Source organism: Shewanella sp. SW32, assembly GCF_025653365.1.
Lineage (GTDB): Bacteria > Pseudomonadota > Gammaproteobacteria > Enterobacterales > Shewanellaceae > Shewanella > Shewanella oncorhynchi.
Window position 1 is genome coordinate 57,672 of the sequence record NZ_JAKKSJ010000017.1, and the last position, 57,671, is coordinate 115,342.

Consider the following 57,671-nt stretch of genomic DNA (forward strand, 5'->3'; position numbering starts at 1 on the left):
GATTGGTAATACGCTTAATCGCTTTTGTCGCAATATCGATAACATAGATCTCAGGCTGACCATCCTTAGACAGCGTCACAGCCAAAGATTTGCCATCAGGAGAGAAAGCCGGCGCACCGTTAATACCAGGGAAAGAGCTCACTTTAGTGCGCACTTGGGTATAAAGGTCTTGTACGAAAATCTCTGCTTTTTTATTTTCAAAGCTAACATACGCCAAACGACGTCCATCAGGCGACCAAGTGGGTGACATTAATGGCTCAGGTGAGCGCAGTAACATTTGCTCGTTAAAACCATCATAGTCAGCAACCATCAACTGATAAGGTGCTTTTTGAGTATGATTAACCACGACGTAGGAGATCCGCGTTAAGAATGCACCGCGAATACCGGTTAACTTTTCATAGACGATATCGCTAATTCTATGACCATATTGACGAAATTGCGCTGCTGAAATCACAGTTTGGCGACTGTCCATCAAAAATTCTGTAGCGCTGACTGAGCCTTTCAATGCTTGGTTTTGTGCTTTAACTAAATCGATTAAATCAAAGCTCACCAAATACTGATCGGTTCCGTAAGGTTTCACAGTACCTAACACCACAGCTTCTGCGCCAACGCTAGACCATGAACTAGGTTGAAACTGAGCCAAAGCACCAATATTGCGCTGAGGTAGTCCGAGCTCGTCTAAAGGTTTAAAGGTACCGCTACGAGCTAAGTCAGACATCACCACATCAGCAATCGCTTGTGGCGGTGCGCCAGGACCTTGCCATACAAAAGGCATCACAGCGATGGGACGCGCTGCGTCAACACCTTCTGTGATCACAATATCTAATGCCGCTTTCGCGGGGGTGGTGCACAGCAGAACTGCCAGTGCTAACCATTTTGCCAATATTTTCATGGTGCTCCTTTAATTAAACGTTGGTTCAACGATTAAGTTAATTTCTTTCATCAAGTTATAAACCGCAGGATCCGGAGACACAGGCAGTTTGCCCGCTTTCAAAATCGCCGCTTTTGCTGCACGACAAACGTTGGGATCACCACCTTTAGTTTGGCTGCTGATCACAAACCCATCATTCGCTAAACGCACAGAGACAGTACAAGTCTTTCCACGCATAGATTCATCCACTACCAAATTACGTTGAATAGTTGATTTTATCATTGCCTGATACTTACCGACTTCACTCTGCATTTGCTTATTCATGGTTTGCGACAGCGCCGCTTGCTCAGCCGCTAATGCATCAGCCATTTCCTGCTCTTGATCGGCAAGGGCTTTAGCATCTGCTTTAGCTTTAGCATCTGCTTTAGCTTTAGCATCTGCTTTAGCTTTAGCATCTGCTTTAGCTTTAGCATCCGCTTTAGCTTTGGCATCTGCTTTAGCTTTAGCATCTGCCTCCGCTTTAGCTTCCGCATCTGCTTTTTGCTTACGGTCAGTTTCAGCTTTCACTGCAGCAGCTTCTTCAACCTTGCGTTTTTCAGCAGCTTTTTGTGCGGCGTCTTCAGCAACCTTACGCTCCTGCTCTTTCAGCTTACGGTCAGCTTCGGCTTTGACCGCCTTTTCCTTTTCCTGCTGCTGTTTCACCTGGGCTAATTTGGTCGCTTCATTGGCTTTTTGAATCTCAATTTCCTGCTGCTTACGTTCTTGCTCTAGCTGTTTAATCTGAGCTTGTTCGCGCTCGCGTGCCTGTTTCGCTTCTTGAGCTTTGCGTTCAAGCTCGGCTTGACGTTCTTGCTCACGGCGTTCGGCATCACGCTTTTCTTGCTTAAGTTTCTCAACTTGATTAGCCACTTTTTGCTGATCAACCATAACCGCTTTGATTGCTGGTGCGCTAACTTGTTGCATAGGCTCAGGTTTGTGAGAAAAATCTATTCCTAACGCCAGAATAATTATCACGCCAATATGAATACCCGCTGAAATTGACAGAGGTAATGTTACATCTGACTTATCTGCCACCTATTTCTCCTTGGGTGAATCCGTCATCAAACCGACTGATGGCACGCCAGCTTGCTGCAGTGTCACCATCAACTGAATCACTTTATCGTAAGGAATATTTCTATCGGCTTTAACCACAACAGGACGCTCAGGTTCAGTCACGATAAGTGCAGCCACTTCCGTTGCCAATTCTTCCAAATCCATAGGCACATTCGTTGAACCGCCTTTATTGAGGAAGTAATCACCGTCACCATCGATAGAAGCAACAATGGGCGGCTTACTGTCATTGGGTAACACTTCTGCCGCCCCTTGAGGCAGCTCAACTTTGACCCCTTGGGTCACTATGGGTGCTGTTACCATAAAAATAATTAACAGCACGAGCATGACGTCGATATAAGGGACCACGTTGATTTCAGCAACGGGGCGACGACGTTTGCGCTGATAAGCTGGTTGCATTATGCCCCTTCCTTCTCACTGTATGCTTGGCGATGCAAAATGCTGGAGAACTCTTCCATAAAGTTTGCGTAAGCCATTTCTAATTTATCGACTTGAGTCGAGAAACGGTTGTACGCAATTACCGCTGGAATTGCAGCAAATAAACCCATAGCCGTTGCAATCAAAGCTTCAGCAATACCGGGGGCAACCATAGCTAAGGTGGCGTTTTCCATCGAACCAATAGCGATAAAAGAATTCATGATCCCCCATACCGTACCAAATAAACCGATATAAGGGCTAGTCGAACCAATCGTTGCTAATAACGGTAAGTTAGCTTCTAACTTTTCCATTTCGCGAGACAAGGTCACACGCATAGCTCGCGATGTACCATCCATGACGGCATCGGGCACTTTGCTATTTAATTTATTCAGGCGTGAATATTCCTTAAAGCCAGTCACAAATAATGACTCTAAACCGCTATTATCTGGACGAGATGATAATTCTTTATATAAACGGTTTAAATCAACACCTGACCAAAATTTATCTTCAAACTTCGCCGATTTACTTTTTGCGGATGTCAGTAAGCTACGGCGTTGTAAAATCACCGTCCAAGACATCACCGACAAGCAAAGTAAAGTGAACATAACAAATTTCACTAATAAACTGGCTTGTAAAAATAACCCAACAATCGACATATCAGCTTGCACTGTCAAACTCCTGCACAATATTTAAGGGAATAGCTCGGGGACGCATACGTGATAGCGCAACACAAACAACCAGCACTGTGCCTTCACAATAACAGTCTCCCTGTTTATCGACCAAGCGTTGATGAAAGATCAACGAGGCCTTTTTCAACTCTATGACCTTAGTTTCAACAATAAGGTTCTGTTCAAAACGTGCTGCTTTGCGAAAATCGAGTTCCGCACGCTTTACGACAAAAGCGGTGTCGTCGGCTAATAACGCAGTCTGACTCACGCCAAGGGCTTTTAGCCACTCGGTTCGCGCGCGCTCAAAAAAGTTGAGGTAGTTCGAATGATAGACAACGCCACCAGCGTCGGTGTCTTCGTAATAGACTGAAATTGGCCAATGAAACATCATTTGAAAATAAGCAAATTTTGGTTGAAAAATTGACGCTTACTATACCTAGGGAAACAAGACTTGTGAATGACCCGATGAAGATATAGATAGGAATAGCGCGGGTTTCAGATGAATAGGGGCAATTGTAAAAGAGAATGGGGTCAAACGACCCCATTTTATTAACATAGTTAGTTATTTTGCGATAGCTTGTGGCAAGGTTAAGCCAAAACTCTGCCACAAGAAACTGTAGATGTCGGCAAATTCGTCGATCTTCATCGCCGTGGGCTTACCCGCTCCATGACCAGCATTTGACTCGATACGCATAATGACTGGTTTATTGCCCTGCTGTTTATCCTGCAGCATTGCCGCAAACTTGAAACTGTGTAATGGCACAACACGATCATCATGATCCGCAGTCATTACCATAGTCGCAGGATAAGCTTGCGCTTTTACATTGTGATAGGGCGAATAAGCCAATAGCGCAGGGAATTGCTCAGCTTTATCGGCACTGCCGTATTCACTCGTCCAAGCCCAACCAATAGTGAACTTGTGGAAACGCAGCATATCCAACACGCCCACCGCAGGTAATACGGCAGCAAAAAGTTCAGGACGTTGAGTCACAGCAGCGCCCATCAACAGACCACCATTACTGCGGCCATAGGCACCGAGTTTAGAGCTGTTGGTGTATTTTTCGCTGACCAGATATTCCGCAGCAGCATAATAGTCATCAAACACATTTTGCTTTTTGTCGAACATCCCCGCTTGATGCCAGCTTTCGCCATACTCAGCGCCGCCACGTAAACTCGGCACAGCATAAATGCCACCCATGTCTAACCAAGCGATATTGGCAGGGCTAAAACGTGGTGTCATCGAAATGGCAAAACCACCATAGGCATAAAGTAATGTCGGATTTTGACCGTTTTTCACTAAGCCCTTTTTATAGGAGAGCATCATAGGCACACGCGTACCGTCTTTGCTGCTATAGAAAACCTGTTCAGAAACATAGTCATCGGGATTAAACGAGACTTTGGGTTTAGCAATGACGGTTGAACCGCCAGTTTTAAAATCAAACTTATAGGTGGTTTCAGGCTGAATATAACTATTGAACACATAATAGAAATAATCTTTGCTGGCTTTACCAAAAGGCCCTGCCACATTGCCAAGACCAGGCAATGCCACATCTTGACGCTTCTGACCACCCATACTGTAAATCGATAATTGACCTAACACATCATGTAAATAACTCACCACTAAATGGTCATTAATAATGGCGACATTATTAATCGGATCTTTAGACTCAGGAATAATCGTTTGCCATTGCGATTTATCACTATTGCGGGTGTCAATCGCAATCACTTTACCATTAGGCGCCTCTAAGTCGGTTTTGAAATAAAACACTGAACCATCATTACCGAGAAACTCATATTCAGCTTCTAATTTGAGGATCAATTCCACCACTTGGGATTTAGGCTCAAATAACGATTTATAGAAGAAACGATTACGCTTATCCGTACCTTGAGAAATCGACAGTAATAAGTATTCACCTTTCTCAGAGACATCAATACCAAAGCCCCAATCTTTATTCTGTGGACGCTCATAAATCAATAGATCTTGATGTTGGTCTGTGCCTAATTTGTGGTAATACACTTTTTGGTTAAAATTAACGTCAGCTAAAACATCCCCCCCTGCAGGGGCATCATAACGGGCGTAGAACACACCTTGGTTTTCTTTATCCCACACTGCACTAGAAAATTTAATCCATTTCAGTTCATCGGCCAGTTTCTTACCAGTTGCGATATCAACGAACTGCCATTGCTGCCAATCTGAGCCAGAATTTGACACACCATAAGCTAAAATTTTACCGTCATTACTCACAGCCACGCCGGATAAGGCAACAGTACCATCCGCAGACAGTTTATTTGGGTCAAGAACAGGCTTTTCAACACCATCTAAACCTTTAACGTACAAAACCGATTGCGCCTGTAGGCCATCATTACGGTAGTAAAATTGATTGTCGCCGTTTTCAAACGGAGCAGAGACTTTTTCGTAATTCCAAAGTTCTGTAATACGTTCGACCACAGCTTGTTTATTGGGGATCTTAGCGAGGTAGGCTTGACCAAAGTCTTGTTGTTCTTTTACCCACTCTTCAGTTTCAGGCGTATTGGCCTCCAAATGACGATAAGGGTCGGCCACTGCAACACCATGAATGGTTTCGACGAGGTCATCTTTTTCAGTGACAGGGTAAACGAGTTTAGTTGCGCTTGCCTGCTCAGTCGAATTTAGCTCAGGTGCATTGCCACTTTGGCAGGCACCGAGTGCCATCCCCAATGTGGCCACTAACAAACCTTGCTTTGCAAGGCGAAATCTTAATGCCATCGTGTTGTCGTCCTTCTTATGGTTTCGGGCTTAAGGCCTTTTCAGCAAGTACTATACAAGCAAAAAAAATCATGGCAATGGCGTAACTTAATATGAAGTTTTTTAAGCTGTATCGTGAATTTAACAAAATAGCAGCAAGGATAAGCTTATTGAAGTGTATTATTATGCATTAATAGTGCGTTATAAGTTATTAATCAAGGTAAATAGTGACTTAAGTGATATAAATCACCTTTATATCCATTAGAATTACTAATGTTTATGGGCAATTTTTCTCGTTTGTTTTACAACAGGTTTCCCAATAGAATGTGCTTGTTTTCAGGAGATAACTGCTTGCAGATATCGAAAACAAAGAACTTTTAAACTGGTGTGTTCCCAACACTTCAGTTTCTTTTCTGGTTCTTATGCTTGACTTCCTTCCTTCAATTTGTTGATTGCAAATGCATTATTTTTGCGGCCCGCTTAGTTTAAGCGGGCTTTTTTTTAGCATTTCAAACACAATCCTGATTATTGCAACGACCAAGTTTTATACTTCATCTATATTACTCGTACTTATCCCACTCTCGCTTTCTACAGTACTTGTTGAGGTGGATATGTCATCACTACAAATTAAAAAATCTCATTATTTTTACCCATACGCGCAAATTGAGCGAATCATTCGATTAAAGTGGCATACTGCCTGAACTCTCCTTCTTTTAAAAACGACAATGCCAAGTCATAAACTTGGCATTGGAAAACACTTAAAACCTAGGTAAAAAAATCACTAAAAAGGTTTACTGATCCGTATAACAACGCGACGGTTACGCGCCCTTTCATCCATATCATCATTGGAAGCCACATGACGACGTTCACCATGCCCGAATGTGACAATACGATCTTGAGGAATACCACTGGCAACAAAGAACTCTTTTACCGACGCTGCTCGTGAATCCGACACTTTCTGGTTTACTGAACGGCCACCATAGCTGTCGGTATATGCATCCACCAGCACTAACTCTACCAAGGGATCATAGGCTAAATATTCTTGCACCCGAGACAGTTGTTGCTGGGAGAAACGAGTTAAATCGGTTCCGCCTTCATCGTAATTTAATACAGTAAAAGCGATATCTTCAAAGCTATAGGGCAATAAATGCGCTAGACAAGCTTTAAACTCAGTATATTTACGGCCAAAATTAGCTGAAGACAAACCCACAGCGATCTTATTCGACTCGTTATACCAATCAGCATAGTAAAACGTTGGTTCCATACCGCGACTCAACTCTGCCAACATAGACCAAGCTGCACGCTTAGGCACTTCACCGTTAAAGTACTTTTGATAATGTAATGACGTGATCTCTTTCGATACCACACCAGGACGCCACTGCGGCGCGCGGCTAATTAATTTAGCCTGCGTCACTTGATCAGGTTTTACCCACATATCTAAGGTAAAAGTCATATTCTGCTGTTTACCCGCTTCACTGGTAAAAATCGCTTTACCGTAAGAAGGAATATCATGCTCAAGGCGACAGACGATGGGAGTATTTTCACTCACTCGCCACTGGGAATCACTTAAAGAGGCGACATAATGGCGCAACTCTGCCATTGCAGTTGCTGGAACGCATAAAATTGATACTAATATCAGTTTTCGCCACATAGCCTTTACTCATGTTTAATCGGTTACATGGCTTTATCGGCAAACTATTTAGTTCCTTTAGCTCATAAAACCACCAATCAAGCATGACACACCCCAACACATTTAGCATAATAGCGCCCTGTGAATTTTCTTGAGTACTTTATGAGTGACATTTGCGACGCGAACAAATTGAAATACCGATTTCGAGGCTACTTTCCCGTAGTCATTGATGTCGAAACTGCGGGCTTCAACTCTCAAACCGATGCGTTGCTAGAAATTGCCGTCACCCTACTAAAAATGGACAATGAAGGTGTGATAGGAATCGATAAAACCCTACACTTCCACATTGAGCCCTTTGAAGGCGCAAATTTAGAACCCGAAGCGTTAGCATTCAACGGTATTGATCCCACTAATCCGTTACGGGGAGCGGTGAGCGAGAAAGAAGCCTTTTTAGAAATCTTTAAAGCCGTGAAGAAAGCCCAAAAAGCCTCCGACTGCCATCGCAGTATCATAGTGGCGCACAATGCGGCATTCGATCATGGTTTTGTGAGTAAGGCGATAGAACGTTGCGACTTAAAACGCTCGCCGTTTCATCCTTTTGCCACCTTTGACACAGCTACGCTTGCCGGACTCGCCATTGGTCATACCGTACTTGCCAAGGCATGCATTATGGCGGGTATTCCCTTCGATAATAAAGAAGCCCATTCGGCGCTATATGATACCGAACGTACCGCGGAGCTTTTTTGTCACATAGTGAATCGTTGGAAATCATTAGGTGGCTGGCCGTTACTGGCCGTGGATGCGCAGGATGCAGAAAGCGGTACTGTGGAATAAATTGAACAGTTAACACGAGATCTTCAGCAATGAAAAAACAAAAAAGCTGCCATTGGCAGCTTTTTTCATTTAACAGGCGACTGTGATTAGAAAAGTACTAATTACAGTGAGCTTGCATTTTCAGACAGGTAAGCAGCAACACCTTCAGTGCTTGCATTCATACCTTTATCGCCTTTTTCCCAGCCAGCAGGACAAACATCACCGTGCTCTTCATGGAATTGCAGTGCATCGATCATACGTAGCATTTCATCAACGTTACGGCCTAATGGTAGATCGTTAACGACTTGGTGACGAACCATGCCTTCTTTGTCGATCAAGAATGAACCACGGAAAGCCACACCCGCTTCTGGATGCTCAACATCGTATGCTTTACAGATTTCATGTTTAACATCAGCCACTAGCGTATATTTAACTTGGCCAATACCGCCTTTTTCAACTGGGGTGTTACGCCATGCATTGTGGGTAAACTGAGAATCGATAGACACACCAATCACTTCTACGCCACGCTTAGTGAACTCTTCCATACGGTGATCAAAAGCGATCAACTCTGATGGGCAAACGAAAGTGAAGTCAAGTGGATAGAAGAATACGACGGCTGGTTTGCCTTTGATGGCTGCAGTCAAGTTAAAGCTATCAACGATTTCGCCAGAACCTAATACAGCTGCAGCAGTAAAATCAGGAGCCTGACGGCCTACTAATACGCTCATTTTATATCTCCATCTATGAGTTGAACTAAGTGTAAGGCAAGATGCCTTCTAGCCAGTATGTTCTCAACCTAGGTCAAGTTAAATCCTTACTGATTAAAAGGTGTTCTTACCAATCAAATCCTTAGGCATTATAAGTCGTGTGCTGTGCCTTACAACCTATTTAAGACCAATATCACATTTTTCAAGGGTATTTCCGTTTTGCCTGACTAAGGATAGAGCAATCTGCGTATCCTGTGTGCGGAGCAATCCACATTCGGCTAACAGACAAAACCCAGCATGATCACATTTTCAGATATTTTTCAGATAAGCCCTCGGCAAACTGGACATCCACTGCCTTTGCAGTCGAAAATAGCTCCTTTGGCTTAAAGAATTAAGAAAATTGATAATGAATGCAGTCGTAATTGCAGTGTGCTTAATGTTAGCACTCAGTTTAGCTAGGGTGAATGTGGTTATTGCCCTGACCGTGAGCGCCCTCGTGGCGGGATTGGTAGGCGGAATGGATCTGCACCAAACTATAGATGCCTTTAATACAGGCTTAGGTGGCGGCGCACAAATTGCGCTCAGTTATGCATTATTAGGTGCTTTCGCTGTCGCACTATCGCATTCAGGCTTAACGACGCTGATTTCTAGAAGCATCATTAGTAGCCTTGGACAAGATCCTAATCCCACAAACACTAACTGGGTACGCTGGTTACTGCTGTTATCGCTACTCGTTATGTCGATGGCTTCACAGAATATTTTACCGATCCATATCGCCTTCATTCCGATTTTAGTGCCACCACTCTTACATGTGATGACCAAACTGAACATCGACCGCCGCCTTGTGGCTTGTGTTCTCACCTTCGGCCTAGTCACCACCTATATGATTTTACCGATTGGTTTTGGTGGCATTTTCTTAAATGATATTCTGCTTTCCAACTTAACCAGCAATGGCTTAGCCGCTGCTCGCGAGCAAATTCCGCCAGCCATGTTAATCCCTGCGGCGGGTATGGTCGTAGGGTTACTCACAGCAGTATTCATCAGTTACCGTAAACCTCGGACTTACGACGAGGCAAAAGTGTTGGTCGCTGAACCTGAAGAAAATCTCAACAAACGCAATATCATCATTGCTGCACTGGCGATATTAGCCACTCTCGTCGTACAACTTGAAACTGACTCTATGATTTTTGGTGCCTTAGTCGGCTTCATGATTTTCAGTTTTTCGGGTGCCTTGAAGCATGTCGCCGACCAAGATATCTTCAACCAAGGTGTGCGAATGATGGCCAATATCGGCTTTATCATGATTTCAGCAGCTGGCTTTGCCGCTGTAGTGAAAGAAACCGGTGAAGTGGGTACGCTTGTGGCCTCGCTTAGCGACATCATTGGGGATAATAAAGCCCTCGCAGCCTTCTTGATGTTACTGGTTGGTCTACTGATCACTATGGGAATTGGATCGTCTTTCTCCACCATTCCAATTATCGCGACGATATATGTACCATTGGCATTAAGTTTTGGTTTTTCAGTAGCGGCCACAATCGCGTTAGTTGGCACTGCCGCCGCGCTGGGTGATGCGGGCTCGCCAGCATCAGATTCCACCTTAGGTCCCACTGCAGGTTTGAATGCCGATGGTCAACACGATCACATTCGTGACAGCGTGATCCCAACATTTATCCACTACAATATTCCACTATTAGTGTTTGGTTGGATTGCAGCCATGGTGTTGTAAGTGTTATAGCAGATGTTTATATTACCGTATTAGAAAGTAACAACAGCGCGGCATTCTCCGCGCTGTTTTTTATCTCGGTATTCACTTTATTGCGGGCAGCAGGTTAACTCACTGATTCACTCGATAACTCACGTAATAATGAACGTAATAATGAACGTGATAATTAAGATGTCGGGTCAAGTTTGCGACTTCCTTGCTTATTCTTTTTATCCTCATATAACGCTTTATCCGCCGCTTGTAGCACTGCCTCAAAGGAAGCATAATCTTGCGAATCAGCCACACCGCAGGAGACTGTAAGCACATTTAAAAACTGCCGCTCTGCGACCGCCTGACGTAAATGTTCAGCCAACAATAAGGCCCGTTCAAAAGTACAATTGGCTAAGATAACGACAAACTCATCACCGCCGGTTCTGATTAACAAATCATTTTCTCGAAATACACTGCGCATCGCATCAACAATTTGCATGATCGCCATATCCCCGAGTTTATGCCCATAGGTATCATTAATGGTTTTGATTTTGTCGCCATCCACGCAGATCACCGCATAATGCCCCTTAGTTGCGACATCAAACAGTGTGGTCTCATAGACTTTCTTATTATAGGTTCGAGTAAAAGCATCCAATAACATCGCTTCACTAAACCGTTGACGCTCAGTACGAAGTTTCCTAAAACGATTGATATTAATTTGAACGAAGAAGATCACGATAGATAACAAAAACCACAGGGGCAAATTCCACACAATGAAACGAAATATACTGATTTTATATGTCAGTGAAGTCATGTTATCTAAATGATTTGTCATCGAATAAAACAAGAACTCCGGCGTCAGTTCAGCCCAAAGGCTATCTGTCGTGATCACCAACTCAGTACCATAATCCGTTTTCTGCAATTCAACATGTTTATTACGCATAAAAACCGACGTCATTAGAGCCGTGTCGGCAATAACATCACCGATGAAATGATTAGGATCATTAGATGATGAAATCGGTGATGCCATCGATAAAATGACTTTCCCACTGACTTCATCTTGATAAGGAATGGATAATACAATTCCATCGGCTAAGGACTCTGAAGTCGCGTCTTTCGCACAATAGTGCAGACTCTGACAAAACTCATTCGTTGAAGTACGGTCTTTAATCAGCCGCGTTTTTACGTCCTCAGGAATTGGGGAGGCAAAATACATGGCATCACTGCGATAGAGTCCCACATACAAGAATATATCTTCGACATTGGTCTTTTTACTGGATTTACTGGAATAGAGATAATCAAAATAGCGTAATACTTGCTCTTCTTCTGCGGAAAGCACTCCCCCTTGCGGCAGCATTAATCTGGAAGGGTCGAGTTGAAAAAGCGCTAAAGAGGATTTATTGAAATCAATAATATCGTGCAGAGATAAGCTTTTACCGAGCAGTTCAATATAACTCGGTGTAAGTTGCTCGTTTTTTACAAAAGACACAAAGGATTTATGCTCTCTATCGATTTTAAACGGTAATAGAATAAGCAGGAGTACGACAAACAAGAGGGTCGCAAATTCAAATGATCGACGCAATAATAACCAGTTGAGTGTCGAATTTCCCATAATTCCTCTTAATCCCTGTTCTACCGACAATGTACCTTGCACAAAACGTAAAGTGCGATCAATAAAATTGCAAAATAAGCCAATAAAAACAACTTCAATAACGAATTATTGTTTGCCTTAATCCTAAACTTTAGCAGCTTAAGATAAAGTTGTTATTACTGTATTGAACAAAAACAAAAAGGGAGCCTAGGCTCCCTTACTGACCACATCCGCTCAATTGAGCATCAGCAACTCTAATTCTTTAGCAACTTTGGCTATTTAGTACCAAAGATTTTATCGCCCGCATCACCCAGACCTGGCAGGATATAACCTTTCTCGTTTAAGCATCTATCGATAGCGGCAGTATATAATTCGATATCCGGATGCGCCGCTTCTAAGGCTTTAATGCCTTCAGGCGCAGCCACTAGCACTAAGGCCTTAATTGAAGTACAACCGCGCTTTTTCAATAAATCAACGGTCGCAATCATAGAACCACCAGTCGCGAGCATTGGGTCGACAACTAAGGCAATACGTTCGTTCATGTCGCTGGCCAGCTTCTCAAAATAAGGCACAGGCTCAAGGGTCTCTTCGTCACGGTAAATACCGACAACTGAGATACGCGCACTTGGAATGTGCTCAAGTACGCCGTCCATCATGCCCAAACCCGCACGCAAAATTGGCACGACAGTGACTTTTTTACCTTTGATTTGATCGACTTCAACCGGACCATTCCAGCCTTCAATCGTCACCGTTTCAGTTTCGAAATCTGCGGTAGCTTCATAGGTTAATAAACTACCCACTTCGGCGGCTAGTTCACGGAAACGTTTAGTGCTAATGTCACCTTCGCGCATTAAACCGATTTTGTGACGCACTAAAGGATGTTTAACCTCGACAACTTTCATTTTTCTCTCCTGCTTATTTTTCGGCGTATTATTTTAGGCAAATTTTTCAGATTCTAGTTGATTTGTTTACTAGGTAAAACAGAAAGTTTTGCCATTCGGTCTAATCGTGAGCTATCTCGCAAGAATAATCCCCAATCGTCTAAGATACCTACTGTGATTTACTATTTTGTGACCAAACTCAAGACCTCTAAAAATAGAATATCTCGCATTCAGACCAAAAAAACTCCGCCGAGGGGCATAAATCCAAATCATGACTTTCGACCCCTAGCACAAGCTGGTAGAATACCCCCGCATAAAATCCAATAACGATGTACCCGAGAGGATCCCTCCGTGAGCACACCTACCCCACTGAGCTATAAAGATGCCGGCGTTGATATTGATGCAGGTAATGCACTGGTAAGTAACATTAAAGCAGCCGTTAAACGTACCCGTCGTCCAGAAGTTATGGGCAACTTAGGTGGTTTTGGCGCCTTGTGTGAAATCCCCACTAAATACAAACAACCGGTTTTAGTGTCTGGCACCGATGGTGTTGGGACTAAATTACGTTTAGCTATCGACTATAAAAAACATGACACTGTCGGCATAGACTTAGTCGCCATGTGTGTGAACGATCTGATCGTTCAAGGCGCTGAGCCACTGTTTTTTCTCGATTACTACGCAACAGGCAAGCTCGATGTTGAAACGGCAACGTCCGTCGTCAACGGCATTGGCGAGGGTTGTTTCCAATCTGGTTGTGCGTTAATTGGCGGTGAAACCGCTGAAATGCCAGGCATGTATGAAGGTGAAGATTACGACCTAGCGGGTTTCTGCGTGGGTGTAGTTGAAAAAGCCGACATTATTGACGGTAGCAAAGTGGCAGCGGGTGATGCGCTTATCGCATTAGCCTCGAGCGGCCCTCATTCAAATGGTTACTCTTTAGTACGTAAAGTATTAGAAGTGAGCCAAGCAGACCCTCAGCTAGATCTCAACGGCAAACCGCTGATTGAACATCTACTTGAGCCAACCAAAATTTACGTAAAATCATTGCTCAAACTGATTGAAGCATCTGATGTCCATGCGATGGCGCACATTACTGGCGGCGGCTTCTGGGAAAACATCCCGCGCGTACTGCCAGATAATTTAAAAGCGGTTATCCAAGGCGATTCATGGCAATGGCCCGCTGTTTTCAGTTGGTTAATGGAAAATGGCAACATTGCAGAATACGAAATGTATCGCACCTTCAACTGTGGCGTCGGCATGTTAGTTGCGCTGCCAGCCGATAAAGTGGATGCAGCACTTGCATTACTGGCTGCAGAAGGCGAACAAGCATGGCTTATCGGTGCTATCGCACATCGTGAAGGCAATGAAGAGCAAGTGGAGATCCTGTAATGCCCCAGAGCTGTCGTGTAGTTGTATTAATTTCCGGAAATGGCAGTAACCTGCAAGCGGTTATCGACGGTTGCGATGATAATCTGCAGGCCGAAGTTGTCGGAGTCATCAGTAATAAACCCGATGCCTATGGCCTAGTGCGCGCCCATCATGGCGAAATTGATACCAGCTGCGTGATAGCTCACCAAGGTGAATCTCGCTCTGAATACGATGCACGTTTAATGACAGTGATTGAAAAGTATCAGCCCGATTTAATCGTGTTGGCGGGATTTATGCGGATCTTAACTGATGATTTCGTGAATCATTACCTAGGTCGCATGATCAATATTCATCCTTCGCTGCTACCTAAATACACTGGCTTAAACACCCATCAACGTGCCATAGACGCGAACGATAGCGAACATGGTGCCAGCGTGCATTTTGTCACGCCAGAGCTGGATGCAGGCCCGGTGATTTTACAGGCCAAAGTGCCTATTTATGAAGACGATACGGCGGATATGCTCGCCGCCCGCGTGCATGAGCAAGAACATGCCATTTATCCGCTCGTGGTGAAATGGTTTAGCCAGCAACGTCTTAACATGCAAAATGGCCAAGCCTATCTCGATGGCAACCTTATCGGCCCAAGCGGTTACGCGCCCGATTAGTTCCACTTGACCGTAAGTTGTACCAATCAAAAAATAGAGACCTTCGGGTCTCTATTTTTTTAACTATTTTCAACAAAAGCATTGTTTTCTTAGGCAATGTGGCATTAGATAACTTAACGAAAAAGTGATTTTTGATCGGCATGACAAGAGACTATTAGATGAAAAATATTATCTGCGATATCGATGGTGTACTACTGCACGACAATAAACTGATCCCCGGCAGCGACAAATTTATCCAGCGCATTTTAGAGCAAGGCAATCCGTTAGTAATATTGACTAACTATCCCGTACAAACGGGTAAGGATCTGCAAAACCGTTTAAGTGCCGCCGGTATTGATATTCCTGAAGAATGCTTTTACACCTCCGCCATGGCAACCGCCGACTTTTTAAAACACCAAGAAGGCAGCAAGGCCTATGTCATTGGCGAAGGCGCCCTCACCCACGAACTCTACAAAGCAGGCTTTACCATTACCGATATTAACCCCGATTTTGTGATTGTCGGTGAAACCCGCTCCTACAACTGGGAGATGATCCATAAAGCGGCAGGCTTTATCGCACGCGGCGCGCGCTTTATTGCCACTAACCCCGATACCCACGGTCCAGCCTACAGCCCTGCTTGTGGCGCACTCTGCTCACCCATCGAACGTATTACCGGTAAGAAACCTTTCTACGTGGGCAAACCGAGCGCTTGGATTATTCGCTCTGCACTTAATCATATCGATGGGCACTCGGAAGACACTGTCATCATAGGCGACAATATGCGTACCGATATTTTGGCGGGCTTCCAAGCAGGGCTTGAAACCATTCTGGTCACTAGCGGCGTGAGTAAGCTTGAAGATATCGACAAAGAGCCCTTCCGCCCGAACCATGTGTTTGCCTGCGCTGGCGATATCGACGTTGTTTAAACAGATGTCTAATCCTATGTCTAGCAATTCATCCTTGCCAGTCGCTTAAACATTACCTATGCAACACGCCCAGCCCAAAGGCGTATTGCATAGGGTAAAGCAACATTAAGTAACACATTCACCTTCTTCTCAGCCTTGTGGCTCGCAGCGGCTTGCTTCATGATAAGTCTCACTTCTGATTGATTAACAGAAATCTAAAATTCCTTAATTAAAACAACAGTAGGATTAACCTATGCGACGTCTGTATCCACTCTGTGCGCTGGCTATACTCAGTGCCTGTAGTCCGAATTCATCCCAACCCGATGACAACAGCACCTTGGCTGAACTCAAACCAGTGCAGTTTAATGAAGCGCGCTTTAGAAATGATATTAAAGCCCTGTCATCCGATGAATTTGAAGGTCGAGCACCGACCACTCACGGTGAAAAACTCACCTTGGACTATTTGACTAAAGCCTTTACAGAGATGGGACTCAAGGGCGCTTACCAAGGCAGCTTTTTGCAACCTGTGCCTATGGTGAGCTATACCGCAGATGAAGCGCAGCAAGTTACGCTGGCAGGATTACCCTTTAAATACCGAAAAGATCTAGTGCTCAGCAGTCGCCACGATAACGGTGGTATTAGTATTGAGAACGCACCATTAGTCTTCGTCGGCTATGGGGTGAACGCACCCGAATATGGTTGGAATGATTACCAAGATCTCGACATGAAAGGCAAAATCGCGGTGATCTTGGTGAACGATCCCGGCTTTGCTCGCCCTGACTCGGGTAAATTCAATGGCAAAGCCATGACCTATTACGGCCGCTGGAGCTACAAATTTGAAGAGGCCAGCCGTCAAGGCGCCCTTGGTGCACTGATCATCCATGATACTGAGCCCGCCTCTTATCCTTGGTCTGTGGTAGAAAATAGCTGGACTGGGCCACAACAAGATCTAGTGCTGAGTAAAGCAGAACAAGATAGTCGCATTCAAGTCGAAGGCTGGCTTACATTAGACGCAGCAACCCAACTTTTTGATAAATCTGGTTTATCACTGCCGAGCTTGATGGCGCGCGCTGCCGACAGCCCAATCAATGTCCCCCTTGAGCAAACGGCCAACATCGCCTTTAAAAATAAAGCCGAATACGCGAATAGCTACAACGTGGTCGCCACACTCCCCGGCAGCACACAAGCCGACGAGCAAATCCTCTACACCGCCCATTGGGATCACATAGGTAAAGACGAGACGAAAGCAGGCGATCAGATTTACAACGGTGCCATGGACAACGCCTCAGGCACTGCCGGCATTCTCGAAATCGCCAGACAATTAGCCGACAATGCGAAACAAGGCCACGGTTTAGCGCGCTCGGTCACCTTTATTGCCACCACAGGTGAAGAACAGGGCTTACTCGGTTCACGCTATTACGCCACTAATCCACTTTATCCTATCGACAAAACTGTGGCAGTATTAAACCTCGACAGCACCAATATCTACGGCAAAACCAGGGATTTTACGATTGTCGGCAAAGGTAAATCTGAGTTAGAAACCTACCTTATCGATGCGGCGAAACAACAAAACCGCATCGCCATGGGTGAGAAAAATCCCGCTTCGGGCGGTTTCTTCCGTTCAGATCATTTCAGCTTTGCCAAACTTGGCGTGCCAGCGGTATTTGCCGGCGGCGGTAGCGACCCCGTTGATGAGGCCACGGCTGCTTATAAAACTCAAATGCAAGCCACAATGAAAGGCTGCTATCACAATGTCTGCGATGAATACCGTGAAGACTGGGATTTGAGCGGCGCGCTGCAAGACTTGCAAATCTACTACCAAGTCACACGCACATTGGGCAACAGTAAAGATTGGCCGGGATACTATCAAGGCACAGAATTCAATAGCCTGCGCCCAGCCAAAACGACGCTGGTAACGGACGCAAAATAACAGGCTAAGTCAGTGGCTTCTTGCGAGAGGCCGCTGGGTTAGCCGTCTCTTATTGACGTCTGCTAGTCGCATCTGCGAAATAAAGCGCCAGCAGAATAGAGCGTCTCCTCCACCAGCCAAAGCGCCAAACAAGACCTACAAGCACGTGAACCATTCACGTGCTTTTTTGTTTTCAGCTCACAAAAAATGCGTTATCGCGAAATATCCATCCCACAACGCCATTATGAATAGGCTTATGCCATTGGTTGATGTCAAACTCGGCGCATTAATTGATTAAAAATAAAACACTTAAACGAGCCAACTCATTATTTATGGTCTTTTTTAACGGTTTTTCTGTCATCGACACTTTTTTAAAACTCATTGTGAATTCCCCAAAACCCCTCACACCAAATCAGACAATAAAAACAAATCATCAAAAATAACGCGAATTAAATGAATTATTATCAAATAAAACCATCAAACACAAACATCTAAATCAACAAAATTACCAATAAACAGATAAAACATCAAAAATAGTGTTTGGCAAAACGCTAAATAGCTGGCACATTAAACCTCAATTGAGACATCCTCAAATGACAGACAGTGTGGGAGTTGTACTATGTGTTCAATCTTTTCGATTTTAGATATCCAATCTGATGCCAAAGAACTGCGCCAAGTCGCGCTAGAAATGTCTAAGCTAATGCGCCACCGTGGCCCTGACTGGTCAGGTATTTATGCCAGTGATAAGGCAATTCTTGCCCACGAACGTTTAGCGATTGTTGACATTGAACACGGTGCTCAGCCGCTGCTGACTGAAGATGGCAGTTTGATCCTCGCGGTCAACGGCGAAATCTATAACCACAAAGAATTGAAAGCCCAGTTAGGCGATAAGTACAGCTATCAAACCAACTCTGACTGCGAAGTGATCTTGGCGCTGTATCAAGAATATGGCACTGAATTTCTTGATAAATTAAACGGTATCTTCGCCTTTGTGTTATATGACAAAGCCCAAGACAGATACCTTATCGGCCGCGATCACATGGGTATTATCCCGCTATACACAGGCCGTGACGCTGCGGGTAACTTCTATGTTGCCTCCGAAATGAAAGCCTTGATGCCAGTGTGTAAAACCGTAGAAGAATTCTTACCGGGCCAATATTTGTACTCAAGCGATGCCGCCGCGGTGAAATACTACACTCGCGATTGGCAAAGCTATGATGCGGTTAAAGATAACCCAGCCAGCCAAGAAGAATTGCGTGACGCATTAGAAGCGGCGGTCAAGCGCCAATTAATGTCAGACGTGCCCTATGGTGTGTTGCTGTCGGGCGGCTTAGATTCCTCGATCATTTCCGCCGTGACGCAAACCTTTGCTAAACGCCGCATTGAAGACGATGGCGAAACCAACGCTTGGTGGCCACAGTTACATTCCTTTGCCGTCGGCCTTGAAGGTGCGCCAGATTTAATCGCCGCCAAAAAGGTCGCCGAAGCGATTGGTACGATTCACCATGAGATCCATTTCACCTTCCAAGAAGGCTTAGATGCGATTAAAGAAGTGATCTATCACTTAGAAACCTACGATGTCACCACCATACGTGCTGCCACGCCAATGTATTTAATGGCGCGTAAAATCAAAGCGATGGGCATTAAAATGGTGTTATCGGGTGAAGGTGCTGACGAACTATTTGGCGGCTATTTATACTTCCATAAAGCGCCAAACGCACAGGCATTCCACGAGGAGTTAGTCCGCAAACTCGATAAACTGCATCTGTTCGATTGTCTGCGAGCCAACAAAGCCATGGCCGCTTGGGGATTAGAAGCTCGCGTGCCCTTCCTCGATAAAGAGTTTATGGATGTGGCGATGCGCATCAACCCTGAAGCGAAAATGTCTAAGGATGGCCGTATTGAGAAACACATTCTGCGTAAAGCCTTTGAGCATAAATTGCCAAAAGAAGTGGCGTGGCGTCAAAAGGAACAATTCAGTGACGGTGTGGGCTACTCTTGGATTGACGGTTTGAAAGAACAAGCGGCAGCGCGTGTGGATGATTTACAATTGGCGAACGCGAAATTCCGTTTCCCATACAACACGCCAGAAACCAAAGAAGCCTACTTCTATCGCTGCTTCTTTGAGGAACATTATCCACTGAGCGGCGCTGCAGAAACGGTTCCAGGTGGTAAATCCGTCGCCTGTTCAACGCCAGAAGCATTGGCTTGGGACGAAAGCTTACGCGGCATTATCGACCCATCGGGCCGAGCAGTACGCTCTGTACACACCTCAAGTTATTAATAGCCTAACGTTGAAGGACTAAGTTAGTAAACTGAGCTGATGAGCTAGATTAATCATATAAATTAATTAGATTGATGAACCGGTTAATACAGTCAACCACAAGCGCCCCCCTCGGGTGGCGCTTGTATTTTGATGCTTTTTACTTTTATTGCTTACTCGCGTACACAATGATGACTTAGTTAAAATACCAAACTAGGCCGACAGCGCACTGAATGGCTTGATTTGAGAGTGGGTTTGAGTGTAAGCGTTGGTTTGCACTTGAGTTTGAAAATAAGCATTACTCTGCGTCAACGCCATCGGATCTAAGCTTAAAAACTGCTTTCCAGCACTCAGCCCCGCATGATAATCATGGCGTAAATCCGCATCGGTACTGCCCAGCAATTTACTTTGCAAATTTTCAGCAGCAAAAATCTGCACTATCTCCACATCCTCTGGCGGATTAGCGATAAAATCCAATTCATCCTGATAGGCTTGTTCGTGCTGCACTAAGTAATCTATGGTTTTCGGGCAAAAGCCAGAAACACAAATCCAAGATTTTAATTTGTGAACCCAAGCCGATTGCGCTTGAAAATCCTCGCTCACAGTGCGGATCACCACAATTTTGCGGGCACCACGACGATAGGCCTCACGCACAGGTAAAGGCGCTGCTAAACCGCCGTCGAGATAAAAATCACTGTCAATACCTTCGCTTAATGCTGCGCTGTGATCAGAGGCGCCGTTATTACAGGCGTTGTCACTATTACAGGCGTTGTCACTCAGCCAAGGCGTGAGTTTCACCCCTTGTTTATACAAAAATGGTAATGCGCTAGAAGCTTTTAGCAATTCGCGCCACTGGCTTTTACTGCTTGGACTTAAAAAATAACCTTTGCGATCACTGGCATTAGTGGTGGTGATCAGTAACTGCCGATGACCGAGTGAAGCTGTCGCCGCGTTAAGATCTAATTTAAACATCCCTTGTCGAGTCTGCTCAAAATACCAATCTAAATCGACTACATTGCCGCCGACTAACCCGCGACCGAGTCGATAGAAGCGTTTATGGCGCGATAAACCGCGGATTAAGCGTTTGGCATACCCCTTTTGGCGGGCCAAAAAACTGCTGAGATTCTGTGAACCTGCTGAGGTACCGATAAATAAATCAAAGGGATCGAATCCGCCATCAAGCCAAGCATCGAGCACGCCTGCGGTGAATATACCGCGCTGACCACCACCTTCTGCAATCAGGGCCACCTGTGGGCTAGCGTTAGATTGAGTGTCTTTGGAGGCTAAGTGGCTGACGGCGTGCATAGGAAAACCTTATCGAATAATTCATATCAGGCGAGTCTAAACAAGCTGAATGAGAAAAGATAACGGATAGAAACTATCATCTTAATAGGTAAACACTATTAAGATGATAAGCCACACAAGGTTAATCCATGCTAAAGCCACGAATACAGACAGAGAGCTACGGCGGTTATTCGCGCAAGATTAACCCATTCGCTCCAGCTTGCTCATCATCCTTAACGAACAAGCTATTTTTACATCAATGCATTAAAACTTATGACTCAGTTCAAGCGTGATATTACGCGGCTCACCGGGGAAATGGCCATTACGCTCGCTAAAACCACTGACGGCATATTCTTTATCGAAGATATTTTTAAGATTTAAGCGAACTTGAGTTTGATCCCACTGGGTCGTCCAGCTCATGTCAAAAATCGTATGGGGCTTCACCGTTTGGCCATCGAGGCTGAACTGCTCGCCCACATAGTCCATACCAAAAGCAATTGCCGAATCGAGTGCATTGATATCGTAACGGGTCCATATCCCTGCTTGATGGCGCGGCGCATTGGCAAAGTGCTTACTATCAAACGTATTGGTTAAACTGTCGTTCGTTACCCCTTTAACCACTTCGGTCTCGTTATAGGCATAGTTTGCCGTGACGGTCAGGTTATCGGTTAAATCCCCCACCAGCGTCCATTCAAGGCCTTGACTGTGTACTTCACCCAAATTAAGTAAAGCGGGAATACCATCGTCATCACCAGTATCTAAAGGGTTAGCTTGGGCGACATTTTGTTTTTCAATGCGATACACAGCGAGCGTGGTCATAAACTGGCCATCAAGCCATTCATTTTTCATCCCAAGTTCAATTTGATTGCCCGTTTCTGGCTCGAGGAAACCATCACCAATATCTTCCGCTTGATTGGTTAAAGATGCTGGATTGAAGCTCTCTGAGTAATTCAAATAAAAGGACATTGAATCAATTGGGCGATAATTAAGCCCTGCTCTTGGCGTTATCGCGTTATCGCTGAAGGAGAAACCAGTCTTTTTATCATAATCATCAAACTGGCTAAAACGCAGACCAGCAATTAATGACCACTGTTCATTAAAGTGCAGATGTTCCTGTACATAAATGCCGTAACGGTTAGCGCGGGTACCATCGGTATTTTTATCCTTCAAGTTGTAACTATTAGGGTCGGTTTCACCATAGTTAAGGTCAAAAATATTCAAGTTACCAACACCATCCTTATCAGTCGCCAATTTGTACTGATATTCGGTTTCGACATAGTGATAGTCGCCGCCGAACAGGAATTCATGTTCAAAACCTAAAGCATCGAATGTATAGACAAAATCATTGGTTAAACTGATTTCATCATTAGCCCGTGCTTGAACTCGGTATTCACGCTTAATGGTGCCATCACCCATAATGGGCTTTTTATTGGCATCTAAGGTCGCCCAACCTCTCGATTCATGATATTGCTGCGTCGAATCATTATTCAGATAACGGATCTGAGTCTTGACCGAGAAATTATCGGTAAATTGATGATCGAGAATCGATTGCAGCACCAGTGCATCCATCTTCTGGAAGTCACTCTTCTCATTGGCATTATAGGAAGGTGCGACAAGGAAATTGCCCGCATCATCGACGGGAACACCGCGAAGTCGGTTACCGCCTAAATCCTGCTTAATAATATCGAAAGTGGTGGTGAGCTTAGTATCATCACTGATTTCGTAGAGTAACCCACCCGCCACTTCGGCATTTTGGCTATCGGCATTATTTCGAAAGCTATCTTCCTGCTGATAATAGGCGCCAAAGCGATAGGCAAGATTTTGGGTTAAGCCACCGGTGAAATCCAGCGAGCCGCCCATCATATCCTCGCTGCCCGTACTTAAGGTCAGCTCTTTACTCTCGACAAAGGTTGGTTTTTTAGTGACATAGTTGATCATGCCGCCGGGTTCACCGCCGCCATAAAGTGCGGATGCAGGACCTTTTAACACTTCAACCCGCTGCACATTAAAGAGTTGCGGCACAGAAAATCCCGAATAGGGATCGCCCCTTACCCCATCATAAAAAACGTTGGCATCGTCGCGGAAACCGCGAAAGGTCACGCCCGAATAACTAAACTCACTCACGCCCGCGATAGAGCGGTATAAATCGGTAATATTGCGCGCCGCTTGGTCGACGATTAACTGCTCGGTCAGCACTTGCACCGACTGCGGCAATTCCATCACATTAATCGCCGTCTTAGTGCCAACTGTCGTTTCTTTATCGACGTACATTTGCATTGCACGGCCATGGACAGCAATACGCTCAGGTGCTGCGAGTTTTATCTCCCCATCGGCTGCGGATTGAGTCGATGCAGGCCTGGGGACTGGTGAGCTCGTAGACAAGGTCTGCTGTGGGGCCTCTTTATCGAGTACAGTTTCAGCGGCGAATACCGACTGATGTTGAGCGAGTGCAAGTGCGATTAATGAGTAGGCAAAACGAGTCTTCACAGAATGTCCCCAGCGCGAGCGCATAAAAATGGCATAAACCAAAGGGTTTACAAATGTATTCAAACGAATTGGCCGTCATTATAAAGGATGATTTGCGAATGACAATAATTATCATTTGAATTTACACAATTGTGAAAGGCGTTTAATAAATCATCGACATCAGCCCACATAATCCTTGTTATGTTTGGTTATGACTCAAACGAAAGAGAGCGCCAGTAACACAAACCTTCGACGGAAGTTTTATGTGGAATAAGAAAGAGACTCACAGCATCAAGCTGAGTATTTGCGTGCAAGCTAAGCAAAACAATAAGTTAAAGATTAAAACGATATAAAAATAAAAACCAGCGACAAGACGCTGGTTTTGACTGTTGTTGAGCTGTTTTTAAGCAAAGGCTTAACTCAGCCTATAAGGTGAATGCTTAAAAGATAGCTTCATCCAATTGAGTTAGCATTTCACTCGCCTGCTCAATTTGCTTACGCAGACTGCGACCTTGCACCGCCCAGTAAGCCATGTAGAAATCGGCAGTTTTCAATTTAGCTTGGTAAAATGCGGTTTCTTCGGTGCCCTGCTCCAACGCCGCTAATGCCACCGCGGCACTTCTGGCCCACATCCATGCCAGTGCAGTCACCCCAAATAACTCCAGATAAGCCATAGAGGCTGCGCCGATAATGTCAGGATTGGTCGCTGCTTGTGCAGCTAAATAACCGCTAGCCTTTTGCAAATCACCCGCACAATCCATTAAACCACTCACGTAGGGTTGCATCGCCGCATTGGTGCTATGTGACTTAATAAACTCAGTCACTAACGCCGACCATTGCTGCATGGCCGCGCCGCGGTCGCTAAGCAATTTACGCCCCACTAAATCCAGCGCCTGGATACCGTTAGTGCCTTCATAAATCAGTGCAATACGGCTATCACGCACAAATTGTTCCATACCCCACTCATGAATATAACCATGTCCACCAAACACTTGCTGTGCATCGACACAGGCATTAAAACCACGGTTAGTGATAAAACCTTTCACCACTGGCGTGAACAGTGCCGCTAATTGGGAGGCAACTTTGGCTTTGGCGGGATCGGTATGACGCTCAGCTTCATCGAGCCACAAAGCTTGTTGTCCAACTAAGGCTCTTGCGCCTTCATTAAAGGCTTTTTGCGACAGCAACATGCGGCGCACATCGCCGTGAACCAAAATCGGATCGGCAGCTTTTTCTGGGGCTTTGGCGCCACTTAAGGCGCGGCTCTGTAATCTGTCTTTGGCATAGGCTAGCGCATTTTGATAGGCAATCTCAGAGACACCCAGACCTTGCACGCCAACGCCTAAACGCGCTTGGTTCATCATAGTAAACATGGCTCGCAGTCCTTGGTGTGGCTCGCCGACAAGCTCACCCAATGCACCTTCAAATACCATTACACAAGTTGAGTTACCGTGAATGCCCATCTTATGTTCAAGGCCACTGGCATATAAAGTGTTCGGTGCGCCTAAACTACCATCGTTATTCACTAATACTTTAGGCACTGCGAACAAAGATATGCCCTTCACGCCTTCAGGCGCATCCGGCAAACGAGCTAATACGAGGTGCACTATGTTGTCGGTGAGTTGATGATCGCCTGAGGAGATAAAAATTTTCTCACCGCTGATGGCAAAAACACCTTCGGATACTGGCACGGCTTTGGTGCGTAATAAGGCTAAGTCAGTACCGGCGTGGGACTCGGTCAAGTTCATGGTTCCTGTCCATTCACCGCTAACCAGTTTACTCAAATATTTTTGCTTGAGCGCATCACTGCCGTGGGCATGGATGGCGGCATAGGCGCCATGGGTCAAACCAGGATACATGGCAAAAGCCATGTTAGTTGCCGTTTGTATCTCAGTGGCAAAAATCCCCACCACTTCGGGTAAACCTTGGCCGCCATATTCAGGATCGCAGGTCAGCGTCGGCCAGCCATTATCAACAAACTGCCGATAGGCGTTATCAAATCCTTCCGGTGTAATCACCTTACCATCGACCAACTTACAGCCTTGCAGATCGCCGACACTATTGAGCGGTAACATCACTTCACTACTAAAGTCGGCCATACCTTGCAGGATCGCATCGACAAGATCTGGATCGATTTCATCGAACCCCTTGAGTGCATCTTGCTGATAAATATGTAACATTTCATCGAGGATAAATTGATAGTCGCGCAGCGGCGCTTGATAGACTGGCATAATCGCTTCCCTTTTCTTGTTAGACTGCAACTCAACTAAGTGATCTGACCACTTTGGTGCTCTGACCACTTTAGCTAAATCTGCCGAAAAAGAAAGCACCTCAGTATCCTCCACAGACTTTTGTTTACACAAACGAACAGCGAAACCGTAAATTGATCGCAACAAAGCCTTATGTTATCGCGGAAAACTTTGTAAGCTAACTGCCTGTTTTTCTGATATGTCAGCAGAGTTAAGGATATTGTTACTATGGGTTCTGTCACTACTAAAAAGCACGCCAACGGGCTCGATTATGTCGAAGTGAATACGGCGTTATGTCAGGCAAGAATTTTTTTGCAGGGCGCGCAAATAGACTATTTTCAACCCGTAGGCAAACCACCTTTGCTGTGGGTTTCATCGGCTGACGATTATCAACCCGGTAATGGGATCCGTGGTGGTGTACCCGTATGCTGGCCTTGGTTTGGCATGAGTAGTGAAGCGAACTTTCCCCAACACGGTTTCGCCCGTACCCGAATTTGGGCGCTGGAATCGGTAGAAATGCGTAATCAGTTAGTGGATTTACGTTTTAGCTTAAAAATCAGTGAGCAAGATAAAATCTATTGGCCGCATAACACTGAGGTCAGCGTATTATTCACCCTCAGCGACACCCTAAGCATTAGTCTTGTGAATACCAACTTAGGTACTGAACCCGTTACACTTACCCAAGCGTTGCACAGCTATTTCCCGATTGAGGATATCCACCAACTCAAAGCCTGCGGTTTTAGTGGGTCAAAATACATCGAATTTGCACAAGGGCCTTATCCGCAAACCACGGATGAAGTGCTGTTTGATCGCGAGACAGATCGTGTCTATACCGATCTCGGCCCAGTGCAGTTATTGCATACGCCGCAGGGGATAATCGAAGTCAGCCGTGAAAACAGCCAATCAGCGGTATTATGGAATCCATGGATTGAAAAGTCACAACGCTTGGGCCGATTTAATCCAGAAGATTATCTGACCATGGTCTGCCTAGAAGCGGCCAATGTATTAGAAGATAAAGTCGTGCTCGCACCAGGTGAAACCCACAGTTTAGTGACCCATATTCGCTGGAAAGACTAACGATTAAATATCCTAGCTCTTAATGTCCTAGTCAAAAAACGATACATACAAAAATGCCCAGTCCTATTTGCCAACGCAATCGGGACTGGGCATTTTTATCATTGCAAAACCTATCACTGCGAAACCAGAGTGTTTATCACTCCGAAGCCAAAGTTTTATCACTACAAAACCTAAGTTGTTATAACGATGAAACTTAAGGTAAAACTTATTTCGCCGATTTCTCTAAGCGCGCCAGCAAGCTAGACGTATCCCAACGGTTACCGCCCATGCCCTGCACTTCTGAATAGAATTGATCCACCAAAGCGGTCAATGGCAAGTGTGAACCATTGCGGCGGGCTTCTTCTAAGGCGATGCCTAAGTCTTTACGCATCCAATCGACGGCGAAACCAAAATCATAGCTTTGGCCCCACATCGTCTTGTAGCGATTTTCCATCTGCCAGCTTTGCGCCGCGCCTTTGCTGATCACTTCAATGACTTTCTCGCCATCGAGTCCCGCTTTACGGGCAAACTGTAATGCTTCCGCCAAACCTTGCACCACACCCGCGATACAAATTTGGTTCACCATCTTAGTTAACTGACCAGCACCGACATCACCCAAACGTTCGGCGCAGCGGGCAAAGGCTTCAATCACGGGTTTAACACGCTCAAATACCGCTTCATCGCCGCCGACCATCACAGTCAAGGCGCCATTTTCGGCGCCCGCTTGTCCGCCAGACACGGGCGCATCGAGGAAATCAATGCCTTTTTCGGCTAAGACTTTGGCAAGCTCACGAGCGACATCGGCCGAAGCCGTAGTATGGTCAACCAGCACAGTGCCCTTTTCCATCCCATGGATAACGCCATCACTGCCTAATACCACTTCACGCAGATCGTTATCATTGCCCACGCAAGTAAACACAATATCTTGACCCTCGGCCGCTTCCTTTGGTGTTGGACAGCAGCGACCACCATAGGTGTCGACCCAAGTTTGCGCCTTGGCAAAAGTACGATTATAAACAGTGACCTCATGGCCTTTGTTCAGTAAATGCCTCGCCATGGGATATCCCATTACGCCTAAACCAATAAATGCGACTTTTGCCATGAGCTGATCCTTAAATAGATAAACAAAGTGAATCGATTCAAAATAGTGGCCGCAGTTTAACATTCATCAACGGTAACGTCAGAGTGAAATCGGAGCGAGTGATAAACGCACTTTTCGCTAGAAACAACAAAGGCGCCTTAAGCGCCTTTGCTGATTTAATTTATGGAGCTATTTCACCACATGGGCTTCCATTTCGGCGCCAATCTTTTTACGCATTTCCATCAAGCGCAGTGCAGAATCCCGTAAATGAATATCATGTTCCGTCTGTGGTATCCACTCAGGCACAGGCGTAGGTAGGCCATCTTCATCAACTGCGACCATGATCACAATACAATGGGTGGTGAGATGACGCTCAGAAACTTTAGGATCGCCCGCTCGCACATCGATACCGATATGCATAGAAGTTTTACCCGTATAAATCACTTTTGCGCTGACTTCAACAATATTGCCCACCAAAATGGGTTGCACAAAACGAATACCGCCCGCATAAGCAGTAATACAATATTTACCGCTCCAGCCCGCTGCACAGGCATAGGCCGCGAGATCGATCCACTTCATCACAGCGCCGCCGTGAACTTTACCACCAAAATTCACATCCGCAGGCTCTGACAAAAATCTCAGGGTACTTTGTCTATCTATACCAGCCATATAACCTCAACTTATTCAGCCACTGTGGCTCAATGTTTCGTGCAATAGGCTGAGTTTACGATAGAAAGCGCCATTAGCGTAAAAATAATTACGATTGACCTCGTCAAAAAATTCGATTTAACCAAAGTGGCTAATAAGCACGCAGCAAAGCAATAAACTCGGCAACGCTAAACGATAAATCCATAGCTGAAATTCACTACTGACGAAACGCGTACCCTTAGCAAAAGTGTAAACGCCTAAGCCAAACATAAAGAAACCCAGCACTTCGAGGCCCGAAGACATATTGCTATCGCCACCGACGTTAATCGCCGTCACCAATAAGGCAAACCAAACCACCACGTAAGCAGCGATTGCTAAGGTAAAAGTCTTGATCCCAATGTCCATGTTTGGATGCCACACTTTAAACTCACCGCGGATCAATTCGGTCAGATTGGCAGTTAATGCGCCAATGAGGGGAACAAGCGGGATCACCGCGGGATTTAACATGACACACTCCATTAAGATTGAATATGTCTGTCATTATCTGTGGTCACTAGAATTAAACAAGCTTGATGAACAAATGTTAACACTATGGATATCATACAGTTAGAAAGTGACATCTATCACAATAAAGCCATAAGATAACGGAGTTCAACTCACATGAACAATGAATTTGACCCATAAAAAATACGCCCTCAGGCGCATTTTTTCACTGTTTTTTACACCACAAATACGTGTTTTACACTTTCTTGAACAGTAATGAACCGTTAGTCCCACCAAAACCGAAGGAGTTACACAGAGCATAATCCATCTTCACGTCACGGGCTGTATGGGCAACAAAATCTAAGTCACAACCTTCATCTGGATTATCCAAGTTGATGGTTGGCGGTACGGCTTGGTCGCGCAGTGCTAGCAAAGTGAAAATCGCTTCAACCGCACCCGCAGCACCTAACAGGTGACCCGTCATCGATTTAGTCGAGCTAACCAGTACTTTATAAGCGTGGTCGCCAAATACTGACTTAACCGCTGCCGCTTCCGCTTTATCACCTGCTGGCGTCGACGTACCGTGGGCATTGATATAACCAATTTGCTCCAGTGATAACTTAGCGTCATTAATAGCATTGACCATAGCAGCCGCAGCGCCAGCTCCGTCACTTGGAGGCGATGTCATGTGGAACGCATCACCACTCATACCAAAACCGACTAATTCGCCGTAAATGGTCGCACCGCGCGCTTTTGCGTGTTCGTACTCTTCCATCACCATCACACCAGCGCCATCACCGATCACAAAACCATCACGGTCTTTATCCCATGGACGGCTCGCCGCAGTCGGATCGTCATTGCGTGTCGATAATGCTTTCGCTGCACCAAAACCTGCCACGCCTAAAGGAGAAGTGACATCCTCAGCACCGCCCGCAACCATCACGTCTGCATCGCCATAGGCAATAGTACGCGCCGCGAAACCGATATTATGCACACCCGTAGTACAAGCGGTCGTCACGGCAAAATTTGGCCCTTTCATGCCAAACATGATCGACAAGTGGCCCGAAATCATATTGATGATGGTACTAGGTACGAAAAAAGGAGAAACCTTACGCGGGCCACCATTCATCAATGCGCTGTGACCTTGTTCAATCAACCACATACCGCCCATACCCGCACCAATAGCCGTACCGACACGACCTGGGTTTTCTTTACTCATGTCCAGACCTGAGTCTTGGATAGCTTGGATGCCAGCCGCCATACCGTATTGAATAAAGAGGTCCATCTTACGGGCGTCTTTTTTCGTTACGTATTGCTCAACATCGAAATCTTTTACTGAACCACTGAAACGAGTGGTAAATTCACTGGCATCAAATTTGGTTATCGGTGCAATACCACTCTTACCCGAAAGCAAAGCCTTCCAAGTAGTATCGACAGTATTGCCCACTGGAGTTACTAACCCCAAACCGGTTACCACTACACGACGTTTAGACACGGCAGTCACCTTTAAATGCTAATTTATTAATTCAGATAGAGGACACAGGGTTTTCTATCATTAGACAATTTCTTAAATAACGTTTATTTAGAAAAATTCGCCAATCTGCGGCGAGCATCTCGTGGATGACAATTAAAACACGATCCAGAGACGATTGAATGGCACGGAGGCAGAATTTGACGGGGGTAAAACAAAAACAGGCGGCAAAAATGCCGCCTGTCTTCAAGAATTCAGAATTACTGATTCTTAGAAACGTAGTCGATCGCTGCTTGAACAGTAGTGATCTTTTCAGCTTCTTCATCAGGGATCTCGGTATCAAACTCTTCTTCCAGAGCCATAACCAACTCAACAGTGTCCAGAGAATCTGCACCCAGATCGTCAACGAAAGATGCCGCTGGCTTAACGTCTTCTTCTTTAACGCCCAGTTGCTCTACAATGATTTTCTTTACACGTTCTTCGATGTTGCTCATTAGTTTTCTTTCCTATTCAAATTACGCACTTGCGTAAGATTGCGAGTAGTTTATTAGATTTGGCTGACAATGCAAGCTTAGTTTTCGTGGTCTAACCACGAAATTTCACTATCAATTGATACAGATCACTACTCAGTTGCGACAGAAATCCCTGCCATTCGCCCTTAAACCATGTACATGCCGCCATTCACATGCAAAGTTTCGCCTGTGATGTAAGCGGCTGAGTCCGAGGCCAAAAAGAGCACTGCATTGGCAATTTCTTGCGCTTGCCCTAATCGTTCCATCGGAACCTGTGACATGATAGCTTTTTGCTGCTCTTCGGTCAGCTCATCTGTCATATCGGTCTGGATAAATCCAGGAGCGATAGCATTAACTGTAATTTGACGAGATGCAACCTCTCTTGCAAGAGATTTTGTAAATCCAATCAAACCCGCTTTTGCTGCCGAGTAGTTAACTTGACCTGCATTGCCCATGGTGCCTACCACTGAACCGATATTGATGATTCGGCCAAAGCGCTTTTTCATCATGGTACGCATCACAGGTTTTGACAGTCTAAATAACGATGTCAGGTTGGTGTCGATAATATCCTGCCATTCATCATCTTTCATCCGCATCAGCAGATTATCACGGGTTATACCCGCGTTGTTGACTAGAATATCAACATCATCGGCTTTTTCTTTGATCGAGGCGAATAAATGTGTAACAGATTCACTATCTGTGACATTAAGCACTAAACCAAAACCTTTGTCACCCAGATATTCTTGGATCGCCGCAGCGCCCTTCTCACTGGTTGCGGTTCCAATAACCACGGCGCCCGCTTCGACCAGTGTCTCAGCGATCGCACGGCCAATACCGCGGCTCGCACCGGTCACCAAAGCCACTTTGCCTGTTAAATTCAGGTTGAAACTCATATAAACTCCTTACTCAGTTAATGCTGCTAATGAAGCAACATCATTAACCGCTTGGGCTGATAGTGATTTATTAATTCGTTTTGCTAATCCTGTCAATACTTTACCTGGACCACATTCCACCAGTTGGGTAATGCCTTTTTGGGCCATTAGCTCAACAGTTTCGCTCCAGCGGACAGGACAATATAACTGACGCACTAACGCATCTTTAATGTCATCAGCAGAGGTGGGTGATGCCACATCAACGTTATTTATCACTGTAATTGTTGGGGTATTAAACTGTACATCGTTTAATGCCACGGCCAGTTTATCCGCCGCAGGTTTCATTAATGCACAGTGTGATGGCACGCTGACAGGTAAAGCCACCGCCATTTTAGCGCCCGCTGCTTTACAAGCTGCTGCAGCGCGCTCAACTGCGTCTTTTTGACCTGCAATGACCACTTGACCAGGACTGTTAAAGTTAACTGGACTCACCACGTCACCTTGAGCCGCTTCGGCGCAGGCATTAGCGATACTCTCGTTGTCCAAACCGATAATCGCATACATAGCACCCGTGCCAGCGGGAACCGCTTGCTGCATCAGTTGACCACGTAATTCCACCAACTTAATCGCGTCTTTAAAATCCATCACACCCGCGCAAACTAAAGCAGAATACTCGCCTAAACTGTGACCCGCGAGTATAGCTGGCATAGGTTTGCCTGAAGCCACGTAGGTACGCCAAATCGCCACGCTCGCCGCTAATAGGGCTGGTTGAGTTTTATCGGTTTCATTTAAGCTTTCAACAGGACCTTGCTGAACCAATGCCCACAGATCATAACCTAAGACGTCACTCGCCTCAGCAAAGGTCTGTCCAACAACAGCATGAGATTCGGCAAGCTCGGCTAACATGCCTAGGGCTTGTGAACCTTGGCCCGGAAATACAAAAGCAACATTTTCCATATTCAAATTACCTATGGCTAACTTAATTTATTGAAAAATCATGTGGAACACACATGTAGAACTTAGAAACGAATGAGCGCACTGCCCCACGCAAATCCAGCACCAAAGGCCTCAAGCAGCAGTAGTTGTCCGCGCTGAATACGGCCATCACGTACGGCTTCATCCAATGCAATGGGCACAGACGCGGCAGAAGTATTACCGTGTTTAGCTAAGGTCAATACGACTTTATCAAGGCTCATATCGAGCTTTTTAGCGGTAGCATTGATAATTCGGAAGTTGGCTTGATGTGGCACTAACCAGTCAATTTCTGACTTATCGATATTGTTAATGCGTAACGTCTCAGTCACGACATGGGACAATTGAGTCACAGCCACTTTAAAGACATCGTTGCCTTTCATGGTCATAAAACCAACCGCTTCAGAGGTTTCGCCTTTACGTGGTGGGAAAGCGCATTTCAATAAGTCACCTTGGCGACCGTCGGCATAAATGTGGGTCGAAATGATCCCTGGCGTTTCGGATGCACCTATCACAACCGCGCCCGCACCATCACCAAATAGAATAATCGTTGAACGATCTTCTGGCTCACATAAGCGAGACAGTACATCGGCACCAATCACTAATACTTTTTTAGCCGCGCCCGTTTTTACAAATTGATCGGCAACAGATAAAGCATAAACAAAGCCTGAACACGCCGCTGCGATATCAAAAGCTGGAATGGTATGCACGCCAAGCATGGCTTGAATTTCACAGGCCGCAGCCGGAAAAGCATTGGGAGCACTGGTGGTGCCGCAGACGATCATGTCTAAATCTGATGCTTCTATGCCAGCCATTTCTAGCGCTTTTAATGCCGCTTGGTAGCCCATAGTTGAAACGGTTTCATCGAAAGCCGCAATGCGACGTTCTGATATACCTGTACGTTCAACAATCCATTGGTCAGTGGTTTCCACCATTTTTTCCAAATCTTGATTGCTACGCACCTGCACTGGTAGATAACTACCAGTTCCGAGAATTTTTGTATGCATAAGGAGGGATCAGTTATTTATATCTAAAAGAATCGACTCCAAACGATCTTTTATCATTTCAGGGAGTCGACGTTGAGCTTCCGTTACTGCCAAACTAATTGCTTGTAAATAGGCAGTTTCATCCGCGTTTCCATGGCTTTTTACAACTATTCCGCGCAATCCTATCAGACTTGCACCGTTATAGTGGTCGGGGTTCATCTGACTAAGCACCGCCTGAATACGTGGGGCGATAAGTTTAGCCAGAAAACGAACGAATAAACCTTGGGTTAGTCCCCGTTTTAACTGATGTACCAATAACTTGGCAATACCTTCTGAGGTCTTGAGCGTGATGTTACCCACAAACCCATCACAAACAATCACATCCACATTACCGGAATAGATTTCATCCCCTTCGATAAAACCTGTGTAATTGATTTGTTCTGTGTGTTGCAGCAACTGCGCGGCTTGCTGAACTTGGTCATTGCCTTTAATTTCTTCAACGCCCACATTGAGCAAGGCGACTTTTGGCCGAGATTTCTTATCTACCGCTTCGCACAGGACTGAGCCCATCACGGCAAATTGAAATAAGGTTTCCGAGTCACAGGAAATATTCGCGCCCAAATCCAACAAATAAACCGGTTTTTGAGTCACCGCAGGTAAACAACTGACTAATGCAGGTCGATCAACACCAGGCAAGGTCTTCAGCAATACTTTCGCCATTGCCATCAGCGCCCCAGTGTTACCGGCACTCACACACGCTTGTGCGCGGTCGTCACGCACTAACTCAATAGCCAATCGCATGGAACTGTTTTTACGTGTACGCAAGGCATGCACAGGCCTATCGGACATACTAACGACTTCATCGGTATGAATGATTTCTATGCGCGAAAGTAAACTCGCTTCGGCTTGACGTAGATAGACATCAATTTCAGTCTTGTCACCGACTAAAATGATTTTAAGAAAAGAATGTAATTGTAGTGCCCGCAAGGCTGCAGGCACCGTGACGTGGGGGCCATGATCACCACCCATTGCATCTAACGCAAGCGTCAGATTCGTCATTAGGAAACCAACAAATTACTTGTTGATTACCTTTTTACCGCGATAGAAGCCATCTGCAGTCACATTGTGACGCATATGGATTTCACCGCTGGTAGCGTCTACAGACAGCTGAGCAGTGCTCAGTGCGTCATGTGAACGGCGCATTCCGCGCTTTGAACGTGATTTTTTGTTCTGTTGTACAGCCATTGGCCTGTCTCCTCGATTACTTGCTCTTCAGTTTTTCTAACACTGCAAACGGATTTGGACGCTCCTCTTGAGCGGGTTCTATCTCGCCTACAACCATGTCTTTAGATCCTGCACTGCAATCAATTTCTTGATGCATTGGGATTATCGGCATAGCGACTATCAATTCATCTTCGATCAATTGATGTAGACGCACTTCGCCAATTTCATTGCACTCAATTGGGTCATACGCATCCGGGAGCTCATCGATTTCTGCTTTAGTCCGACATGGACCAAAACAAAACTCGACCGTAACCTCAGTGGTAAATAGTGTCATGCAACGTTGACATATCAGAGTGAGCTCCGTCACAGCCTTCCCTTTCAGGTAGACTATCCCCTGTAAATCTACGCCACATTCAAGCGACACTGCCACATCGGAACAGTCGCCGGCACATAACTCAGTTAATCTTTTCAGTTGCACACCAGGAACAACGCCCTGATAAACTAGGCGACTCGAGGCGGCGCGAAATGGATCAATTGAAACCGGTATCTTTACTGTTTGCATAAGGCGCGCATATTATAGTTTGAAAACGCTAGAGTCAAAGAAAAAATACTAACTTAAGTCCCAGTTTGCGACTTAAGCCTTTCCCCTGCCCCAACATTGAAATTGACGGAAGCGAAATAGTACCCAAGCATGGGGCCGCATACAAGCGCAAGCCGCCTAAAATAGTCGCATTCATTGAAAAGAAACCGTAAAAGACGAAACTCTTGCACTCTCCCGCATTGATTGGTCACAATATGAGTCACTCTTTTGCGGATATCTCATTATGCCAACCCCATTAATCTTAGCTTCGACGTCTGTATATCGACAATCTTTACTGCAAAAACTCGGGTTACCCTTCGAATGCTGCAATCCTAATATTGACGAAACGGCGTATCTCGAAGAATCGGCCCATGCTTTAGTGCTGCGATTAGCCAAAGCAAAAGCCGTCGCGGGAGCAGAACAATTCCCCGATGGTCTGATTATTGGCTCCGATCAAGTTGCCGTCATTGATGGCAAGATTATCGGTAAACCCCATCATTTTAATAATGCCGTCGCGCAGCTCACTCAAGCCTCAGGCAAGGCCATCACCTTTTATACTGGTCTTGCACTCTATAATGCCAAAACTGGCGCTATGGCCGCCGAGGTTGAACCCTTCACGGTTCATTTTAGGCACCTTAGCCATGCGCAGATTGTGGCTTACATTGAAAAAGAAGAGCCTTATTATTGCGCGGGCAGTTTTAAGAGCGAAGGTTTAGGTATCGCGTTATTTACAGAGCTCGAAGGGCGCGATCCCAATACCTTAGTTGGCTTACCACTGATATTACTGACGGAAATGCTGTTAGCCCAAGGTGTAGACGTTCTCGCTTAAACGTTTACCAAGGCTTTGCTCTATTTGCTCAGTTTATTGAATCGATGACGCGCATCAAAAATACCGAGCTACTGAGTCGTTTCATCGACGAGAAGATGAGACGTAAATAAAAGTGATAAGGAAGTCTCATGCGCAGCGGCATGTATTGCCGCTTCAGTATTAAATAGCAGTGTTAGAGGTATTGCAGTAATTGCTTTGGTGAATCAATCAAGGCGATAGGTTTTGCCCGCAGCAACTTTTCGGCACTGTGAGCGCCATAGGTCACACCAACGCTATCAATCCCTGCATTGGCCGCCATGGTTAAATCCAGCAGAGAATCACCCACCATTAAGGCTCGGTTCGGGGCAATATTCAATTCTTTCAGCAAGCTTGAGATCATTTCAGGATGGGGTTTGCTGTGCACTTCATCGGCGCAGCGTGACGCAACAAAGTATCGACCTAAGCCTGTTTGCTCAAAGACGCGATCAAGTCCCGCACGGGCTTTACCGGTTGCGACGGCTAACTTATAGCCTTGACTATGCAAGTCATCAATTAACGCTGGAGTTTGTACAAACAAGGGAGTTGGCGTGGTGTCTAAATGCAAATACTGTGCTTTAAACTCAGCGCGCATTTGCTGATATTGATCATTTTCGCCTTGGCTGAATGCATTATTAGAATGCTGCTGATGCTGAGAATTGGCAGAAGAAGCGCTGCAATTAAGTCCCTGTGGGAACAGGACTCGCAGCGCTTCTGTCATAGAAAGACCAATAATATCGCGAATGTCACTTTCAGTTGGGATAGGTAACTGCAATGCCTTAGCCATATTTTCAATACAAGTGATAATTTTACCGATGGAATCCATCAGAGTGCCATCCCAATCGAAAATCACTAAATCGTATTGCTTTATCTTCATCCTTGAAACCTATCCCCGTCGATTACGCACGCTTTAACTTATCGAGTAATTGCGACAAATTTTCATCTAAAGGCGCTGAAACCCGCATCACTTCATCATTTTCTGGATGAATGAACATCAATTCAGCGGCATGTAAAAAGAGTCGAGTTAAGCCTAATGCACGCATGCTATCGTCAAATCCTTGCTCGCTGTACTTATCATCACAGGCGATTGGATGACCGGCAAATTGACAATGCACCCGAATTTGATGAGTACGTCCAGTGACAGGGCTTGCCTTCACTAAAGTACAACCTTGGTAACGCTGCATAATTTTAAAGCGCGTTTCTGAAGGTTTACCCTCAGCATTAACACGCACAATGCGCTCACCGGATTTGAGGGTGATTTTCAATAAAGGCTGTTTAACGGCTTTATCTTGAGCAGACCATTCACCTTTAACTAAGGCCAAATAGTCTTTCTGCATCTTTTTATACCGAAGCTGATCATGCAGATGTTTAAGCGCGCTACGCTTTTTCGCCACCAACAACACGCCCGAAGTATCTTTATCGAGACGATGTACTAGCTCTAAAAACTTTTGTTGAGGACGCAGTGAACGCAATGCTTCAATCACACCGTAATCGACTCCACTACCACCATGCACGGCAATGCCAGCAGGTTTATTCAGCACGATCAAATGATTGTCTTCATGCAAAATACGATCTTCGAGTTGCGAGACTTTACTTAAGTTCGCCGATGGTGCGGTACGGTTATCCGGCTCTGCCACGCGGACTGGCGGAATACGTACTATGTCGCCAATCTGCAACTTGTACTCGGGTTTGATGCGTTTCTTATTCACTCGAACCTCGCCCTTGCGGACAATGCGATAGATCATGCTTTTCGGCACGCCCTTCAGCTTGGTCATTAAGTAGTTATCGATACGCTGTTCGAAGTGATCTTCATCAATCGTGATCAACTGAACCTGTTGTGGGGTGGATTCTATATTCATGATGCGCCATCTAATTATAACGGTCGCCATTGTACAACAACTGAGAAGAATTGTGCCTTTCCATTGCTGAATTTTTTGATTATTGCTATATTTCACCAGCGATTAGGGATAAGCCGTGAATAAAGTGTTCACAACGCCCTGATCCCAAGCGGAAAATTTAACGGATAAAAAAAGATTTTCTTGATAGCAAATCATTGATTTGCAAATCGTATATAGAGTAAAAATACCACAAATGCGTTTTTTACGATTAAATCGAGAAAGTCACCTTACTTTAATAAGGTTTACCCTAGGTTTTCCTCCCCGATTTCGAAGGATATTTTAACTTGTCGTCAGACAAACCGATTCGACTTGGGCATTACCGGAACGAAACTAAAGAATTTATGGGGTTGGTTGATGTTTTACAACGAATTCCTTGTTTTTGTAATCATTAAAAAATAAGCCATAAATAGGATGCGACACGCAGCGACTGCGTCTAACAGTAATGCGCACCTCTTGCCTAGCCACCAGCCGTGAGGCTCAGTTGACCTACTGCTAGGCCCGTAATGCAGCGAAGCGCGATGTTTGATGACCTCTATTTAAAGAAGAATGACGTCATCATGAAACGTATGTTAATCAATGCAACTCAATCAGAAGAGTTGCGTGTTGCCCTTGTTGATGGGCAACAACTGTATGATCTAGACATTGAAAGCCCAGGTCATGAGCAAAAAAAATCAAACATTTACAAAGGTAAAATTACCCGAGTAGAACCGTCTTTAGAAGCCGCTTTCGTCGACTACGGTGCCGATCGTCACGGCTTTTTGCCACTGAAAGAAATCGCTAGAGAATATTTCCCGAAGGGATATTCGTTCCAAGGTCGCCCAAATATCAAAGAAGTGGTCAGTGAAGGACAGGAAGTTATTGTCCAAATTGACAAAGAAGAACGCGGCAATAAAGGTGCAGCCTTAACGACCTTCATCAGCCTTGCAGGCTCTTACTTAGTATTAATGCCAAACAACCCACGTGCTGGCGGGATTTCTCGTCGTATCGAAGGTGATGAACGCACTGAGCTAAAAGAAGCGATGGCTGACTTAGAAGTGCCTGCGGGCATGGGTCTTATCGTGCGTACTGCGGGTGTAGGCAAAGAATCTGCCGAGTTAAAGTGGGACTTAAAAGTTCTACAACACCACTGGGCGGCGATCACCGAAGCTTCACAAGTTAAAGGCGCACCTTTCTTAATTCACCAAGAAAGCAATGTGATAGTTCGCGCTATTCGTGACTATTTACGCCGTGACGTGGGCGAAATTCTCATCGATCATCCACGTATTTTTGAAGAAGCGAAGCAACATATCGCCTTAGTTCGCCCTGATTTCGTTGAGCGCGTAAAACTGTACGAAGCTGAAGTGCCATTATTCACTCACTTCCAAATCGAATCACAAATTGAATCTGCCTTCCAACGCGAAGTGCGTCTGCCATCTGGCGGTTCAATTGTTATCGACCCAACTGAAGCATTAACCTCAATCGATATCAACTCTGCCCGTGCCACTAAAGGCGGCGATATTGAAGAAACAGCACTGAACACTAACCTCGAAGCCGCCGATGAAATTGCCCGCCAATTGCGCCTCCGCGACTTAGGTGGCTTAGTGGTTATCGACTTTATTGATATGACGCCTGTGCGCCATCAGCGTGAAGTTGAAAACCGCTTACGTGATGCTGTTCACCATGATCGTGCTCGCGTGCAGTTAGGTCGCATTTCTCGTTTCGGTTTGATGGAAATGTCGCGTCAACGTCTGCGCCCCTCTTTAGAAGAATCTGCAGCGCATATCTGCCCTCGCTGTCATGGCCAAGGCACGATTCGCAGTACCGAGTCTTTAGCACTGTCAATTTTACGTTTGATGGAAGAAGAAGCCATCAAAGAAAACACCTCACAAATCGAAGCGATTGTGCCTGTGGATGTTGCAGCTTTTTTGTTAAACGAGAAACGCAAAGCCATTCGCATCACAGAACAGCGTCACGATGTCGAAGTGTATGTGATACCTGACGCACACATGATGACGCCTGATTACCGCGTGATCCGTCACCGTAGTGATGATGAAATCAGTGAATCAAGCTATAAGCGTATAGAGCATCCTGAAGCCAAATTGTATGAGCCACGCAAACTGGAACGTACTACGGCGCCTATTCCGGCATTAAAAGGTTTTGCAGCGCCACAAAAAGTAGAACAAGCCCCATCACCAACGGTGAAAGTTGAAGCGCCACAACCAGGCTTCTTCAGCAAGCTTGTGAGTGCAATCAGTGCCATGTTTGCGCCAAGTGAAAAAGCTGAACCCGTAAAAGTTGTTGAAACTAAAGCAACTGATACCAGTGCGGCTAACGCAAATCGCCGTAACCGTCGTAATGACACTCGCCGCCCACGCAATGCCCAAGATGCCGACAAAGCAAAAGAAGGCACTCGTGAGCCGCGTAGCCGCAACCCAAAAAAGCCGACTGATGCAGCAGTCAGCACACAAGAACGTCCAGTACGCGAAAAAGAAGAAGCGGCTAAACGTCCAGCTAAAGCTGAACCGAAGCCACGCGTACAAGCGCCAAAAGATGTTGTTGCCGACATTGAAGCAGATGATGCCCCTAAGCAAGAAGTCGCCCGTGAGCGTCGTCAGCGCCGTAACATGCGTCGTAAGGTGCGTATCGATAATGGCCATAATACGCCAGATAATGCGATCCCAATTGCACCTGAAGATGCCGCAGAAGTGTTAGCGGAAATTGCAGCCCTTAACGCCGCAGCGGCAAGTACTATCAGTGTTAATGCCAAAGCTGAAGTCATTGCACAAACGCCAGTAGAAACTAAAGCACCAAGAACACGTCGCCAGCCTCGTAAGGAAGCTGCTCCCGCTCAAGAAGCGCAAGAAAATATTGTGCTAGAAGAGACAACTGTAATTTCTACTGTAGTGGAAACACCTGCGGTTGATGCTGTTAACGTAGCTGAAAACACCTTGGTTGACACAACAGCTCATACTGTAGCAGCGGATGCTGTATCGCAAGATAGCGAAGTTGATGCTGACAACGAAAATGCTGATGATCAATCAAAACGCGAGCAAAGAGATGGTCAACGTCGTAGCCGTCGTAGCCCTCGCCACCTTCGTGCAGCGGGTCAACGTCGTCGTCGCGACGAAGATGACCAAGGTACATCAACGCCAGCGCAATTCGTTCCTAATGACGAATTAGGTGCTGACCAAGAGTACCCAAGCGAAATCGTCAGTGTTCGAGTGGAAACTCCTGTTGTTACAACTCAAACAACAGCGGTAACTGAACCGGCCGTTAAAACTGCTGACGTCGAAATAGCTGAAACAAGTTCAACTCCAGCTGTTGAAGCTCCTGCTGTTGTTAAAGTAGAAGCAAAAGTTGAGCCTCAGCCTCAAGCAAATGACGTTGCAGCAGTTGAAACTCAGCAAGTTGAAACTAAACCTGTTGTGACTAAAACCACTGAAACGAAAGCGGAAGAGCCAAAGGCTGCTGACGTAAAAGTTGACCTTGCGTCAATCGTTGAAACTCAGGTGACCAGCGTTACTGCTGAAGCCGTAGTCGTTGCAGTCCCATCAGTTGAAAGCTCAGTGACTAAATCAGTAGCAGTACCCAAAGCTGAAGCAGCTAAAACCGAAACACTTGTCGAGCCAAGTGTTGCACCGAGCGCTGAAGTAAAAGAAGCCGTGAAAGCAACAGCCTCTGCGCCAATGGCCAGACCGGCTGCTATCGCTAAGCCTCAAGCCACAGTACAAACAGCTCCAACAACACCGCAAATCACGGATGCAGTTGTTGTCAGCAAGCCGAAAGCCGCCAGCCGCTTTGGCTCTATGGTGTCTTCGGATATGACCAAGCCTGTCGTTGAGGTGAGAGAACAAGTGGCAGTCCCTAAAGGACGAGAGTATGAGAATACTGCGAACGAAGAGTCTACTGCCAAAATCAAACTCGCTAATGGTGCAGAGTCGGATATGGCGCGTCCATAATCACTTAAGCTAAACCAGAAAAGCCATGCAATTGCATGGCTTTTTTATTTATACTGTAATACTCCACAATATTTAAATTTAGCTCTATCCATTTTTCGGCTTAATCGTAGTCCCTTGAATAACATAACCCATCAAAAGATCCTCGGTATATAGTTCTCAACTTTAAGTATTCTTGCGTTGTCACTAACGTCACATTAGAAGCAATAAACATGCTAACAAAATATCAGGCCAATACCCGCCAGTAGAAAGGGCTCTTAATCCATTTAGTGCTAACTGTAGACCCCTCCTTTATAAGTTAGGAAAACTAGTCGAGGGAAAGCATTATTCCGCTATAAAGTAGCCGATAATTAAGTTGGATTAGCAGCCTAAAGCTTCTGTCGGAAATACTTAAATGTACGAAATGCAAGGCATCTCAATAGCCATATTCGTTTTTTGGTCGGCTCCAAACTACATCATAAATAAGCTAGTGTTCTTTAATATCAAGCACTAAATGCTTTGCCAGCCTTAACTCTTTACTACAAGGCTTTCAGCCTTAGGTGCAGCTTAGTATATGTAGGATAACTAAGTGCAAGAAATGCAAGTGCACCAATCATATTCGGCAATATCTGAAGTCACTGATTTACAACAAATGAATGATTAGACACATTCGCGTTCGACATTGAATATAAGATTACGCAAAAAATAAACTCGATAAGAGTAAGCGTTAAGAGTTAAGAGTTAAGAGTTAAGAGTTAAGAGTTAAGAGTTAAGAGTTAAGAGTTAACATATAATGGAATTGAATGTTACAGGAGTAAAAATAAGGAGAGTGTATCAAATGGTTTTATTGAAAATCTTGGAGATATCAGAATTGGATTCTAACAGAGAAATATTAGAGGATTAACTTCAGATTTAAGCATTAAATTAATGCGACATGTTAAGTGGATCTCGTCGCTTATACTGGATTCAACAATCTAAACTAAATGAAATTTTATTTTCGCACAAATAAAAAGAGCCACGGAATTAACCACAGCCCTTTAATCCATTGCTATCAGCTCCAGGCTAACAGCACTGAAAATTAACCAATGATAGTTACGTTTTCAGCTTGTGGACCTTTTTGACCTTGAGTCACAGTGAAAGACACTTTTTGGCCTTCATCAAGAGTTTTGAAACCGTCAGAGTTGATCGCACGGAAGTGTACGAATACATCTGGACCAGATTCTTGCTCAATGAATCCGAAACCTTTGTCAGAGTTGAACCACTTAACAACACCAGTAACTTGAGACATAATATAAATCCTGTAAATAAAAAATTAAAGCCTTAACGGCGGGTGGAGCTGGAAAATGCCGGTATTACTTATGTTTACAGGACGAACTGGTCGTATTGAACACATAAATATAAGCCCAACCTTCAAGCTGATAAGACTATAAACCATTCTAAAGATAAGTCAACACACTGCGACACTTTGGATTATTTATTTTGCCTAAATCTACTTTACGGTTTTGCAACCGGCTAGCAGAACACTAGGTTCATGCTGTTTAGCAAGTACAGTTAAGCATTTTAAATAATTTATTTCAATAGCTTAATCTTATCGCTTACTTTGAAATCCGATGCACTTCAATTTGGAAATCCAATTCACAGTTCAGTCCTTGCAACGCAAATGCTTGCTTTTGGGCATGAGTAAACTTCCAAGCATAGGGCGTCATTTCTAAAAAATGAGCGATATGTTCACTATTTGCCAGCTCTAACTGGGAGATTAAGCGTTCCTGATGAAGACACTCAAATCCAGCAATATGCGCTGTGGAAACGGGATGTAATCTTGGCTCAGCATAAATTTGTTGTTTCAACGCAAAATGGTGTAAAGGTCCCGGAGAAACCGTTATCAGTAAGCCTCCATCAGCCATAATCCGTTGTAACTCTTCTACTTTTGAAGGGGCATAAATACGAATGGCAAGATCGACACTTTGGGATGCGATTGGCATTTCATAGGCACTTGCGACACAAAATTGCAAATTAGGGTAACGTTTAGCTGCATATTTAATTGCAGACTTAGAAATATCTATACCTTGTAAATTGCAATCATGGTGCTGGCTCAACACATGGAATAAACGTTGACTGTAGTACCCTTCCCCACAGCCTATATCGAGGATTTGTTTTGCTTCGGCACTAAACTCAAGCGCGAGCTCATTCACTCTATCACTCAAACCTTGATAGTAACCCGCGTTTAAAAATTCACGCCGAGCAAACATCATCTGTTTATTATCACCAGGATCTTTTGAGTTTTTCTTCTGTACAGGTAATAAGTTGACATAGCCTTCTTTGGCCATATCAAACTTATGTTGCTGTGAACAACCCCAAGTTCGCTCCGTTAACGTCAGTGGGGCGGCACACAGGGGACATAAATAATGCATAATGGACTCTTATCATTTAGCTAAATTTGGGTAAAAAAGTTTACGTTTCGTCTTCCATCAATCGGTCTACCATCAGGATCAATTCCGGTGAAGCGAGTAATTCATAACACTCTAATTTTCTTAATAGCTTATCAGTGTTATCGACATCATTAGCAGCGCGGCTGTGGTTTGGTCGCTCAAACATATGGGTATAGGTTCTAAATAACCATTGTTGTTTCTGCAGTAGCAAGGGATCGATCCTTAATACTTCATCAGCAAGGCTGGCGTGACATTGACCAAGCTCCCCGCGCATAAACGACTGCAATTCTAATCTAACCTGCTCGATTTCGGTCATGTAAATTGCAAGAGATTCAGATGATGCGGCATAGTCGTAGTGCCTTGCTAACAGTGCTTTAGCAACCATTAACGCTTTGGGCTCATGCAAAACCCGTAAATCCGCTTCTAAGGGAACTAACTCAAACTTTGAATTGGCTTGTAAGGCAAAAGTTAAGTCATTATCTGCACCTAAATGACGAGTCGTATCTAAGGTAAAAGATACACCTCGCCTCAATTCTGCCGCACAAAATTTCGCAGCTGTTCCCATCCGTGTATAAAGCCTAAAACCTTGCCCAAGGCTGCGGGTTATTGGTGTATTGAAAGCCTGAGGGCTTTGCGGTAACGATTCGACCTTAAGACCCATAAACGGCTGGAAGCGGATGACTATATTTTGCTGAATTCCGGCTTCAGCTATGACGATAATCTCTAGTAAAGGGGCATTGATCGCCTGTGACACAATAAAATCACTCACATCGTCGGGTAGCCGTAATGTGAGTATTGATGCCTTTTCAATATCAAGCACCATAGGTTCATTTAGAAATTGATGGTACATAAGACATTATTCTCCTATTTAACCGCAATTGTACCGTCCAATACCAATTAAAATCACCCCGTAAACCATTACCATCGCAAGATATGACTTAATCTTCATGATGCCGTAAATCGGCATTCGAGAAATAGTAGTGACATTGCGTGGTAGCATATTTATGCCTCCAGTGATCTATAACGTTAAGCACAGGAAGATGTAAGTGACGTATACAATGAACTTCACGTAACCATTCACCCAATGTAAAACTCACGATGCACCCGACCCAGAAAGTGACGAACCTAGTCAGCGTTATTAGGCATCGCTCGGCTTAGCGCCAGAAAACCATTCGGTATGCTGGTCACCTTGACGGCCAAAATAGGTTACACGTTTACCTCGCAAAAACACGAAATAACCTTGAACTCCTGCATTCATAGCGCGCTGGCAGAAAAGCCGAAATATTTGCCCATGCTGCTGACTATCCAAGATGGCAGCTCTGAGTTCAATCACATTAAAATTTTCAGCAATTAATGGAAGTCCCTCAAATGAGAAAGGTGATTGCACTGTAGTACCTGCTGCGCTATAGAAAGTAAATGACTTCGAGGCATAGTCTACATAGTAATACTCGACACCTTCAGCAATAAGATTGCCGACAATTTGAGGAAATGGTATTAATCCAGACAAGGTTGCTTGTGCAGATTCTAAAATTTTATCCGAGTTCATTGATGTCCTCTCTGGGTCTTGAGTGGTCAATTTATATGTTTAACATCAGCAGTAGAGCCAAAGTGATAGCACAGTAAAAACGTGGAGCATGCGCCAGCGCTGGTTAAACGCTCAAAGCACGTACTCATAAATGATTAACGCAATAAACACGACCTTCAAACTACCCCAAAATCGTTGCCAGACTACAAACACGTTTATGCATATATAACGTAAAGCCATATTAAAAATACTATGGCCAAACAACATAAGGACTTTAAAATATTCTGCGAGCCACTCGCACCCAGTGCCAACACCGTTGGGCTGTCTAAATTGATTTACAACTCACATAAACCCAAACTAAAAAAATGTATCATTTACGCTTATCATCTGTTTCTTTATCCCGCAAGCCATCTAGGCTACTGCTAAAATAAGCACACCGAATCAATTTCAACCTCTAGCAATGAGTTTATTGATGGATAATTTACAGCGACTGGGCATTATTTTTTGTATTCTTTCCCTGTGGGTCTTGGCAAACATACCCGTCACTTATGCTAATGATCAATTCATTATCAATCAGTCAGAATCCAAGCTTGATCACAGATATCAGTATACTTATGACCTTTTACAATTAGTTATTGATGCAACCAAAGCCGATTTTGGTGAAGCATCACTGCAAGTATCAGATCTAATAATGAGTCGAAATCGTATCTTCAGAGCATTACAAGAGGGTGAAACCATCAATGTTATTGCAGAAGCCTCTAACCTACAGTGGAATAAACAGCTTATTCCAATAAAAATTCCTATTAGAAAAGGCATTCAGGGATTTAGAATTTTTATTATTAAAAAGGAAAATGTACCTAGGTTAGCCCAAATCACCTCGCTAGCGCAGTTAACTGCTCTTGATACTGGTTCAGGTAGCCAATGGTCAACTAAAGTTGCCATGCAACAAGCAGGATTTAAGATTATAGAAAGCAATCAATATGACAGTTTATTTAATATGTTATCAAAAGGACGGTTTATAACATTTGGCCGCGGAGTGAATGAAGTCTTTCAAGAGGTTGAGCAGTTTAATCAACAATATCCAGATCTCGTTGTTGATGAAAGCATTATGCTACATATTCCACTAGCGACATATTATTATGTTTCACCTAACAAACCTCGCTTAGCTCAGCGAATACAAATTGGTCTCCAGAGAATTATCGATAATGGTCAATTTGACCAGTTATTTTATCAACGCCATTGCGATTTTTTGATAAAAAGTAAATTGAATCAACGATTAGTTTTTAAAATTGACAATCCTTTTATATCTGAATCAGAAATGACTTCCATTGTCGGTAAAGATTTCTTACTCAATCCAATGGATGACTTTTCCATATTATGTAAGAAATATCATTGAATAGGCTTCATCAGATAAACGCTTTGGGTCCGTCATGACTTAAAAGCATCTCTCGGAAAATGGGATAAAAAACAGCAAGTCGCGGCTTGAATTGAAGAAGGTTAGATTTTTGGCCTTGGGTATCTAGAAATCAAACGAAAACCTTCAAGGCCATTAGCCTTGAAGGAAACTTTTTTAGAATTGTACTCTGACACCAATAGCCGCTGAGCGACCTGGCATAGGGGATAAATGCCTTAGGAAACTGTTATGTGGGCGCGCATCTACATCGGTAAGATTATCTAAGCTTAGGTAGATTTGAGTCGGCACTTTCGAAATGACTTGATCTAAAGTGATATTGGCTCCGAGCAAAGCATAAGATTCAGAGGGCCTCTCAAATCTGCTAACGTCACCTTGTGAATGATAGCGAACATAATCGATGGACACAGTAAGCGCATCATACTGCCAATTTAGTGCAGTGCCTGTTTTGGATTGTGGTGTTCGAGGTATTGAAGTGCCTTCTAACCTGCGGCGAAAGTATTCGTCCCGCTCACCAGCGAGAGGTGGACGAGTACTAAAGATGTCGTAACTACCATCGTATTGATATCGAGGAGTATTTCTCACTCTGTCAGTAAATGCGCTAAGCTCAAAAACTCCCCACCTTTGCCACGGGAAGGTATAGATAGCTTGTACCTCTAACCCTTGATTGTTTGTATCTGCTTGGCGCCATTCACGAACATAAGTACCATTACGCTCGATGCCTGTACTACCAAGATAAATAAAATCATTGAATTGATTTTGATACCAACTTGCCATTAGCTGTAAATCGGCGATTTTAGCGGTGGTATTTATTTCAAAGGAGTGATTAATTTCCTTTTTAAGATTTGAGCTGCCCTGTTCTTCAATTAACAGAGCATAGTGTGGGTTACTGGCGTAAAGCTCATTCATTTCAGGAGCACGCTCGGCATGAACGTAATTGACTCGTGTTGACCAATTTTGCAATATGTCCCATTGCAGTGATCCTGAGTAGCTTTGGAGATAAAAATTTCTATCTTTAACATTCGCTCCTGAGCCTCGGCCTACCTTGTACCCCTCTGCGTTTACTTGGTGCTTAATCGCATCATAACGACCTCCAAACTCAAAAGTAACCGGACCAAAGTGCAGGGTTTGTAGCGTATAGGCTGCATAGTTTTGACTATCGACATCAGGCATGTAATTGTCATAGCCCTCCCCTTTATAGGCTTTAGTGTCGTACTGCAATCCTAAGACACCATCGAAGTTTGATGTCCAACTATGATAGAGCTTAGGGCTAATGACCCAAGAGGTAAGTTCGAATTGGTTGACGGATACCTCTGCCATATGCTCATCATCGACTTGATTCGAATAGGCGCCATCGAGGCTAAATGATTTTATCCAATTGTCATCCCAGTTTTCGACATACTTCATATCTACGCGATCACCACGGGAGAAAATTCGAATATTACCCCGTTGATCAAAATCCACTGGTGCGCTGCTGCCACGACGCATGAATCCCGGAATACCGCGATGAGTGTCCGTATAACCATAAGCCAAACCCAAAAGACGTTGTTGGCCAGTGTAGCTTCCGCCTGCCGAGAATGATGATGTGTGGTGGCTGCTGTTAAGCACAGTGCCATTACTGTCTATTGAGTAGTCGGTGATAATTTGTTGTTCTAGAGGTGTAGCATCTTCATAGCGTTTTAACTGATTGTTCATCTGCCACACAGGTTGCGCATATTTGATTTGGCATAGATCGGCAAACTGTGCAGCACCTACGACTTTTGACCACGTTTTACAATCGCTGTCTTTAGAATATCCAGGGATATCGTAGTCACCACGGTCTTTGTTGATCATATTCAGCGCAAAGTTAAAAGATTCATTCCCTGCGGTAAGTTTTGCCAGTGCGGTACTTGTACTATTGAAGCCAGCTTTCACTTCAGCGCGACTGTTAAACCCATTGATTGGGCTCAATGGAATACGACCATCTTGGAGATCAACAATGCCTGCCATCGCTTGCCCACCATAGGCAATCACAGCTGTAGGACCTTTAATGACCAAGATACTGTCAGCAAGAAAGGGCTCGATGGGGATGTATTGCTCCTCACTCACCGACGACATATCCTCAACTTGAGTTCCATTGAGCAACATTTTAACCCTGTTTCCACCAAACCCACGGATTTGTGGCCTACCCGATGAGCTACCAAAAAAACCACTGTCTACCCCCGGTAATTGGCTTAAAGTTTCTCCTAAGGTATCGGCTTTACGATTATTAAGTTCATCGCCGCTGAGTTCGATTTTACTGGCTTGTATTCTTTGACTTAGTGGTTTTTCTAAAGCATGCCCAGTGACATTGATACGTTCAATAGGTTCTGCTGAAACAGCTAAAGTGCCAACACCTAATAACAGAAGGTATTTGTGGAAGTTCATTTTGTGGGTCGTCTCCATATAATTACTGCCAAAAATGATATGTTATAACGTATCATAATGTATCAGTCGAGTTCAATATGAATGAAAGTAAATTAAGTTACTGATTGTAAATGGCAATCAGAACAGCACTCGGTATGGTGATTGATGATTGCTAACAAAGATTGTCATTAGAAGGGGTAGATCAGGTAAACTGTGCAAGTATGATCATTTCAAAAAAATTGGCAGTTCTATGACAGGAAAAAATCTTGATTTACTGCGTGAAGCAGTGAAAAAGTGTGAAGAAAAAGGCATCAATCTTACCAGTAAGCGCAAAAAAGTACTTATCGTATTACAGGATCATGATATTCCTTTGTCTGCCTATGAAATTGCCGATGTGTTAAAACAAAGTTTGGGCGAGAGTTTACCCATAATGTCTATCTATCGCATGTTGGATTTCTTAGTACAGGAACAATTAGTGCATAAGTTATTAACGGTGAATAAGTATATTGCCTGCCATCATGTATGCGATCATCACATTCACAATCAATTTTTAATTTGTAATACTTGTCAAAAAGTCACGGAGATAGCATTGCCCACTGCTCTTGTTGAACAGTTACAGTTGAATGTTAGCCAAGCAGAATTTACCTTATCGAGCCCACAGCTTGAATTAGCGGGTTGGTGTCATGAATGTCAGCAGCAACATAATAGTTAAGTTAAGTTATGTACATTAACTAATTTGGAACGCTATTTATCATGGTTGCTGAACTTATCCCATACTCACAGTAACGCTATAAATCCCCCAGCCACCGACATTCTGGTCGATAATGTCCGTCTAAAATCGTGGATATGCCAGTCTTGGTTTAATATCGCGGACCAGCTCATTAATGAAAGCAACATTACCCGGTCGCTTGCCGTGGGAAAGCGCCATGGCGAGTGATATAAGTTCCACTGTTCTTATAATATCTCGAGTAAAGCAGAACTGATCGGCCTTCGAATGTGTTAAGCGGTTTCCAAAACGTATGGGGATCTATAATATTTACCCATGAATTTAGTCACGCAGGGACCAGCTTACGTGCGTCAGCAAGTCCTAAATCCGGGTAGAGACCAAAGGTTAAGTACCCTGATGGATTATCAATCCTAAATCGATACTGCCATGTTATAGTCCCTGCAGGGGTAATACGAACGCTTAAGCCGTCGCGGTCTGCAAGCTCTGGTTTCTCTAAATATGGTTTGCCGTTTATTGCACGTAACCAATTGTCATATAAAGACATTTTAATTACCCTGTATACATGTGATTTTAGCTAATCTGACGCAGAACCCAATATATACAGATTATGTACTCACATCGAAGAGCTGCATACTAAATTGATGTGAATGACAACGAATCCAATTAAAGCAATTTAACTACTGATAACATGAAGTTAAATGCTTTAGAGAACGAAAATAAATGAAGATGAAAGATGATAAAGCTGGGTCAATATTTTAGCACGACTACGGAAACATGTAAGATTAACCATTAATTTATAATAAATATATGTACAAATTTCGTTTAAGAACCTTCCAATATCACAGCTGCTAAACAACAAAATCACTTCTAAATTCAATACTATTTTTAATTGCAAAAAATGTTGTCTAATTATGTTTATCTATTAAAAAGTGGTGTGTATGACAAGTGCTTAAGAACTTCCGGCTCAATACTTCTGATTACTTTAGCAGAGTGTTCTAATTCTAAATTAAGCTCAGACCAACCATCAGTGCTCATAAACTCTACAAGTAAATAACAAATCCTAGGTGTAACGGCTCACAATCGAAATCCCTTGTGCTCGCAATTAGCACAATCTTCGGCTCAGATTAAGTGACAATAAAATCTTACTGAGCTCACATTAAGTGATAGACAGATGACGGTCAGCTTTATTGGTAGTGCTTAATTTCAATGCAGTGTTCAGTTCACAATAGTGTTCTGTCGCGCAGAGTTTGCGTCAGCAAGGCGAGCTCCTGATCTTTGCTTCAAACCCGAGCATAACCGTAAAAGGCCATTGTTATTAAAAATGTCTCGTTAGGCTTTATATGAGGAAAACATAACATCCGAATGAGACAGAAAAACCGCCTCATTTGGATGTATGCTTTAGGTATACTCAAAACATACATTAGCATCAGAGATAAAATTTAATAATCTCTTAGTAGAGTGCGAGGCAGACTTTTAGGGCTAGGGACTTATGTTGCCGTTATACCTCGAAAAACTCAATCTTACCGCCAGTAAGGTGATACATACTACCAACGATTTTAATTTTATTCTGGTCTTCCAGCTGTTTCAGTACCGGGCTGTTTTTGCGGATATTCTCGATAGTCAGTTCAACATTTTTCCTTGCCACAGCATCGACAAAATCGTAATTACTCCCTTTACGCTCTCCGGTGTACTCGGTTTTTTCAATAGCAGGTTTAATTTCATTCAGCAGGCCCGTCAGGTTGCCTAGTTCTGCATTATCAATAGCGCCACGTATCGCACCACAGCGGGTATGCCCCATAACCAGCACCAATTTCGCACCAGCAAGAGCACAGGCGAATTCCATACTGCCCAATATATCGCGATTACTGATATTACCCGCAACACGGGAATTGAACGTTTCGCCGATCCCCGCATCCAGCACAATTTCCGCTAGCGCACGTGAGTCAATGCAGCTAAGGATCACTGCAGCAGGATACTGACCCGTAATACTGTTGCGTTTCTGCGCCAAATAATCATGTTTCGCCGTGCGATTCTCCCGGAAGCGCAGATTGCCCTGCTTAAAATGTTCAATCACAGCCTCAGGTGTCATGCCATCACGTTCTTCTTTACTGAGGGATGCCGCAAAAGAGATAGAGGGCACAGATAAGGCCGCCAGCCCTGTTACCGAAAGGGCCGAGACAGCAAGTGTTTGTTTCAGGATTGTCCGGCGTGAGGGTTGAGCCGGTTGGTTATTTTTCATAATGTTCTGCAGTCCAGTTTGTTGAGTTAACAAAGGTTGTTGCGATAGTACTGTTAAACAAATCACAGCTTCAACCTAATGATAGTGAAGGCCCAGTCAATGCGATTAAATACGGGCGGCAGGGTTACAGGTATGGCGTTTTTTATTTGCAGTTATTGTGAGCCAGAAGCAATGGATAGCTAGCCCGTGGGATTTCGATTGTGAGCCTCCACACTTAAGTTCTTCCACTGATGCCTGTAACATTCCTAATAAACAAAATATTCCAAAATTTGTATGAATACGATTATCGAAAATTTCTTCATATGCTGCCTATAATTTCGTAGATCAACTACTACCTCAAGTCTAACAAAGCTAAGAAAAAGGGCGCATAAAGCAAAGATCAAAGATCAAAGGATCACAAAATCGATCTGTCGAAGTTGGTATATCCGAGCACACCTATTTTTTGAACTCCTTAGAAAATACGAATAATAAGCAAATAAAATCAATCTCATAAATAGCGTTCAAAATTATGAACGCCCCCTACAAGCCTGCAAATAAAACAGCAACCAAGCCCTCTAAAATCCTCATATGTAGTGAAGCACTGCGTGTCACCGAACCCGCAATCAACCGCGCCAGAAGGTCCAGTGATGATAATGACTCGCATCTACATAGAGTTGATAGTGATTCTCATCACCATAAGGTGTCGCGTTCGGCTTCAATCAAACCGTGAGCATCGGCGAGACACAAAATCCGACCATCTGAAAATCTAAATTCATCACAATTGCACATGATCATCGCTCCATTCCTATACATGCAAGATAACTAATATAGGTAAAGAGAACGAGCCTGGCACTCGGCTAAAGTAAGCCTAGGCCTAGACAGCTACTGTTCACCTAAAACAGTCTAAAACCTTGGCTTTTACCCTCTTCACCCTATCGCCAACAATTAACACAAAAGCAACAAATGCACACTATTGCATCCTCCACTAGGGTTGATGCAATGACTCATCTGTAGCCTTACTGCTGCATGGGCTAGAGTGCTCCCAACTTTTTGAGGCTATCTAGGGATTATCTAGGCACATCGAAAAACGGTTGAACCATATTGGTGCAACACACTGAACAACACCCATTGAATAGAAACATATAAATAACAATTCAGATTAAGGCAGCATGAGCCTAAAAACGCGTTCAATCACCCAGAAACAGTGTGCAGATCATCCCAGTTCACCTGCTTTCGATGACTACAAACGGGGAGCGGATAACGCCTTCGCAGGATGAGGCCGCGACCGAAACAGTGAGCCGAATAGAAGGATCCATTTAGGCGCCATCAATTCACCCAGAACTGCCAAAAAACTCACCTTTTGCCCTACCCTTTACACCCTTCAAGCATTAACACAAAAGCAACAAAAGCGCGCCGTTGCATACTCCTTTAGGGTTGCTGCTGCATGGATTTGAGTGCTCCCAACTTTTTAAGGAGATCTAGGGATTATCTAGACCGCATGAACGAAGCTTCGAACCAAACTGAAGTATTAGGGTTGCTCGGTGCATTTTTCTGTAGTGAGCCATACCATTGCGCCGTAAATTGGTTGCCCTGTTGTCTTTGTTTGAATATGAAACTTTTCAAAACTCGTTGAGGTAATACGCTCGCATCTTGAGCCATCTGTTAACGCAGAATTTAGACTTTTAACCATTGAGGTTGCTAGTATCGCTTCCTTAAATGCATCTCGCAGAGCTATGATTTTTGGATTATGCATATTCCCAGCAGAGGCTAATGCCTCGGCTTGTAAGCGTGGATATTTCGCCTCTAAATATTTGTGCAGCTCAGCCTGCATCTTCTCGTCTTTTTCTGTTGGAAAAAACCTAAAATGCTCGATCCAGACACCTTTAGGTATTGAGTTTATAGCAAGTGGTAAAGAATACTCACCTGAAGGTTTTTTTGTAAGTACTGCCCATTCATCTTTTTGAATGTAGACATCCCACATTGTGTCACTCTCCAAACATAAGGCTGGGTAAAGCATGCTCAATAATAGAAAAAGTACTTTCATAGTTCTGACACCTAACGTCCAAATAATGGGCTAAAACATGTGGGCTAAACTTGATCGGAGCGAAAGCCCATATGTTTTATTCCTTATAAATTTGCTTGTTAAGTAGATTTTCATCAAGCTGGATTTCCAAGTTATTCATAAGCTCATCAGTAAGCTTTTGATGTTCATCTTTACTTACATAATTAGTTTGACCTTGGATATTAGCAGTCAATTGGTTTGTAATTTCTCCATAGACTTTAATTAGTCTGGCTTTTAATAAAGCTATATTTTCGCTCGTCATTGAGTTTTTAAGAGCAAATGGCTTGCTTTTGCTCATTGGTCCATAATTGCCTTCCCAAATTGCATTTCCGGACTCAGATTTTAATGTGGCTTTGAGCTGAGGAACAAAAATCAGACCTTTTTCATTGGAAAATATAATGCACCATGGCTCAAGTGTTATTACTTGATTTTTTATATTAGAGTTTAAGTGAATTGACTTTATTTCTGATATTAACTCAGAGTGTGAATTTAACGAATCCAATAGAATTCTAGCCAAATCAAAATTTTCTTTTAGCTCAGTTTCCAAGCGCCCTTCTAAGTTTTTTTCATTTAATAAATCAGATGCTAATACGCCTAAAATGCCTAAATATAGACCAATATCATCAGAAGACTCAGACCAATTAGCGACTACAAAACCTGTATCTTCAATTCTTCTATCGCCTGGAGCTAAGCTAAGATCACTCCATTTGATATTCAAAACATCTAGTTTTATTTCTTTGGCGGACTCAATGGGAATGGCTCCGCCTTTTGGGGTAGATTGGCAACCCATAGTGAAGAGGGATAAGGTAATTATGATGAAATACTTGAGGTACACTCTGAGTTATCCTTGTCTACCTAACGCCGCAAGCGGCGAGCGTAAGCGAGTCCAGCACCTAAGGTGCGATGCTGACTTGCCTTGTTAGTTATTTTTCGTTTCACGCAACTCTTGCGTTGCAGTTTCTGGATTAACCAATCCAAGCGAGTAATTACCAGAAATACTGGCTACCCCCCCAAGATAAGCTGAGTTAGCAAGCTCTGCAGTTAAGCGAACAAAATAAGTGTTATTGGCTTGAGCATCGAAAGAGATTTGCAATGGTCCTGCACGCCAGTTGGACATAATACCGCCCTCTTTAACTGCGATTATCGTATTGCCTGGATTAAGGTCCAATATATGAAAGCCGCCATTACTGATTTCAAAACCATCTACCCCATTTATCTGTACCATAGGAGCAGCGGCGCCATCCAGCATGGCCCAAGGACGATAAAAATACACTTTAGCTTTATTTACCTCAGGCGCTTCCGTTTGAGTAAATTTGGGGCCTGTAGCACTACAACCAGTAAGAGACGCAATCATAACTAACAAAAAAATAAATTTCTTAAACATCTACAAAGCTCCATCTCTACGAAAACTAACACCCGGCCTTGGGGCGGACTTGTAGTCGCGAAGCGGCAGAAAGCCTTCCCAGCACCGAAGGGGTGACAACGGCCGTTCTTTAGGCACTTGAACGTTGCCAAATACGGTAAAGGCCTTCGATGTCAGACGAACACAAAAAAGGCATTGCTTCTTTAATTTGCTCCAACGGCCAATCCCACCACTGCATCTCCAGTAACATTGAAATTTGATGTTCTGAGAACCGCTTTCTTATCGCTTTTGCCGGGTTTCCGCCAACAATCGCGTAAGGCTCTACATCTTTGGTCACCAAAGCCCGGCTACCAATCACTGCTCCATGACCGACCTTTACTCCGGGCATAATCATTGCCTCCGAACCGATCCACACGTCGTTTCCTATAACGGTATCACCTGCACTTAGGAAAGCATCAGCTGATTCCGAAAATGCAGGCTCTTCATTCATGTAGAAGAAAGGGAATGATGTAACCCAATCATGCCGGTGCCCTTGATTGCCAGCCATGATAAAGGATGAGCCTGTTCCTATGGAGCAAAAGCTTCCAATAATTAATTTATCAACGTCATCGCGATCTGGCAGGAGGTAGCGGGCGCATTCATCAAATGAATGTCCATGGTAATAGCCTGAATAGTAGCTATAACGACCTACCTTGATATTCGGGTTCTTAATCTGTTCAGTGAGAGGTTTACCCTTAAACGGACTCTCAAAATAATTTTTCATATAATTTTATACCAAAATTTCAGAGCGACATTGCGGCCTAACGCTGATGGCAA

At 44.3% G+C, this 57,671-nt stretch carries 49 protein-coding genes (1 of these 49 only partly in view); 12 read left to right on the plus strand and 37 right to left on the minus strand.

The annotated features are described in order from the left end of the window. The 7 genes from tolB to motY form a co-directional block, all read right to left on the minus strand. A protein-coding gene (gene tolB / locus L5M28_RS11860) for a Tol-Pal system beta propeller repeat protein TolB (RefSeq protein WP_028760347.1) crosses the window boundary here: on the minus strand, positions 1-892 show its 5' portion. It extends 437 nt beyond the left edge of the window; 892 of the gene's 1,329 nt are visible here — the first part of the coding sequence; its start codon is at positions 890-892; its stop codon lies off the left edge, out of view. A 9-nt stretch (positions 893-901) separates the two neighbouring features. Next, the gene (gene tolA / locus L5M28_RS11865; protein ID WP_263203408.1) at positions 902-1,945 is read right to left on the minus strand and encodes a cell envelope integrity protein TolA; all 1,044 of its coding nucleotides are present in this window, start codon (positions 1,943-1,945) and stop codon (positions 902-904) included. Then, positions 1,946-2,380 (minus strand): protein TolR, encoded by a 435-nt coding sequence (gene tolR, locus L5M28_RS11870; protein WP_113938780.1) that lies wholly within the window; start codon positions 2,378-2,380, stop codon positions 1,946-1,948. It abuts the gene before it with no gap. Further along, positions 2,380-3,066, minus strand: coding sequence for a protein TolQ (gene tolQ / locus L5M28_RS11875; protein WP_028760350.1), 687 nt, complete (start codon positions 3,064-3,066; stop codon positions 2,380-2,382). The genes tolR and tolQ overlap by 1 nt, the downstream gene beginning before the upstream one ends. Continuing rightward, complete coding sequence (gene ybgC / locus L5M28_RS11880; RefSeq protein ID WP_006081251.1) at positions 3,056-3,457, minus strand: tol-pal system-associated acyl-CoA thioesterase; 402 nt, start codon at positions 3,455-3,457, stop codon at positions 3,056-3,058. The genes tolQ and ybgC overlap by 11 nt, the downstream gene beginning before the upstream one ends. A 171-nt stretch (positions 3,458-3,628) precedes the next feature. Beyond that, on the minus strand, positions 3,629-5,812 hold the full coding sequence (locus L5M28_RS11885; RefSeq protein ID WP_263203409.1) for a prolyl oligopeptidase family serine peptidase: 2,184 nt from the start codon (positions 5,810-5,812) through the stop codon (positions 3,629-3,631). 760 nt (positions 5,813-6,572) lie between these two features. Beyond that, positions 6,573-7,442, minus strand: coding sequence for a flagellar protein MotY (gene motY / locus L5M28_RS11890; protein WP_263203410.1), 870 nt, complete (start codon positions 7,440-7,442; stop codon positions 6,573-6,575). Between the two features lie 141 nt (positions 7,443-7,583). On the opposite strand from motY, the gene rnt reads away from it, so the two are divergent. Beyond that, the gene (gene rnt, locus L5M28_RS11895) at positions 7,584-8,255 is read left to right on the plus strand and encodes a ribonuclease T (RefSeq protein ID WP_105252848.1); all 672 of its coding nucleotides are present in this window, start codon (positions 7,584-7,586) and stop codon (positions 8,253-8,255) included. A gap of 101 nt (positions 8,256-8,356) precedes the next feature. Here the strand turns inward: rnt and L5M28_RS11900 are convergent, their stop codons facing one another. Beyond that, positions 8,357-8,962 carry a peroxiredoxin C gene (locus tag L5M28_RS11900; protein ID WP_006081247.1) on the minus strand — a complete coding sequence of 202 codons (606 nt, stop codon included), beginning with the start codon at positions 8,960-8,962 and terminating at the stop codon, positions 8,357-8,359. 385 nt (positions 8,963-9,347) lie between these two features. Between L5M28_RS11900 and L5M28_RS11905 the strand changes: the two genes are divergently transcribed. Beyond that, a complete protein-coding gene (locus L5M28_RS11905; protein ID WP_173496537.1) occupies positions 9,348-10,667 on the plus strand; it encodes a Na+/H+ antiporter family protein in 1,320 nt (439 codons plus the stop codon). 163 nt (positions 10,668-10,830) lie between these two features. Here L5M28_RS11905 and L5M28_RS11910 read toward each other — a convergent pair whose 3' ends face one another. Together L5M28_RS11910 and upp are read right to left on the minus strand one after the other, a co-directional pair. Then, positions 10,831-12,246 carry a GGDEF domain-containing protein gene (locus L5M28_RS11910; protein WP_263203411.1) on the minus strand — a complete coding sequence of 472 codons (1,416 nt, stop codon included), beginning with the start codon at positions 12,244-12,246 and terminating at the stop codon, positions 10,831-10,833. 254 nt (positions 12,247-12,500) lie between these two features. Further along, positions 12,501-13,127 (minus strand): uracil phosphoribosyltransferase, encoded by a 627-nt coding sequence (gene upp, locus L5M28_RS11915; RefSeq protein ID WP_011789711.1) that lies wholly within the window; start codon positions 13,125-13,127, stop codon positions 12,501-12,503. Positions 13,128-13,457: 330 nt separating this feature from the next. Between upp and purM the strand changes: the two genes are divergently transcribed. From purM to asnB, 5 genes are all read left to right on the plus strand, one after another. Beyond that, positions 13,458-14,495, plus strand: coding sequence for a phosphoribosylformylglycinamidine cyclo-ligase (purM, locus tag L5M28_RS11920; protein ID WP_028760356.1), 1,038 nt, complete (start codon positions 13,458-13,460; stop codon positions 14,493-14,495). Continuing rightward, a complete protein-coding gene (gene purN, locus L5M28_RS11925; RefSeq protein ID WP_263203412.1) occupies positions 14,495-15,139 on the plus strand; it encodes a phosphoribosylglycinamide formyltransferase in 645 nt (214 codons plus the stop codon). Before purM ends, purN begins: the two co-directional genes overlap by 1 nt. Before the next feature lie 158 nt (positions 15,140-15,297). Further along, positions 15,298-16,044, plus strand: coding sequence for an HAD-IIA family hydrolase (locus L5M28_RS11930; RefSeq protein WP_028760358.1), 747 nt, complete (start codon positions 15,298-15,300; stop codon positions 16,042-16,044). A 232-nt stretch (positions 16,045-16,276) separates the two neighbouring features. After that, the gene (locus L5M28_RS11935) at positions 16,277-17,953 is read left to right on the plus strand and encodes a M28 family metallopeptidase (RefSeq protein WP_263203413.1); all 1,677 of its coding nucleotides are present in this window, start codon (positions 16,277-16,279) and stop codon (positions 17,951-17,953) included. Positions 17,954-18,551: 598 nt separating this feature from the next. Further along, positions 18,552-20,216 carry an asparagine synthase B gene (gene asnB / locus L5M28_RS11940; RefSeq protein WP_105252850.1) on the plus strand — a complete coding sequence of 555 codons (1,665 nt, stop codon included), beginning with the start codon at positions 18,552-18,554 and terminating at the stop codon, positions 20,214-20,216. Positions 20,217-20,408: 192 nt separating this feature from the next. Here asnB and L5M28_RS11945 read toward each other — a convergent pair whose 3' ends face one another. From L5M28_RS11945 to L5M28_RS11955, 3 genes are all read right to left on the minus strand, one after another. After that, positions 20,409-21,500: a patatin family protein gene (locus L5M28_RS11945; protein WP_263203415.1), complete on the minus strand. Its 1,092-nt coding sequence runs from the start codon at positions 21,498-21,500 to the stop codon at positions 20,409-20,411. A 243-nt stretch (positions 21,501-21,743) separates the two neighbouring features. Continuing rightward, positions 21,744-23,990: a TonB-dependent siderophore receptor gene (locus L5M28_RS11950; RefSeq protein WP_263203425.1), complete on the minus strand. Its 2,247-nt coding sequence runs from the start codon at positions 23,988-23,990 to the stop codon at positions 21,744-21,746. 395 nt (positions 23,991-24,385) lie between these two features. Next, entirely contained in the window at positions 24,386-26,176 is a 1,791-nt protein-coding gene (locus tag L5M28_RS11955; protein WP_263196053.1) for an acyl-CoA dehydrogenase C-terminal domain-containing protein, read from the minus strand. A 246-nt stretch (positions 26,177-26,422) separates the two neighbouring features. Here L5M28_RS11955 and L5M28_RS11960 point away from each other — a divergent pair, with 246 nt between their 5' ends. Then, positions 26,423-27,271: a D-hexose-6-phosphate mutarotase gene (locus tag L5M28_RS11960; protein WP_263196026.1), complete on the plus strand. Its 849-nt coding sequence runs from the start codon at positions 26,423-26,425 to the stop codon at positions 27,269-27,271. A gap of 205 nt (positions 27,272-27,476) precedes the next feature. On the opposite strand, the gene L5M28_RS11965 is transcribed toward L5M28_RS11960, so the two are convergent. The 11 genes from L5M28_RS11965 to yceD all read right to left on the minus strand — a co-directional run bounded on the left by L5M28_RS11965 (position 27,477) and on the right by yceD (position 36,061). Next, a complete protein-coding gene (locus tag L5M28_RS11965) occupies positions 27,477-28,352 on the minus strand; it encodes an NAD(P)-dependent oxidoreductase (protein WP_263196025.1) in 876 nt (291 codons plus the stop codon). Positions 28,353-28,520: 168 nt separating this feature from the next. After that, positions 28,521-29,000 carry an acyl-CoA thioesterase gene (locus L5M28_RS11970; RefSeq protein WP_105252855.1) on the minus strand — a complete coding sequence of 160 codons (480 nt, stop codon included), beginning with the start codon at positions 28,998-29,000 and terminating at the stop codon, positions 28,521-28,523. Positions 29,001-29,117: 117 nt separating this feature from the next. Then, positions 29,118-29,486: a hypothetical protein gene (locus L5M28_RS11975; protein ID WP_028760367.1), complete on the minus strand. Its 369-nt coding sequence runs from the start codon at positions 29,484-29,486 to the stop codon at positions 29,118-29,120. Positions 29,487-29,718: 232 nt separating this feature from the next. Beyond that, a complete protein-coding gene (fabF, locus tag L5M28_RS11980; RefSeq protein WP_006087466.1) occupies positions 29,719-30,957 on the minus strand; it encodes a beta-ketoacyl-ACP synthase II in 1,239 nt (412 codons plus the stop codon). Between the two features lie 236 nt (positions 30,958-31,193). Beyond that, entirely contained in the window at positions 31,194-31,427 is a 234-nt protein-coding gene (gene acpP / locus L5M28_RS11985; RefSeq protein ID WP_006081231.1) for an acyl carrier protein, read from the minus strand. 164 nt (positions 31,428-31,591) lie between these two features. Further along, complete coding sequence (gene fabG / locus L5M28_RS11990; RefSeq protein WP_263203417.1) at positions 31,592-32,338, minus strand: 3-oxoacyl-ACP reductase FabG; 747 nt, start codon at positions 32,336-32,338, stop codon at positions 31,592-31,594. Positions 32,339-32,347: 9 nt separating this feature from the next. Beyond that, a complete protein-coding gene (gene fabD / locus L5M28_RS11995; RefSeq protein WP_028760368.1) occupies positions 32,348-33,274 on the minus strand; it encodes an ACP S-malonyltransferase in 927 nt (308 codons plus the stop codon). 62 nt (positions 33,275-33,336) lie between these two features. Then, positions 33,337-34,296 (minus strand): beta-ketoacyl-ACP synthase III, encoded by a 960-nt coding sequence (locus L5M28_RS12000; protein ID WP_028760369.1) that lies wholly within the window; start codon positions 34,294-34,296, stop codon positions 33,337-33,339. 9 nt (positions 34,297-34,305) lie between these two features. Beyond that, positions 34,306-35,334: a phosphate acyltransferase PlsX gene (gene plsX / locus L5M28_RS12005; protein ID WP_028760370.1), complete on the minus strand. Its 1,029-nt coding sequence runs from the start codon at positions 35,332-35,334 to the stop codon at positions 34,306-34,308. 15 nt (positions 35,335-35,349) lie between these two features. Beyond that, the gene (rpmF, locus tag L5M28_RS12010; RefSeq protein ID WP_006081226.1) at positions 35,350-35,520 is read right to left on the minus strand and encodes a 50S ribosomal protein L32; all 171 of its coding nucleotides are present in this window, start codon (positions 35,518-35,520) and stop codon (positions 35,350-35,352) included. Between the two features lie 16 nt (positions 35,521-35,536). Beyond that, positions 35,537-36,061 (minus strand): 23S rRNA accumulation protein YceD, encoded by a 525-nt coding sequence (gene yceD, locus L5M28_RS12015; RefSeq protein WP_028760371.1) that lies wholly within the window; start codon positions 36,059-36,061, stop codon positions 35,537-35,539. Between the two features lie 262 nt (positions 36,062-36,323). Here yceD and L5M28_RS12020 point away from each other — a divergent pair, with 262 nt between their 5' ends. Next, positions 36,324-36,908 (plus strand): Maf family protein, encoded by a 585-nt coding sequence (locus L5M28_RS12020; protein WP_219234554.1) that lies wholly within the window; start codon positions 36,324-36,326, stop codon positions 36,906-36,908. Between the two features lie 172 nt (positions 36,909-37,080). On the opposite strand, the gene L5M28_RS12025 is transcribed toward L5M28_RS12020, so the two are convergent. After that, the gene (locus L5M28_RS12025; RefSeq protein WP_105252859.1) at positions 37,081-37,800 is read right to left on the minus strand and encodes an HAD family hydrolase; all 720 of its coding nucleotides are present in this window, start codon (positions 37,798-37,800) and stop codon (positions 37,081-37,083) included. 22 nt (positions 37,801-37,822) lie between these two features. Then, complete coding sequence (gene rluC / locus L5M28_RS12030; RefSeq protein WP_105252860.1) at positions 37,823-38,782, minus strand: 23S rRNA pseudouridine(955/2504/2580) synthase RluC; 960 nt, start codon at positions 38,780-38,782, stop codon at positions 37,823-37,825. Between the two features lie 542 nt (positions 38,783-39,324). Here rluC and rne point away from each other — a divergent pair. Further along, a complete protein-coding gene (gene rne / locus L5M28_RS12035) occupies positions 39,325-42,759 on the plus strand; it encodes a ribonuclease E (protein WP_263203419.1) in 3,435 nt (1,144 codons plus the stop codon). Between the two features lie 1,054 nt (positions 42,760-43,813). Here rne and L5M28_RS12040 read toward each other — a convergent pair. The 4 genes from L5M28_RS12040 to L5M28_RS12055 all read right to left on the minus strand — a co-directional run bounded on the left by L5M28_RS12040 (position 43,814) and on the right by L5M28_RS12055 (position 46,710). Then, positions 43,814-44,023, minus strand: coding sequence for a cold-shock protein (locus L5M28_RS12040; protein ID WP_011789734.1), 210 nt, complete (start codon positions 44,021-44,023; stop codon positions 43,814-43,816). A 307-nt stretch (positions 44,024-44,330) separates the two neighbouring features. Next, a complete protein-coding gene (rlmA, locus tag L5M28_RS12045; protein WP_173245473.1) occupies positions 44,331-45,146 on the minus strand; it encodes a 23S rRNA (guanine(745)-N(1))-methyltransferase in 816 nt (271 codons plus the stop codon). 40 nt (positions 45,147-45,186) lie between these two features. After that, entirely contained in the window at positions 45,187-46,014 is an 828-nt protein-coding gene (locus tag L5M28_RS12050; protein WP_263203420.1) for a hypothetical protein, read from the minus strand. Between the two features lie 288 nt (positions 46,015-46,302). Beyond that, positions 46,303-46,710 (minus strand): DUF1398 domain-containing protein, encoded by a 408-nt coding sequence (locus L5M28_RS12055; RefSeq protein ID WP_263203422.1) that lies wholly within the window; start codon positions 46,708-46,710, stop codon positions 46,303-46,305. 451 nt (positions 46,711-47,161) lie between these two features. Here L5M28_RS12055 and L5M28_RS12060 point away from each other — a divergent pair, with 451 nt between their 5' ends. Next, positions 47,162-48,085: a hypothetical protein gene (locus L5M28_RS12060; protein WP_028760379.1), complete on the plus strand. Its 924-nt coding sequence runs from the start codon at positions 47,162-47,164 to the stop codon at positions 48,083-48,085. Positions 48,086-48,259: 174 nt separating this feature from the next. Here L5M28_RS12060 and L5M28_RS12065 read toward each other — a convergent pair whose 3' ends face one another. Next, positions 48,260-50,524: a TonB-dependent receptor gene (locus L5M28_RS12065; RefSeq protein ID WP_263196014.1), complete on the minus strand. Its 2,265-nt coding sequence runs from the start codon at positions 50,522-50,524 to the stop codon at positions 48,260-48,262. A 211-nt stretch (positions 50,525-50,735) separates the two neighbouring features. Between L5M28_RS12065 and L5M28_RS12070 the strand changes: the two genes are divergently transcribed. Next, on the plus strand, positions 50,736-51,197 hold the full coding sequence (locus tag L5M28_RS12070; protein WP_263196013.1) for a Fur family transcriptional regulator: 462 nt from the start codon (positions 50,736-50,738) through the stop codon (positions 51,195-51,197). A gap of 340 nt (positions 51,198-51,537) precedes the next feature. Here L5M28_RS12070 and L5M28_RS12075 read toward each other — a convergent pair whose 3' ends face one another. The 6 genes from L5M28_RS12075 to catB all read right to left on the minus strand — a co-directional run bounded on the left by L5M28_RS12075 (position 51,538) and on the right by catB (position 57,618). Beyond that, a complete protein-coding gene (locus L5M28_RS12075; RefSeq protein ID WP_263196012.1) occupies positions 51,538-51,756 on the minus strand; it encodes an Arm DNA-binding domain-containing protein in 219 nt (72 codons plus the stop codon). Between the two features lie 954 nt (positions 51,757-52,710). Then, positions 52,711-53,451 carry a carbonic anhydrase gene (locus L5M28_RS12080; protein ID WP_263196010.1) on the minus strand — a complete coding sequence of 247 codons (741 nt, stop codon included), beginning with the start codon at positions 53,449-53,451 and terminating at the stop codon, positions 52,711-52,713. Positions 53,452-54,958: 1,507 nt separating this feature from the next. Then, complete coding sequence (locus L5M28_RS12085) at positions 54,959-55,474, minus strand: hypothetical protein (protein ID WP_263196009.1); 516 nt, start codon at positions 55,472-55,474, stop codon at positions 54,959-54,961. A 76-nt stretch (positions 55,475-55,550) separates the two neighbouring features. After that, positions 55,551-56,327 (minus strand): hypothetical protein, encoded by a 777-nt coding sequence (locus tag L5M28_RS12090; RefSeq protein WP_263196008.1) that lies wholly within the window; start codon positions 56,325-56,327, stop codon positions 55,551-55,553. 84 nt (positions 56,328-56,411) lie between these two features. Further along, a complete protein-coding gene (locus L5M28_RS12095) occupies positions 56,412-56,876 on the minus strand; it encodes a DUF2846 domain-containing protein (RefSeq protein WP_198572236.1) in 465 nt (154 codons plus the stop codon). Between the two features lie 109 nt (positions 56,877-56,985). Continuing rightward, positions 56,986-57,618, minus strand: a complete 633-nt coding sequence (catB, locus tag L5M28_RS12100; protein WP_198572235.1) for a type B chloramphenicol O-acetyltransferase — start codon at positions 57,616-57,618, stop codon at positions 56,986-56,988. Between the last annotated feature and the right edge of the window lie 53 nt (positions 57,619-57,671).

Bases quoted from the DNA above. Each gene is read 5' to 3' on its own strand.
- L5M28_RS12055 (WP_263203422.1), bottom strand. From the start codon at position 46,710: ATGAACTCGGATAAAATTTTAGAATCTGCACAAGCAACCTTGTCTGGA.
- L5M28_RS11965 (WP_263196025.1), bottom strand. From the start codon at position 28,352: ATGGCAAAAGTCGCATTTATTGGTTTAGGCGTAATGGGATATCCCATG.
- L5M28_RS11885 (WP_263203409.1), bottom strand. From the start codon at position 5,812: ATGGCATTAAGATTTCGCCTTGCAAAGCAAGGTTTGTTAGTGGCCACA.
- L5M28_RS12075 (WP_263196012.1), bottom strand. From the start codon at position 51,756: ATGTCTTTATATGACAATTGGTTACGTGCAATAAACGGCAAACCATAT.
- L5M28_RS12020 (WP_219234554.1), top strand. From the start codon at position 36,324: ATGCCAACCCCATTAATCTTAGCTTCGACGTCTGTATATCGACAATCT.
- yceD (WP_028760371.1), bottom strand. From the start codon at position 36,061: ATGCAAACAGTAAAGATACCGGTTTCAATTGATCCATTTCGCGCCGCC.
- L5M28_RS11905 (WP_173496537.1), top strand. From the start codon at position 9,348: ATGAATGCAGTCGTAATTGCAGTGTGCTTAATGTTAGCACTCAGTTTA.
- L5M28_RS12070 (WP_263196013.1), top strand. From the start codon at position 50,736: ATGACAGGAAAAAATCTTGATTTACTGCGTGAAGCAGTGAAAAAGTGT.
- plsX (WP_028760370.1), bottom strand. From the start codon at position 35,334: ATGACGAATCTGACGCTTGCGTTAGATGCAATGGGTGGTGATCATGGC.
- fabG (WP_263203417.1), bottom strand. From the start codon at position 32,338: ATGAGTTTCAACCTGAATTTAACAGGCAAAGTGGCTTTGGTGACCGGT.
- L5M28_RS11935 (WP_263203413.1), top strand. From the start codon at position 16,277: ATGCGACGTCTGTATCCACTCTGTGCGCTGGCTATACTCAGTGCCTGT.
- L5M28_RS11910 (WP_263203411.1), bottom strand. From the start codon at position 12,246: ATGGGAAATTCGACACTCAACTGGTTATTATTGCGTCGATCATTTGAA.
- L5M28_RS12080 (WP_263196010.1), bottom strand. From the start codon at position 53,451: ATGAAAAATAACCAACCGGCTCAACCCTCACGCCGGACAATCCTGAAA.
- rnt (WP_105252848.1), top strand. From the start codon at position 7,584: ATGAGTGACATTTGCGACGCGAACAAATTGAAATACCGATTTCGAGGC.
- fabD (WP_028760368.1), bottom strand. From the start codon at position 33,274: ATGGAAAATGTTGCTTTTGTATTTCCGGGCCAAGGTTCACAAGCCCTA.
- L5M28_RS11930 (WP_028760358.1), top strand. From the start codon at position 15,298: ATGAAAAATATTATCTGCGATATCGATGGTGTACTACTGCACGACAAT.
- rluC (WP_105252860.1), bottom strand. From the start codon at position 38,782: ATGAATATAGAATCCACCCCACAACAGGTTCAGTTGATCACGATTGAT.
- L5M28_RS12065 (WP_263196014.1), bottom strand. From the start codon at position 50,524: ATGGAGACGACCCACAAAATGAACTTCCACAAATACCTTCTGTTATTA.
- acpP (WP_006081231.1), bottom strand. From the start codon at position 31,427: ATGAGCAACATCGAAGAACGTGTAAAGAAAATCATTGTAGAGCAACTG.
- rlmA (WP_173245473.1), bottom strand. From the start codon at position 45,146: ATGCATTATTTATGTCCCCTGTGTGCCGCCCCACTGACGTTAACGGAG.
- L5M28_RS12000 (WP_028760369.1), bottom strand. From the start codon at position 34,296: ATGCATACAAAAATTCTCGGAACTGGTAGTTATCTACCAGTGCAGGTG.
- motY (WP_263203410.1), bottom strand. From the start codon at position 7,442: ATGTGGCGAAAACTGATATTAGTATCAATTTTATGCGTTCCAGCAACT.
- L5M28_RS11970 (WP_105252855.1), bottom strand. From the start codon at position 29,000: ATGGCTGGTATAGATAGACAAAGTACCCTGAGATTTTTGTCAGAGCCT.
- L5M28_RS12095 (WP_198572236.1), bottom strand. From the start codon at position 56,876: ATGTTTAAGAAATTTATTTTTTTGTTAGTTATGATTGCGTCTCTTACT.
- L5M28_RS11950 (WP_263203425.1), bottom strand. From the start codon at position 23,990: ATGCGCTCGCGCTGGGGACATTCTGTGAAGACTCGTTTTGCCTACTCA.
- L5M28_RS11955 (WP_263196053.1), bottom strand. From the start codon at position 26,176: ATGCCAGTCTATCAAGCGCCGCTGCGCGACTATCAATTTATCCTCGAT.
- L5M28_RS11945 (WP_263203415.1), bottom strand. From the start codon at position 21,500: ATGCACGCCGTCAGCCACTTAGCCTCCAAAGACACTCAATCTAACGCT.
- L5M28_RS11900 (WP_006081247.1), bottom strand. From the start codon at position 8,962: ATGAGCGTATTAGTAGGCCGTCAGGCTCCTGATTTTACTGCTGCAGCT.
- rne (WP_263203419.1), top strand. From the start codon at position 39,325: ATGCAGCGAAGCGCGATGTTTGATGACCTCTATTTAAAGAAGAATGAC.
- tolR (WP_113938780.1), bottom strand. From the start codon at position 2,380: ATGCAACCAGCTTATCAGCGCAAACGTCGTCGCCCCGTTGCTGAAATC.
- catB (WP_198572235.1), bottom strand. From the start codon at position 57,618: ATGAAAAATTATTTTGAGAGTCCGTTTAAGGGTAAACCTCTCACTGAA.
- asnB (WP_105252850.1), top strand. From the start codon at position 18,552: ATGTGTTCAATCTTTTCGATTTTAGATATCCAATCTGATGCCAAAGAA.
- L5M28_RS11975 (WP_028760367.1), bottom strand. From the start codon at position 29,486: ATGTTAAATCCCGCGGTGATCCCGCTTGTTCCCCTCATTGGCGCATTA.
- ybgC (WP_006081251.1), bottom strand. From the start codon at position 3,457: ATGATGTTTCATTGGCCAATTTCAGTCTATTACGAAGACACCGACGCT.
- L5M28_RS11960 (WP_263196026.1), top strand. From the start codon at position 26,423: ATGGGTTCTGTCACTACTAAAAAGCACGCCAACGGGCTCGATTATGTC.
- L5M28_RS12025 (WP_105252859.1), bottom strand. From the start codon at position 37,800: ATGAAGATAAAGCAATACGATTTAGTGATTTTCGATTGGGATGGCACT.
- L5M28_RS12050 (WP_263203420.1), bottom strand. From the start codon at position 46,014: ATGTACCATCAATTTCTAAATGAACCTATGGTGCTTGATATTGAAAAG.
- purN (WP_263203412.1), top strand. From the start codon at position 14,495: ATGCCCCAGAGCTGTCGTGTAGTTGTATTAATTTCCGGAAATGGCAGT.
- L5M28_RS12060 (WP_028760379.1), top strand. From the start codon at position 47,162: ATGGATAATTTACAGCGACTGGGCATTATTTTTTGTATTCTTTCCCTG.
- L5M28_RS12040 (WP_011789734.1), bottom strand. From the start codon at position 44,023: ATGTCTCAAGTTACTGGTGTTGTTAAGTGGTTCAACTCTGACAAAGGT.
- upp (WP_011789711.1), bottom strand. From the start codon at position 13,127: ATGAAAGTTGTCGAGGTTAAACATCCTTTAGTGCGTCACAAAATCGGT.
- L5M28_RS12085 (WP_263196009.1), bottom strand. From the start codon at position 55,474: ATGAAAGTACTTTTTCTATTATTGAGCATGCTTTACCCAGCCTTATGT.
- rpmF (WP_006081226.1), bottom strand. From the start codon at position 35,520: ATGGCTGTACAACAGAACAAAAAATCACGTTCAAAGCGCGGAATGCGC.